This is a genomic window from Myxacorys chilensis (genome assembly GCF_059505265.1).
This window is the reverse complement of the sequence record NZ_JCACKG010000262.1, coordinates 1-46,144: the sequence shown is the minus strand read 5'-3', so window position 1 is coordinate 46,144 and position 46,144 is coordinate 1. Positions and strand designations below refer to the sequence as shown.

Here is a 46,144-nt window from a genome sequence, read left to right as displayed (position 1 = left end):
TGGCACTTTACATTACTCTAGCTTGTACCTCATTAGGCTGGAAAAGGCTGTAACTGATAGAAGAATGTAAGCTCAATAAATTTGCATAATTTAGAAAATAATTTAGAAAAGGGTAAGCGCTAGACTTACCCCTAACATCGGTTCACTGATTTAGGCGAGCAGTTCTCCCGTCTCTTGCAGCGCGTGTAAACGTTGATAGATACCACCATGATGAAGGAGTTCTTCGTGGCTTCCGACTTCGGCAATGCTACCTTTGTCTAGCACCACGATTTTGTCAGCTTCTCGAACCGTACTGAGACGGTGAGCAATGATAATCAGAGTACGAGTTCCAAGCAGCGATCGCATCGCCAACTGAATTGATCGCTCTGACTCGTAATCCAAACTCGATGTCGCTTCATCGAAGATCAGCACATCAGGGTCAACAATCAAGGCACGCGCGATGCCAATCCGTTGGCGCTGACCCCCTGAAAGCCTAACTCCCCGTTCTCCAACAACCGTAGAATATTTGGCGGGCATCTGCTGAATGAAGTCGTCTGCCTGAGCAATTCGACAGGCTTCGCGAACTTGATGCATCGTGGCGTTGGGATTGCCATAGATTAAATTGTCTAACAGCGTTCCGTTGAAGATATCAACTTCTTGATGCACGATCGCCAGTCGCTTTCGATACCCTGTGATATCTAATCGTCGGATATCGTAGCCGTCCATTAGAATTGCACCTTGATTCGGTTCAAAGTAGCGAAACAGGAGCTTTACGAGAGTTGATTTACCGGAACCCGATCGCCCCACTAAGGCAACCGTTTGATATGGCTCAATTAAAAGATTGATATCCTTTAAAACTGGGCGGTCTGCTGCATATCCAAAGGTGAGGTGGGAAAACTCGACTTTCCCTGTGAACTGATAACTAGGAATGGATTCCGCAGTTTCATTCGGATAGCGCGACCGATCTATTGCACTTGCATCGGTTCCAACAGGTAACTGCATAAACTCGTGAAAGCGAATCATTGAGCCATAGCGACGAGCTAGAAATTCTGCAACTTGACTAATCGGTTCAACTTCCGCAAACGCCATGCTGGACACGGTGAACGTTGTAATGAAGTGCCCCAAGGAAATGTTGCCTTGAGCCGTTGCAATTACTGTCAGCACAAACACGAGGAAAACACTGGACTGGACAACGATGCGTTCGTACATAGCAAGGTTGACGTAGCCTTTGTGAATCCGATAGTCCAGCACCTTGAACTCGCGATCGAGGCGTTGCCGCTGCCGTTTCAATTCTGAGGTTTCGGTTGCAAACGCTTTGACCGTTTTAATGTTGGTGATAATTTCAGATGTTCGACTTTCGGTGTCCTCCATGTATTTGTCGAGCTTCTCTTCTTGACTAGAAAGGCGCTTAAGCCCTAGTAGATTGAATCCTACGATTCCTACAAAACAAACGAGCAGCAATATTGCAATTCGCCACTCGATCAGAAAAACGACAACGAAAATACCAAAGACTCGAAAGAAACGCGGAAGCAAATTTCCAACGACTTCAGGATAACTCCAGGTATGATTAGATAATCCTTTTGCAACGCGGGCAGAAATACGTCCAGGATTATTTTCGTCATAAAATTCTATTGGTAGCGTCAACACTTTCTGAATTGCTTTTTCAGCGTTCTCGCGGCGCGCCCGGAATGCTGTATCCCACGAGAACCATGCCCCAAGCCAAGGTTGAATTGGAGCGCGGCCCACGGAGATAATAAACACTAGAATGAGCAAGACAGCAAGTGTGAAGGTGCGATTATCCAACTCTAAACGGCTGCCCACTCCAACCCATTGAGCAATCCCATCAATCACCCCTTGAGTAGGGCGATCGACCGCTTGACCAGACAGAACATTAAGAATTTGCCCGATCGCGTAGGGAACGAACAGATCGAAAATCTCGAACAGACTCATCATTGCAACACTGAAAAGAGAGACTCTCCAGTAGTTGCGGAAGTAAAAAACGATATTTTGAAACTTAGCCATATAACCTCCTGGGAGCGGCTAAAGTAGGTCGCCCTGACGGATGTTGAATTCGATTCAAACAGAAATCGCGAGACAGACTATCTTAGCTATCTCGATTCGGGCAAGCGGAGGGCTTGCAAGACTGGTATCAGCAGAAAATTTTTGAGAACGTCTAGCGCGTAGAGCTAGTAAAGGTGTCTCTTCATAGAAGTACTGGCGATCAGATTTATTATTGTACTACAAATAATACAGAAGACTACACTTAAATTTCGCAATCTCTAAATATTGGTTAGGCCGCATAAAAAATAGGGGCCGCCGTGGCAACCCCTATTTCTCAAGTCTGACATCTAAGTTTGAACCTAGAGAACAGGAACAAAGCGCTCCTTCTCAGGAACCGTCGTGTACTCTGCCACAATCTGACGGAACTCATCACCCTCGATCGTTTCTTTCTCGATTAGCAAGTCAACTAAGCGATCGATAACTTCGCGGTTGTCTCGCATGATCTGACAGGTTTCTTGATAGCAGCGTTCCACAATGTCGTGAACCTGGGCGTCAATGCGAGATGCGATATCTTCGGAGTACTCCGATCGCGTCATCCAACCACCACCCAAGAAGACTTCGCCTTGCTGACTTTCAAGAGACATTGGACCGAGAGGAGACATGCCGAAGCGAGTTACCATTTGTCTCGCCATGCCCGTCAACTGCTGTAAGTCGTTTCCGGCTCCAGTTGTGATCTCTGCATCCCCAAAGATGACCGCCTCTGCTGCCCGTCCACCCAATGCACCTTTGATGCGGGCTAAAATCTGCGATCGCGAAATCAATCCCTGATCTTCAGACGGTGTAAACCAGGTCAATCCTTGTGCCTGACCACGTGGAACTAGCGTCACCTTCTGCACCGGATCGTGGTCTTTCACCAGCGTACCAACGATCGCGTGACCGACTTCGTGATAGGCAATTAAGCGCTTACTCTTGCTATCAACCAGTGGCGTGCCCTCCATACCAGCGACGATCCGGTCAACAGCATCATCGATTTCTAGCATGGTCATCGCATCCTTGCGACGGCGAGCAGTAAGGATTGCGGCTTCGTTCAGCAAGTTCGCTAAATCTGCACCAGAGAATCCAGGGGTGCGACGTGCGATCGCTTCGAGAGAAACCTCGTCGGCAATCTTTTTATCACGCGCATGAACTTCTAGGACTTCGAGACGACCTTTAATATCGGGAACGTCTACCATCACCTGACGGTCAAACCGACCCGGACGCAAGAGCGCAGAATCTAGTACATCCGCCCGGTTGGTTGCCGCGATGATAATGATTCCGGTATTGCCCTCAAAACCATCCATCTCGGTCAAGAGTTGGTTCAAGGTTTGTTCCCGCTCATCGTTGCCGCCGCCAATACCTGCGCCACGCTGACGACCAACGGCATCAATCTCATCGATAAAGATGATGCAAGGTGCATTTTCTTTAGCTTTTTTGAACAAGTCGCGAACGCGAGACGCGCCCACACCAACAAACATTTCGACAAACTCAGAACCCGAAATCGAGAAGAATGGAACTCCCGCTTCTCCTGCGATCGCTTTTGCCAACAACGTCTTACCTGTTCCCGGAGGTCCAACGAGCAAGACGCCCTTCGGAATACGCGCTCCAACTGCCGTAAAGCGCTCAGGCTTCTTTAAGAAGGTGACAACTTCTTGCAACTCTTCTTTTGCTTCTTCAATTCCAGCGACATCATCAAACAAAACGCCTGTCTTAGCATCCATCTGAAAACGCGCTTTAGATTTCCCGAAACTCATCGCTTGTCCAGGGCCACCCGGAACATTGCTAGAGCGACGGAACAAGAAGAACAAGCCACCCAGTAAAAGAATTGGGAAGACCAAGTTACCCAAAAGACCCCATACCGCGCCATCGTTGCGAATCGGATGGGAATCAAAGTTAATGTTGGACGTCCGCAAACGAGTAATTAGCTCAGGCGTATTTCCCGGAAGATCAACCCGCAAGCGCTGTAGCCGGTTGTCCAGTTCGGGGTCAACCGCTTCGATAATGGCAGTCCGTCCACCATCATATAGATCAACGCTCTTAATCCGGTTATTGTCTAAATACTCCAAGAACCGCCCATAGGTCATGCGGGTATTGGCAGCATTTTTATTAGCTATTGCATCTGGGTTTGGAGCGAATGACCCTTGCCACAGGAAAAACCCAACTACTAAAGCGGGCAGTGCCCATAACAGGATTGTTCTCCAGGATGATTTCATAAACTGGCGACCTCAATCACGGCTACAACAACTAATCTCAATCGTACTCAAAAGCAAGATTTTCTTACTCATGCAGAAGGAGTGAATCACCCTTCAAATGGGGTTTAACCCTTTGTCCTATGCACGGATAAATAATTTTTCAAGCATTTTAATGAGAGAATCTTAACTAAATGTAACGTAAATCGTGACATTCAGGCAACGAAATCACAAAGACTAAAATCACAAAGACTGTGAGTTCAGCTATCCCAATTCATAGCCCTAGCGTTACGAATCTGAGTGGTTAAAGATTTTGCGAAGCGCTGATCGCTATAGCTTGCTCAAAGCTATAGCGATCCATGCCTTTCTGATTCAACAGCAGCCACGATTGCACCAAATCCGGTCCTTGCAACGCTCCAGTCAAAGAGGCTCTCAAAGACTTCATCACCAAGCCTTTTTTCAGGTTTTGCTCTTTCACAACCTGTTTAATGATGGCTTGAATTGCATCTTCTGTTAATTGAGTATCAGGATCGGTAGCCGCAAGAATGGCGTTAAGTGCAGCAGCAGAGCCGTCTTGCTGGAGATGGGCTTTAGCATCTTCAGTAAAGGTTAATGGCATGAATAGATAGCGCGTCATCGGAACGGCTTCATCTAATCTTGATAGGCTCGGGGCGACTAAGGCCGCAATTTTTTCAAGCCAGTCGCGATCGCGGGTTTCATCAAACGGATAGTTCGCATCTCGCCAATACGGAATCAAGGTATCGGTAACATGCTCCACGGGCATCGAGTGCAAATACTGTCCATTCAGCCAGTTCAGCTTATCCCAATCGAACTTCGCCCCGGCTTTATTCACGCGATCGAACCCGAACTGCTGTGCTGCTTCTGCAAGAGTGAAAATTTCAGTCATCGGTTCTGGAGGAGACCAGCCGAGCAGGGTCATATAATTCGTGATGCCTTCTGGGGTGTAACCCATTTGCTTAAAGTCAGAAATCGACGTAACGCCATCGCGCTTCGAGAGCTTCTGACCCGCTTGATTGAGGATTAAGGGCGTGTGCCCAAATTCTGGAACGGTTGCGTCTAATGCCTCGTACAGCAAAATTTGCTTTGGCGTATTACCAATGTGATCTTCTCCACGAATCACATGGGAGATCTGCATATCAATATCATCGACCACCACTACAAAGTTGTAGAGCGGTTGACCAATTCCATGCGTATCTGCGGCACGAGAAATTACCATATCTCCGCCGAGATCAAGCCCTTTCCAAGTGACGGTTCCGCGAACTAAATCTGTCCAAGAAATCTCGCGATCGTCGTCAATCTTGAACCGAATCACAGCTTTTCGACCTTCTGCCTCAAATGCGGCTTGCTGTTCTGGCGTCAAGTTTCGGTGACGATTATCGTAGCGGGGGGCTTCATGACGAGCTTTCTGCGCTTCTCGCATCGCCTCTAGTTCTTCCGGCGTGTCATAAGCGCGATAGGCTAAACCTTTATCGAGCAAGGATTGAATGTTCTGAGCATAGAGATCCAAGCGATCGCTCTGAAAGAATGGTCCTTCATCCCAAGTCAACCCCAGCCAGGTTAAGCCGTCGAGGATGTTTTGCGTAAATTCGGGCCGCGATCGCTCTAAATCCGTATCTTCAATTCTCAGAATAAATTTGCCGCCTTGATGACGCGCAAACAGCCAGTTGAAAACAGCGGTTCTCGCCGTTCCAATGTGTAAATTTCCGGTGGGACTAGGGGCGATGCGAACTCGAACAGACATAAAAAACGCTACGAGAGGGATTTTGTATTCCTCATTCTAGCGGTACAGCGATGCTGGCTTCATGACTCTGGCAGAAAGTCCTCATCTAAAGCCTGTTCCAAGGTGTAGTGAGACGCTTCTGGAAACGTGCGCAGGGCCAGACTGGTTTCATCTGCCGCAATTTTCCGCCCATCTGAGTAAGCCTCTTCTAACACAGATGGTAAGAAATTCTTCAAGCTCGGACTATCTCTTAAAATCCTTGCGATCTTAATCCTTGAATTCCGAATGGAAGATTTCCAACTATTACACTGCTGTTCAGGCTGGAATTGCCACTTCAGCAAATGAGTAAAGATCACTACCAGATGACTCTCCAACGCTTGTCGATCGCGCTTTGCCAAATCCTCAATCTCCTCCAACAGGTGAGTTAAGTCTAAATCCTCGTAGCGTCCTTCTCGTAACGCTTGAAGTTGAGACTGAACCCACAGATTAAAGTCTGTGTCATAGAGAACCTGAGTTTTTAGCATCAACTTGCCTCGTCTGAGTCATAGCAATATCTTAATCTGCTTGAGATTTACTGGTTACTCGCCAGACTTACATACTTATAGATAAGAAACCGCGATCGCGCTGATCTAGCAGATTCGCTGGAAATAAGACTTAAAGCAAAAGGCACGCTAGAATCTAGCGTGCCTTCAAATGGTTTACTTCTTATCTTTCTACGGGACTGACGGGGCTCGAACCCGCAACTTCCGCCGTGACAGGGCGGTGCTCTAACCAATTGAACTACAGTCCCTTGTTCGGGTGAGCGCTTTGTTTTCAGCGCGATCTTTATTATCTCGATCGCGCCTGCTTTTGTCAAACATTTTTTCGTTTGAAGCATTCCTCACCCAAAATTAGAGCTACTTGGCAGCACGATATTCTGCATCCATCCAGCATCGCGGGAGGCTCTCACCGGACGGAAACACTAGCACATCTTTTCCATAGGATTCGGGATCTTGTTCTTCTTGTCCGTCTTGAATCCGAACAGGGACGGCATTCTCAGCCGGGTTAACGAGAGCCTGAACGTCTAAAACTTCAACTAAACTTCCGGTTTCTTTTTCTTGCAATAGCATCTGTCTGATCTTTCCTTAGCAATTTCGTTACCTTCTTAGGATGCAGTGGAATGTGGTGATTCTCATCTGTCCCAAGGTAAATTAAGCAACTGGGGGAAATACATTCATGCGATCGATTGCGGAAATCAACGACAAAATTCAGCGCGGACAAGCCGTTGTTCGCACTGTGGAAGAAGTTAAAGCTCAGGTGGCTGAGGTTGGTGTCGCTCAAACGGCGAAAGAAGTCGATGTAGTAACAACGGGGACATTTGAGCCAATGGAGTCGTCTGGCGCAATCCTCAACTTAGGACAGACCGATCCACCAATTAAAATTCGGCAATGCTGGATTGATGGAGTCCTAGCCTATGCAGGGTTTGGAGCCGTCGATTTGTATCTAGGAGCCTCTCAAGCGGCAGAATATTCTGGGGCGACGGAACTGAGTGACGCGGAAGATCGCCGAGAGGGAGCCGAGAGCCGCGTGAGACAGCGTGGCGGCGGACATGTGATTGAGGAATTGATTGCAGGTCACTCGGTTCCGCTTAGAGCGGTAGGACAAGTAACAGACTGCTACCCTCGCGCCTCGTTTGAGACCACTATTTCGCGGGATACGATTAATCAGTTTTACCTGTTCAATCCGCGCAATTTGTATCAGAACTTCATAGTTGGCGTGAACGGTGGAGATCGCGCTTTGTTCACTTATTTAGGTCCGCTTCAACCCCGTTTGGGAAATGCGGTTTACTCAAATCCGGGCGCAATTTCACCGTTATTAAATGATCCAGATTTAGACCTGATCGGCATTGGAACGCGAGTCTTTTTAGGGGGTGCGATCGGGTATGTCACATGGGAAGGAACTCAGCATTTTCCGCTTCAAAAACGTCTGCCGAATCGAACACCAATCGGTCCCGCAGCAACGTTGGCACTCGTGGGCGATGCGAAACAAATGGACGCTAAATGGGTGAGAGGCTGTTATTTGCGGGGCTACGGTCCATCACTGATGTTGGGCGTTGGAATTCCGTTACCCGTCCTCACAGAAAACGTGATCGTTCATTGTGCGGTTCAAGATCAGGATTTAGTTGCGCCTATAGTAGATTTCTCGATTCCAAGACGGGTACGCCCGACATTTGGACTGGTAAGCTATGCTCAGTTGAAATCAGGCAAATTAATCATTGACGGAAAATCTGTTCGGGTTGCACCGCTTGCCAGCATTTATCGATCGCGCCAAGTTGCCCTTGAGTTGAAACAGTGGATTGAACAAGGGACATTCACCTTGACTGAGCCTGTATCATCAATTCCGAACGATCGCACCTTTATTCCTCAAGATATGCGAGGCTCGTAAGTCATGTTTGCCAGTATTCGTGGAACAAAAATCTACTTTGATGTGGAAGGCGCGGGGTTAGTTCCAGATGGCGATCGCATGAAGGAAAAACCTGTCGCCTTCTTGCTGCATGGCGGACCCGGAGCGGATCATACCTCCTACAAGCCGACGTTTTCGCGCCTTGCCGATCGGATGCAGCTTGTTTACATCGATCATCGTGGTCAGGGGCGCTCAGCACGGGGCGACAAATCGACCTACACTCTCGATAACAACGTCGAAGATCTCGAAGCGCTGCGGCAATATTTGGGCCTAACCAAAATCATTGTGATTGGCGGTTCCTACGGTGGGATGGTGGCGCTGACTTATGCCAGCCGCTATCCACAACAGGTATCGCATCTGATTGCGATCGCAACCGTCCCCGATTCCCGCTTCCTTCAGCGAGCGCAAGAGAATTTGGCACAGCGAGGAACAGCAGAACAGATTGCGATCGCTCGTTACTTATGGGCAGGCAACTTCCAATCTGAAGCCCAGCTTCACGAATACTTTCAAGTGATGCAGCCGCTCTACTCTAGGAGCTACAAGCCAGATACGGCTAAAGATTCGTGGGAACGCACTACTCTGTCAGTAGATGCAATCAACGTTGCCTTTGGGGGCTTCTTGCGAACATACGACGTATTGAAAGATTTGCCCAAGATTACGGCTCCAACTCTCGTGATTGGAGGACGGCACGACTGGATCTGCCCGCCCGAATTTTCGGAAGAAATTGCTGAAGCAATACCAAAGTCAGATTTGCGAATTTTTGAGCAGAGCGGACATTCAATTCGAGCCGATGAACCGGATGCATTATTAGATACGATCGCAGGCTTTATCGTTTACAAAAATTGATTTAAAAAAATTAAAGGGGAGCCAGACCTGCTCCCCTTGCGTAGCCTATTTAGTTGTCGCTTACTTTGCTGTCTCAGGAGACTCACCGCGATCGTTCTTCTTCACGGGCTTTGGCAGCGGAGCATCACGCTTGGGCGCTGGAGGGGTAGCCCCCATTGGTCGACTCGGAGCGCCACCACTCTTGGGACGGAACGGTGGTTTGCCGCCCCCTCTCGAACCGCCTCTAAAGTCGCCTCGGCCCTCAAACTTCGGCTTCTTCCGGGGAGGAATCATGCCAATCGAGGTTCCTTGCCTGACCACCAAGTCTCCTGCTTCTCGATGGACTTGCAAATCCCAGAAATAGCCTAATGCTTTTCCTGAAACATTCCCTTTCAGCTTGAGCTTAAAGGCTTTTGCGCGATCGTCTTTTTTCCGAGGCGCTTGCTGAATCTTGACAATCATGGAGCCGTCATCAGTAGAGTGATAGACAATTTCTCCTCGAATTGAGAAATAGTTATCGTCTACCTCGGAAGACGGCACATAAGGGAGCACTTCCTCGTCAGAGTCGTCTAGCTCCTCCTTGATTAGATTCTCAGGCTCCCATACCCCGACGATCTGAACATGCAAATCTTCTTGGCGATCGCGAGTGCGGGGATATACAACCCACAAATGCTCTTGAGTGAGATCTAAATGATTTTTCACCAAGCTCATCACACGGCCCAAAAGGACGGCCTCTACAAGAGTTCCGTCACTTGTGGTCATGTTGCCACGGGTGAACTGTTCATCAGACGGCTCGTAACGACCGCGCACTAGCCCGATCGCTCGATACTGCATCGGCTCACTGGGAGCAGGAATAGGCTGCTGGCGAGCGCTCGCCAACGGATCTTCTGCTATGGCCTCTGTTGCAGTAGGCTCAGGCGGTGGAGGCGGAGCTGGAACTGAAGCCGCTGGCGGAGGCGCGGACGGCACGGATGGCGCTTGAGGCCGCACAGGGCGGGCGGGAGGCTGCATTAGAGCAGGTTTCTCAATGGGCGTGGGCGTCTCCACGGTATCGTCGCCTCCAGTAGAACTGTTGGCTGAGAGGGGCGTGGGAGACTGAGGGGGACGGTTGGGCAAGGGACTCATAGGCTATCATCGTCACAGGAAGGCAGAATGCATGTCAGTTATTGTACTGAATGCAGCTAGACTCGGACGAATCCGAATAGTTCTGCCATTTTTACAGAAAAAACATTCAAGGTCATCGGTTTGCAACAGGTGATTTTTGAGCCTAGCAAGATGGCTCAACTCAAAAATTTAGGCTCTGTTGAACCTTGTTTAGCATCTACGGCAGGGTATCAGCAAAAAAACTAAGCTAATGATACTGAGTTTTTTAGAGGTCTCCGGCTTGGATCACTCCAATACCCTTAAGATTTCCCGACCTTTAGAGGCAATCAACACTTGATATGATTCCGTTCATAGTCTGTAAATTTATATGTCAATCTCCTTAAAGCAGAAACCTTCTGCAGAAGCTTCTCTAGAGGAGTCTAAAGTTTGATGTCATTCGTTAAGGTTTTATGACAGCCTAGGAATAGAAGAGAACTTAGCGGCTAAGTCAGAGGTCTAAAAAATTTGAACGTTTGCGCTCCTTTGGAGATTGGCAGAGCCAATTAATATCTAGTTTATCTGTCTCCTTAATCCCCATCTCTACATTGGATTTAGACGAATGCATCTCCCCTTCATTGGCAAAACTCGAAAGCCTGCTCCTTGGCTAGTCGGATTAGTGGCAGCAGGTGCGATCGCAATTCCTGGAGCAGGCTTTCTGATCGCTCGCAATCTGGCTCCGCGTCAAGATGTTAGAACAGCGACGGCCCCGGTAGAGGCGAAAACAGTTACGGTCAGAATTGCGGCAAGTGGTGAAGTGATTCCCTATCAGACCGTCAATTTGAGTCCTAAAGCGGCGGGGCGAATTGTTCAACTTTTGGTGGATCAGGGCGATCGCGTTGAGCAAGGTCAGATTGTTGCCCGCATGGACGGTAAAGATGCCGAAGCAGAACGCATTCAAGCTCAGGCGCGAGTTGCCGAAGCCCAAGCCAAACTAAATCAGCTAAAAGCAGGAACTCGGATCGAAGAAGTCCGTCAAGCGGAAGCCGATGTGAATCGAACTCAAAGCGAAATTACTCGCGTTCGTGGTGTAATTTCGGATGCCAATTCTGCGCTAGATTTTGCCCGGCGTCAGACCCGGCGACAGCAGGAATTGGCAAATCAAGGCGCAATCGCGGCAAATGCGCTAGATGAGTTCCAGCGTAAAGAGCAGAACGCGAAGGAAGCCTTAGGCCAAGCCCAGGCTCAACTCGGTCAAGCCCAAGCCCAATACGATCAAGCTGTTCAGCAGCTTCGTCAGCGACAAAACGGGGCGCGTCCCGAAGAAATCGCCCAAGCAGAGGCACAGTTAGCCAGCGCGATCGGGCAGCTTCAAGGCGTCGAAAACACGCTAGAAGATACGCTGATTCGAGCGCCGTTTACTGGAATCATTACCCAGCGCTATGCCACGGTAGGTGCCTTTGTGACACCAACAACACAAGCCTCTGCTGCCGCCGATGGCGCAACTTCGACTTCCATTTTTGCCCTGGCAAATGGGTTAGAGATCAAGGCAAAAGTGCCGGAGGTTGATATCGGACAGATTAACCAAGGGCAATTGGTTGACATTCGAGTTGATGCCTACCCCGATCAGACGTTTAAGGGAAAAGTCCGGCGCATTGCCCCGGAAGCGATTACCGATCGAGATGTCACGTCCTTTGAAGTCCGAGTCGCGATCGTCACCGGCAAAGACAAACTGCGGTCTAAGATGAACGCCGACGTTAGCTTCTTGGGTCAGCAGATTCCCAATACTATAGTTGTGCCAACGGCAGCCCTCTCAACAAATGGAGGCAAAACTGGAGTTTGGGTTCCAGGCGATCAGAAGCCGACCTTTAAGACGGTAAGAACGGGGCTGACCTTTGATAACGAAACCCAGATTGTGAGCGGACTGAATCCGGGCGATCGCATTTACATTCAGCCTCCTGAAGGGCAAAAACTCGGGCAACCAGGCGAATCATAAGGAAGTCGAAGATGGATTGGGTTGAAAGTGGAAAGATGGCAGTCAAAACGCTAACCGCCAACAAAATGCGGAGCAGTTTGACCATGCTAGGAATGATTATTGGCAATGCCTCTGTGATTGCAATGGTCGGAATTGGTCAAGGCGCACAGCGATTGGCCTCGGAGCAGTTTGAGTCGCTTGGTCCAAACGTTTTGTTTATAAGTCCAGGCAGCAATCAGGCGCGGCAACGAGCGACCAATCTACCCAGAACGCTAATTTGGGATGATGCTAAAGCGATCGCATCTCAGGTTCCAGCGGTGCAAGAAGTGGCGGCTCAGAAGCAAGGTCAGTATCCAATTGTTTACGGCGGACTCAACTCAAGTTCTTCGATTACCGGAACGACGCCCTCCTTTCTGTCTGTTCGGAGTTTTGATGTGGCGAAAGGTCGCTTTCTGACTGACCTCGATTTGCAGCGAAATCAGCGCGTGGTGGTATTGGGAGCTGATTTAGCAAATCGATTCTTTAGCGATCAAGATCCCATTGGCAAACGCATTCGCATTCGCAATGTGAGTTTTCAGGTAATTGGTGTGATGCGGCCAAAAGGATCATTCTTGGGCAGTAATCAAGATGATGCCGCCTATATTCCGCTCACCACGATGTCAAGTACGTTAACGGGAAGAACTTCTCCGTATGGATTGGATGTGACCTTTATCTCCGTGTCAGCCAAAAATGAAGCCAGCGTTCCAGCCGCCGAGTTTCAAATTACGAACTTGCTGAGACGACGCCACAAGATTGTCAGTCAAGATGATTTCACCGTTCAGGCTCAGAAAGACATTCTGCAAATTGTGGGCACGATTACTGGAGGCTTGACGGCGATGCTGGCGGCGATCGCAGGCGTCTCACTTCTGGTCGGCGGTATCGGTATCATGAACATCATGCTGGTGTCTGTCACCGAGCGGACTCAAGAAATCGGTCTACGTAAAGCGATCGGGGCCTCCGGTCAAGACATTCTGGTGCAGTTTATGATCGAAGCAGTGCTGCTATCGGCGGCGGGTGGTTTGATTGGAACTGGGGTTGGCGTTGGTGGAACCTTGCTTGTTGCCACATTTAGCCCGTTAAAAGCTGCCATTTCTCCTGCCGCGATCGCGCTTGCCGTCAGTGTATCAGGAACCATTGGTCTCGTCTTCGGGGTGATTCCGGCTCGACAAGCCGCCAAACTCGATCCGATCGTTGCCCTCAGAAGCGCATAATCATCGCGCCCAATTATCCGCGCCTAACCATCAGTATCCTATGCCTCAATCTACAATCGTTCGGCTCGAAGGAATTACGAAAGTCTATGGTATGGGCGATACCACAGTTCACGCCTTGGCAGGCATCGATTTGATGATCGAACAAGGCGAGTACTGCGCGATTATGGGCGCATCAGGCTCGGGTAAGTCCACGATGATGAATGTGATTGGCTGTCTCGACCGTCCGACTGACGGACAGTACTATCTAGACGGGCAGGACGTGGCGCAACTCAGCGATCGCGACCTTGCCCATATCCGCAACCAGAAACTAGGCTTTGTGTTTCAGCAGTTTCACCTGTTGCCGCAATTGTCTGCCTTAGAGAATGTGATGCTGCCAATGGTCTATGCCAGCGTACCAACTGCCGAGCGAAAAGAGCGAGCCGCAGAAGCGCTAATCCGAGTGGGGCTAGGGCAGCGCTTGCAGAATCGACCGAATCAGTTATCGGGAGGGCAGCAGCAGAGAGTCGCGATCGCTCGTGCCATTGTCAATCGTCCAGTTTTGCTTTTGGCAGACGAACCGACTGGAGCATTAGATTCGACGACGACTAGAGAAATTTTGGCGATTTTTGGTGAATTGAACGAAAGTGGAATGACGGTTGTGATGGTAACGCACGAATCGGAAGTGGCGCGATGTACAAATCGGGTGATCTGGTTCAAAGATGGGCAAGTGATGCAGTCTTATCTTGCGCCTGAAGATTTAGGAACGGTGACAGCAGCTTAGTAAGTAGAAACTAGTCGTCAGATCGCGGAGTTCGTAACCTTTAAATCTGCTTTAAGAACAATCCCATGAGCAACTAGTTCTAACCGCAACGACGCTTCAGAACACCTGAAGATCCTCCTGCAACGACCTGATCCGGCTGCACCTTCAGTGATGCTTGCCGATGAACGACGGGTATGAGCGACCCAACGCAGAGCTAATCGAGAAGCCACAGAAGCCACAATAGTCTGAGCGTTCAAGAGTCTAAGCGTTCAAGGTGACTTGAATCTGCAAGACGCCACTGCTGCCGTCTTTTCCGTTTCTATCGTTTAAGGGTTGCTGTTGGCGCTGGGATGTTGCTCGCGCTAGCAGCGTATATTTTCCTGGATCTTTGGGTGCCCAAACATAACGCCAAAGCGTCCATTCGTGAGGCGATTCGGGACGGTTTTGATCGACTGGCTGCCATGTTGCCCCCTGGTCAACACTTACTTCAATGGCGGTGATTGGAGTTGAGCGATCGAGAGCTACTCCGGCGATTAAAACGCCTTTTTTCCATCCCGTGTCTCCACCGCGATCGAGCGTAACCTGATGGCGCTTATCCCACACCCGCTGCTCTTGAACTTGCCGGATCATCCCGTGAGTTGGGATTTCGGCAGTGTTTGACCAGCCTTGATTTTCCCAGAAGCCCGTTTTCGTCTTTGCGATCGCTTCGAGTTCAACCAGCCATTTCGGTTGCTTTTGCCCAAAGTGCCCAGGAATAATAATTCGCACAGGATAGCCATGTTCTGCAGTCAGGGCTTCGCCGTTCATCTGATGCACCAACCGCACACCAGGACGCATCACTTCATCGATCGGCAGCGTCGTTTCATACCAATCCGCGCCCTTCATTGCAAATTCCTTTGCCTCCGGCCTCACACCCGCTTTTTTGAGAAACGGCAGGAGTGGCGTTCCTGTCCACTCGGCATTGCCGATCAGGTTGCCCCCCGACGGATTACCAATGCACTCCATTGTTAAGTAAAAGGTTTCTTGCGGGGCTTGCAGAATATCTTGGAAGGTCAACGTTAACGGTGTTTCCACCGCACCTTTGATCTTGAGTTCCCACTTGGCGACATCCACTCGTGACGGCAGCGCGTAGGACTGCACATAGAACTCCTTTAACGGAGTTGTGATGTGGTCAGGAAGTGGCTTGTCAGGATTGAGCAAGTCCATCAGCAGCAGTAGTTCAACCGATTTGGGCTGACAGCCACCGAGCAAGCTAGCAGCAAGGACGCCACCAGAAGTTTGTCCTAGAAGTTTGAGCAGATCGCGACGATTCACAGAGTTGGGGTGTGGGGTAGGGATTCCGGAATATCTCTTTAATTAATTGTTTACCATGCTAGGAGCGGCATTTACCGTTATAGCAAAGCGCACAGTGTCTACTACCGTGTCACCATTGGGAGAAGCGATGATAAATTTGATAAGCACGAATTTCTCCTCCTCTACACTCTATTCTTGCTATGCGCCGACCGCTTCCTGATGGCACACTGGTTCAAAATCGCTATCGCATCCTTCGCGTTTTAGGACAGGGTGGGTTTGGGCGTACTTATCTGGCGCAAGACACCAATCGCTTCAATGAGTTGTGTGTTTTGAAGGAATTTGATCCGCACACTCAAGGAGTGCATCACGCTCAGAAAGCGGAGGAATTGTTTGCGCGAGAAGCAGGCGTCTTGTATCAGTTGCGCCATCCGCAGATTCCTCAATTCCGTGAATTGTTTCGAGTTAAGCAACCCAACGGAGAGCTGTTATTTCTCGTTCAAGACTATGTGGGAGGAAAGACCTATCAAGATTTGATCGAGGAACGGCGACAGCGAGGATTGGCGTTTAGCGAGAAAGAAGTCACGCAACTGCTTCAAGAACTGTTGCCTGTTCTGGAATACATTCATCGAGCCGGGATCATTCATCGTGACATTTCACCTGACAATATTATTTTGCGAGAACAAGATCAGAAGCCCGTTCTGATTGATTTTGGGGTGGTCAAAGCGGCGGCAAATCGTATCACGAATCAACCTGCCGCTCAAACCTTTGTTGGCAAACCTGGATACGCGCCAGTTGAGCAAATTCAAAAAGGCAACGCTGAGCCGAGCAGCGATCTCTATGCGTTGGCAGTGACGATCGCAGTGATTTTGACTGGACGCGAACCGCAATCTTTATTTGATCCGGTGAGCTTGACGTGGCAATGGCAACGCTACGCTAGTGTTTCACCTCGGCTGGCAGAGATTCTGAACCGTATGTTGAGCGCAAGACCCAACGATCGCTATTCCTCTGCCGACGCTATTCTGAGTCAACTCTCGTCTCATACTTCCCCTACAGTCGATCCTCCCGCTCCGCCGCCGATCGTCCATTCTCCCGTCTCCCGGCAGAAAACAGTCGCGGTTGGTCGTCGCCGCTCTACTGTTGCCTCCGCCACTCAGCCGCAGGAACGAGCATGGGTTGAGTCGATCTTCGATGCTCCTGCTTTTTTGATTAAAGGAACCTTTCATCTGCTCAAACGGCTGTTTAGAATGACGTTTGGCCTGGTGAAGTTCACCGTCTTTGGGCTTCTAAAACTGGCGTTTCAGTTGGGCTTGATTGTAGCGGCGATCGCGGCTCTGATTTGGGCAGCCCCGCAGGTGTTTCCGCTGCTTGCCAAATCCTTCCCCACATTGCCAAGTCCATCTAAAACCGAAAAGCTCTCTAGAGATGAGCAAAGACGTGGAAGTGACTTAGAAGCTCGTTGCCTCGAATTGGGCATGGATTACGGAGAACTGATTGCTAGCGCGAATGAAGCGTTTTACGCGAAGTATCCCAATCGCAGAGGCAAAGCCCTCAGTTCAAGCGCAACCGATAAAAAGTTGCGGGACGAATGGTATCGGATTGCTCAAGACATTTTAGAAAATCGCAAGTCTCAGAAGAAAGTCGCTGAGTATTGATGAGTGGAGTGCAGACGAAACGCGAAAAGGAGTGATCAGCCGTCATTAAAACTTTCTTCGAGCAGTACGCCTGCGATGGTAGAACCACCCCATTCCCAACGCTAGAACTGGCGCGATCGCAGAGGCAGGAGGTTCGGGAACAACTTCTGCTTCCGTGAATTGAAGGGTTCCATCTGCTGAACCGATGTCGCTGGGATTGTTTACAGCAATGGATGCAGGATAGTAATAGAAGGACTGTCCTATGAAGCGCACAGTTGCTCCAAGCTGCACTCCAGCTTCTGAGGTGTCAAAATATGGACTGTCTGGCGTGTACTGTCCCGCTGCATTTCGGGTGAAGAGAAAGAATGGCGTACCTCTAGCCTGGCTAGAACCGACCCCAGTGTAAGTGCGATTGAAGAAGTCAAGAGAAAAATCTGAGAAGGCAATAGACCCTCGCCTACCGAGGTAATAGTACTCCTGGTAAATGCTCTCCTGATCTAAGGTCAGTTGCGATTCATCATAGATAAACGATCCTTGTCCTTTAGTGCCGATTGCTGGTAGCGGTAAATTGCTCAAATCGGGATTAGACGGATTAACGGTGGAGGGCGGGGTGACTCGCGTAACGGTTAGCTCAAAGTTTTGCCGAATCGTTGCCGCATAGCTGGGTATCGGGGCAACGATGAGAAGAAGTCCAAGAGAGTTGAGCAACCAAGCTGTAAGCGATCGCATGATGCAACAAATGATTTGTTGGAGGTAATTGTAAGAAAAAGGCACGCCCCAAAGCTACTTCTAAAGACACATGCTCTACAGCAGAATCAAATCAATTTTCCACAAAAGCTAGACTGACATCACTAATTCTTGGATCGCATCTGCATCGGTTGGCAGTGCTGCTGTCAACACCTCCGATCCGGTTTGCGTAACCAGTACATCATCTTCGATCCGAATGCCGCGCACATCAGAGAAGTCTGCCAACCGATCCCAATTCACGACATCGCGGTATGTTTCACGTCGCTCTGGATCGTCCAAGATAGCGGGCACTTGATAAAATCCCGGTTCAATTGTGACCACCATTCCTGCTTGTAAGGGGCGATCGAGACGCAGATATCCCAGTCCAAAGCGATCGCTACGAGTTCTTCCCGCTTCGTAGCCTGCCAAATCGCCCAAATCTTCCATGTCATGCACATCTAAACCGAGAAGATGCCCAACTCCGTGAGGAAAGAACAAGGCGTGAGCATCCATTTCGACAAGATCCTCAGCGTTGCCTCGCAGAATGCCTAACTCGGCCAATCCTTCTGCGATCGCATGGCACGCTAGCAAATGAACATCCCGGTACTCTACTCCCGGACGAATGTGCGCGATCGCGCGATCGTGAGCGTCTAACACCACGTCATAGAGCGACCGTTGCGTCGGTGAAAATTTTCCTGATGCCGCCCACGTCCGAGTTACATCCGATGCCCAACCTGTTGTCGTTTCGGCTCCTACATCTGCCAATACTAAATCGTTCGGTTGCACCGCATGGTGGTAGTCCTCGTTGTGCAAGACTTCGCCATGAACCGTCACAATGCTGTTGTAGGCACAGGTCATATTGTGCGAGAGAATCACACCCTCCATCGCGGCTCGGATTTGCGCTTCCACCGACGCATTTGGAGTGGAAACCATTCCCGCTTTGTGGGCTGCGATCGTCACTGCGATCGCGGATCGAATTTCAGCGATCGCTGCCGCGTCGTGACTAGAGCGAAGAGCAACGATCGCATGGGTCAACTCTAAATCTTTGCCTTGGGCGCTAACGGTTCGAGCTAAAAGATTAGATTGTTCTAGCCGAGTTGCCGGATCGGGAGCCGCGATCGTCGCGACATCTTCTGTAAATCCTGCCAGTTTTGAAAGGGGATAAGCAGCATCAGCTCCGATTTGGGCAGCAACGGCTTCTCGTGTCGAAGACGCCCCATGCCACAACGCATCCGCTGGACTCTCTTTATCCATAAACAGCACAAGCTTGCCCGACTCTAAACAAATAACAGCATTCTCTAAGGGCAAACCCGCAAAATAAAGAAAATGACTACTCGCCCGAAACGGAAACGTATTAGCGCGAAAATTCCGCGAACTGCGCTGACCAGACCACAGCAGTACCGGGAAATGAATCAAATCCGCCAATTTTTGACGACGCAACTTGAGAGTATCGGCAAGACACATAAGAATCGGCTCTCATAAACGAGTTCTGATTACTACTCTATCGAGCCGTCACTCCTCTGTAAGACTCCGTTGAGAAAAATATCGGCAATGCCTTCTGCCATGTCTTTCATCTCCGTGGGAGAACTATTCGGCGTCATGATTGTCTCTTGGCTAAAACCCGCGATCGTAAACATGCCTAAAAACACTCGCGCCACCATTTTCGGACTCATCCGCCGATAAATGCCTTGATCCATCGCGGTTTCAAAGAATGCTTCGGCTACGCCCATCATCTTTTCAACGACTTCCTCTTCAATGCGATCGCGCAAGTCAGGATGAAACTGCGCTTCCATAAAACACACCTTGAACAAATCTGCATTCTGATGCAAATTCATCATCCGGCGACGCATCACTTGAGCAACCGCTTTGTAGCTGCCCATTTCGCTTAACTCTGTCAGCAAGTCAGTGAGAATTTCAATCCAGCCTTGAGTTGCAACTTCGATCAAAATCGCTTTCTTGTTGGCAAAATGCCGAAACAGCGTTCCTTCTGCCACACCTGCTTTTTCGGCTAAATCACGAGTGGTCGTTCCATCGTAGCCTTGACGCGCAAACAGTTTGAGCGCCGCTTTGAGAATGCGAGTTCGAGTCTGATCCTCGGTCTGAGCGGGTCGATTGATGATTGGCATACACTACAGGCGCGATCGCGACAAAATACGATTATGCACATTTTGTAGGGGAATTGGCGCGATCTCCGCAGGCATTATGGAGTTTACAGATTTGACCAGGTTGTCTGAGCCAATCGGCGGCACAAATTAGTTAAGAATTCCAATTCATCGCACGCCCGTTCTAAAAGATAAGTTGGCAGTGTTGGAGCCAACACAACATAAACTTCCACCGCTTCTTGGAGTAGGCGAGTTGCTTCATCTAGCGTCACATCTTCTAAATGAGCAGCTCGTTGCTTCAAGTTTCGAGATGGCATCCAGTCAAAGCTATCCGGTAATAAACGCTCAACGTTATCCGAGGGCGAAGCCACGATCAAATCCTCCCGAAAAATTGCTCGTTGGCTGACCGGCTCATCGGGCCAGGTAGGGCACGAGTCTAAGTAGGAAGGAAGAGGATGAGTTTGCAGATCCACTGACCGAATCAGCCGGTCAGATAATTCATTAAAATTCAACACTTAAAGGCGCTCTAGGGAACGGAATTACATCTCGAATATTCCCCATTCCGGTCATAAATTGAACTAAGCGCTCAAAGCCCAGTCCAAACCCGGCGTGAGGAACTGTGCCATAGCGACGCAAATCGAGATACCACCAGTAGTCCGCAGGATCAAGTCCTTGTTGTTGGATGCGACGCTCTAAGATATCTAATCGTTCTTCACGCTGAGAGCCACCAATAATTTCACCAATCTTGGGAGCTAGAATGTCCATCGCTCGAACGGTTTTTTCGTCGTCACTAAGGCGCATGTAGAACGCCTTGATTTGCGTTGGGTAATCCGTGACGATCGTGGGCTTCTTGAACAGATCTTCTGCTAAATAGCGCTCGTGTTCAGACTGCAAATCTAAGCCCCATTCAACCGGATACTCAAAGGTCTTGTCGGCTTTTTGTAGCAGCGCGATCGCATCAGTATACGTCAGTCGCTCAAACTCGTTGTGAATAATATTCTCTGCCGTTGCCAACACCGAATCATCAATTCGCGCATTGAAGAACTCCATATCTTCCGGGCAAGTGTCCATCACATGCTGAAAGATATGCTTCAAAAACGCTTCTGCTAAATCCATGTCGCCTTCAAGATCGCAAAACGCCATTTCTGGCTCCACCATCCAAAACTCAGCTAAATGGCGGGATGTGTTCGAGTTCTCGGCGCGGAAGGTCGGACCAAAGGTGTAGACGTTACTAAACGCCATCGCCATAATTTCGGCTTCAAGCTGCCCGCTCACGGTTAAGTACGTCGGCTTGCCGAAAAAATCTTTGCTGTAATCGACGCCTTTCTGCTCAGTCATCGGAACCTGCTTCAGATTCAAGCTCGTGACGGCAAACATTTCACCTGCGCCTTCACAATCACTCGCCGTCAAAATCGGGGTGTGAACCCAGAGAAAGTCGCGTTCCTGGAAGAATTGATGAATTGCTGTTGCACAGGCATTGCGGACGCGGAAGACTGCGCCTAGCGTGTTGGTGCGCGATCGCAGATGCCCAATATCTCGCAGAAACTCAAACGAGTGTCGCTTTTTCTGAAGCGGATAGGTTTCGGGATCGGCTTCGCCAAATACAGCGACCGAATCGGCTTTCACCTCAATGCGCTGCCCTTTGCCCAACGACGGAACCAAGACACCTGACACCTCCACCGATGCGCCCGTACTAAGTCGCTTAATCGTCTCCTCATATCCTGGCACATCTTGATTGATCACCACTTGTAGCCCTGCCATCGAGGAGCCGTCGTTCACCTCGATAAACGAGAAGCCTTTCTGTTCGCGTTTTGTGCGGACCCAACCTTGAATCGTTACTGATTCGTCAGGTTGTCCAGTGCGGAGCAGTTCTACAATGCGTCGAGCCATAGCTACACGTTAAGGAATGAGGGATGGGGGGTTCGGGTTTAGAGGTTGAGGTTTGGGGTTTTTAATCGTCCAGAAGGCGAGACACCAGCCGATCGCCAGCCCAACGCCACCAAACCGAATCGCCTGCCAGAACACTTCTTTCAAGCCAGACCATGAGAACAGACGGCTTTCAAGATCGAGTTCTAGGGCGTCGAGGTCTTGCTCAATTTTACGTAATTCTACTTGAAGGTCAGAAGATTTGCCCCGTTGAAGAGTGGCATTGATCTCCTGCTGTCGCTCTTGTAACCGCGATCGCTGCTGTTGATCCCGCAGAACTTGCGCATGACGCTGTTTGAGCTCGTCTAGCGATCGCTCCACAGTTTCGAGAGATTGCTCAAAGGTGGGCGGATCAGATTGAGAAGGGTGAGAGGGCTGCATTTCCGCGTTAGATTGGTAAACGTAACGGTAGACCGATTTATTTTACCCAAGCACTCTTATGTCAGACGCTCTCAAGCTTCACCAATCCGCAATTTCAACCGACAAGCTCTCCGAGGTCAGCACGTTAGAACTAGCTCAAACTCTAGTCGAGCGGTTAAGTATTGGCGATCGCGACTGGCATCGTCTCAAGTCTGACCGCAAGGCGCGATCGCGAGAGCAAGCCGCTGCCGCGTTGGTACTACTGCTTAAAGATCAGCCAGAAGAAGCTCTTGCTCGGCTGCAACAAGCCTGCGGTTGGCTCGATCGCTCTATTTCTGCTCCTCCCTGCCCAACGCATGGTGCAAAGCAAAAGTAGAAACTTTTTTTATTAGGGCGACGGGATCTGATGCGTCCTATCAATTTGTTGGCGCTGAAAGTCAACAGGACATGACTTCCCATACAGTTGCGTAGACGCTGGTATCAGATTGATGCTCGCTGTTGGTGTCGCAACGGCTTGAGATATTGGTTGATACAACAAGGTTAAAAGACACGAACACCCAGCTAATAACAATAACTCTAGTCGCTTTGTTTCCATCAAACTTCGTTCCCTATCGGGATCAGGTAAATCCGCCTTGTCAAGATAGCAAAATTTTGAGAAGATGCGGCGTTTCTCTCTCAGAATTCAGATCTATTGAAGAGTAGACTAAAGCGAATGTTCCAGCGAATCGATCGCTAGATGGCTTGACGACTAATCGATTTAGTACTAAGGTACTAAAGGCAATCGCGAGAGATGCCGGACTTGCTTACACAGCTTAAGTTCTGTTCCTTCGTCGTTCCACTGCACGCGGTCAAACACTTGATGCAGAATAAACAGTCCCCGCCCGCATTCCCCTTCATCGCAGGGCAAATGATCTTCAATCGCTTCTTCACCACTTTCTGGTGGCTCAAATCCGTCTCCTTGATCGGAAATCACCCACCAATACTCATTTGCGATCGCCGAAAACTGCACCAAAACTTTCTTACCTGGATCTAGGTTATTGCCATGCTTCGCTGCATTCACCAACGCTTCTTGTAAACCTAGTCGAACCTCAGCTTGCAATCGACTGGGTACTTTCGTTAACAGCAGATCAAGAATTGGAATAAGGTAAAGCGTAGACGGAAAACTAACTGTGTTCCAATTGCGCCCAGCCGGACGTGGGGAAATAGCAATCACTCAAAGAACCCCGCAGCTTTTAAGTGGATAAGCATAGTCGTATTAAGCAGTCTTGTGAGGAACACACGGAGATATTTAACTCAACGGCACTCAATCACTTAGATTCAAACGTCGCAAATTCATGATTAGACTTGCCACTAGCGCCGCTACTTGCTAAACCACTCTACTAAATGCGCCTGTAATAAAAAGTTCGTCAGTAACCCCTGAGCTACTGGTTGTCTGTATCCACATTATACCGAAGCTATTTCAGAAACGCACGCCTTTAGAGGTAGTTCCTTAGCTAGATGGCTGGAAAACTCCGCCATTGGGCGGGGATCGTTATCGACGGTGATAAATCCCCTGCTCAAGTCGGTGAAAGTCTCGCTCAACTTCTGCCCAAAGAGAACGATTGTGGGGATCAGTGCGGAGCGCCTTCTTGAGATACACTCGTGCTTTTTCAAACTGCTGCGCCTGAATCAAGTCATGTCCCCAGCGTTGATAGGTAATTGCCTGCCATTGACGGACTTCTAGATCGTCGGGGAGTCGCTGCGCTAACCCTTCAACCAACGCGATCGCGCGGGGAAACCGCTTGGTCTTAAACAACTGCTGCAATTGCTCGTAGGAACTCTGTTTGAGATATTGATCCGTGAGCGACAAATTAGGATTTTGCTGAACCGGATTTGGTTTGGGCGTAGGTGGCTTGCGCGTCACCGTCACTTCCGGTTTAGAATGCGTTTCTGGTTTAGAGTGCGTTGCGTTAGGTACCGCTTCATCAGCGGCAGCGACTTGCTCTGCTCGATTGGCTTCTACTTGATTGACAACGGTAAGCAGAAACCGATAGGCTTCTGTCACTTGAATGAACCGCTCTTTTGCCCGCTCATTATTAGGGTTAACATCTGGATGAAGTTGCCTCACAAGACGGCGATAGGCTGCTTTGATCTCTTCATAAGAGGCACCCGTCCGTAATCCTAACAGTCGATAAGAATCTGCAATGTTCATTTAGACAAACAAAGTGGCAGAACTATCTGAATTCTGCCACTTTTAAGACGAATTGGTGAATTAGTCGTGAAATAGGGGGTAAATCGAGCGGTTTGTTTTAAAGGTGTCTAAATCATTAGGCGATCGCAGTAAAACTGCAAAACCTGAATGACAATCGACTACTCTTGAGTGACCGTCTCAATTACTTTGTCGATCAGTCCGTATTCTTTGGCTTCTTGCGCAGACAAAAAGTAGTCGCGATCAGTATCTTTTTCAATTTTCGCAATTGGTTGACCCGCTCGATCTGCCAAGATTCCGTTTAACTGATGGCGAATTCGCAAAATTTCACGAGCTTCGATTTCAATATCACTCGCTTGTCGACGACCCGTGCCACCAAGCGGTTGGTGAATCATAATTCGAGCGTGAGGCAAAGCAAACCGCTTCCCTTTTTCGCCTGCCGCGAGTAAGAACGCTCCCATTGAAGCAGCTAGACCAACACAGATCGTGACAACTGGCGACTTGATGTGTTGCATCGTGTCGTAAATTGCCATGCCTGCCGTCACAGAGCCACCCGGCGAGTTGATGTAGATCGAGATCGGCTTGGTATTGTCATCCGAATCGAGATACAGCATCGCAGCAATAATCGAGTTTGCCAGCGAATCAGTCACTTCTTGACCCAAGAAAATGATTCGTTCTTGGTTAAGGCGAGTATAGATGTCAATCCAGCGTTCGTAAGTGCTACCAGGAAGGCGGTAAGGAACGCTGGGAATGCCGATAGGCATGGGAGTAGCTCCTTGTAGGGAATGTGAGGTGGGTAAGATAGGGAGGGTTAACTCCCAGTGCTTGAGAAAAAATTAGCTTGCGCCCGCGGTGAGGGCAGTTGGAATCTCTTTCGTACTTTCTACAACACGATCGATGATTCCGTAGTCTTTGGCGTCGTAGGGCGTCATGTACAACATGCGATCGGTGTCTTTTGCCAACTTCTCAACTGGCTGCCCGGTGTTTCTCGACAGAATATCGAGGAGCGATCGCTTGTTATCCAGTACTTCTTTTGCCCGAATTTGAATATCGGTCGCTTGTCCTTGCGCTCCCGATCTCGGTTGGTTCAAAACAATTGTGGCGTGAGGCAGACTTGCCCGGAACCCTTTGGTTCCTGACGACAAGATCAAGGCTGCCGTGCCCATCGCCTGACCAATACAAATGGTATGCACCGGAGGCTTAATGTACTGAATCGTGTCGCAGATGGCAAACGCCTCGGTTTCAAAGCCGATCGCGTCACCGTCATACCAAGATGTGCCCGTCGAGTTGATGTAAAAGCGGATTGGCTTTTCGGGATCATCAAACTGGAGATAGAGCAGCTGAGCAATAATCAGTTCAGTGACGTCAATTCCAACTCTGCGTTTCACATCATCCGAGGAAAACAGAGGTAGCCCTAGGTAAACAATCCGCTCTTTTAATAAGAGCGAGGGCATGTCCGGCGGTGGAGTGCGGACATAAGCATCTCCATAAAAAGAAGATTGAACAGCCGTAATCGGTGATTCCATAGCGAGTGATGCCTGAAACAATGGCGCTGTCATTATGGTAGCGCGTGAGAGAAGGAATAAAGACATGGGCAGGGGTGCGGGAAACCGAGATGGGGTTTGCCCAAGTTTGCGAAACCAGGAAGATTTGCGGTGTAGATGCTATTAATTAGCGATTCAAGGTCTACGATCGCATTCAATTCACACCCCTCTTTTCCGGGAGTCTCGCTATGCAAGTCAGCTTGAAGTATGCCCTGAGCGATGCTCAAGTCGATGTGGCTCAATCCAACAGTCAACGGCAGGTTGCCTTCTCTATTTCTGCAGTTCCTGAATCATTAGGGCGGAGCGTACCGCTGAATCTTTGTCTAGTTTTAGATCAAAGCGGCTCGATGGACGGCAAGGCATTAGCAACGGTGAAGCAAGCGGCAAGAAGATTGATCGAGGGACTCTCACCCGGTGATCGCATTTCGATTGTGACGTTCAATCACAAAGCGAAAGTGCTGCTGCCCAATCAAATCGTTGACGATCCAGCGGCGATCAGTTCTTCTCTTCAGTCGCTAGAAGCATCGGGAGGAACCGCGATCGATGAAGGACTGCGGCTAGGAATTGAAGAAATTGCTAAGGGCAAAAAAGATGCCATCTCACAGATCTTTCTCCTCACCGATGGCGAAAATGAACATGGCAACAACGATCGCTGTCTTAAACTCGCTCAAGTCGCAACAGGCTATAATCTGACGCTCAATTCGCTGGGATTTGGCAGTTCTTGGAATCAAGATGTTTTAGAAAAGATTGCCGATGCAGGCGGCGGCACCCTGTCTTATATTCAAGCTCCCGAACAAGCCGTAACCGAATTCGGACGGGTGTTTAGTCGAGTTCAGGCAGTAGGATTGACGAACGCCTTTTTAACCGTAACGTTGGCTCCGGGAGTACGTCTAGCCGAAATGAAGCCAATCGCGCAAGTCGCGCCTGACACGATTGAGCTTCTGATTCAGCAGGAGGAGAACCAAGCGATCGCGCGGCTCGGTGATCTGATGGTCGATGCACCGCGCGTCATTTTGGCAAATCTCTACGTCAACCAATTGCCCGAGGGAAAGACGACGATCGCTCATGCTCAAATTCGCTACGATGATCCCACATCTGGGCAGACAGGCTTGATTTCAGAGAGCTTTCCAGTCGAAGTAGCTGCTTCAGCACTGTATCAACCCGCGATCGATGCGGAAGTGCAACAACACATTCTGGCGTTAGCAAAATATCGACAGACGCAGATCGCGGAGACGAAACTACAGCAAGGCGATCGCTCTGGAGCCGCTACAATGCTGCAAACGGCGGCGAAAACTGCGCTGCAAATGGGAGATCAAGGCGGAGCAACAGTTTTACAGGTTAATGCGACTCGGCTACAGTCAGGCGAAGATCTTTCTGAGGCGGATAAAAAGAAAACCCGTCTCGTCTCAAAAACGATCTTGCAGGTAGAAGAATCTTGATGAGCTAAAGTTGTTACCTTCGCACATTTTCTTAAAATAGCAAAAGGACACCAACCATATAGCAGACGAGGTGGCGTGATTCTTTTCTAACCATTCTCGCCATGCTGTGCGATCGCTAGCGTAAATTGTTTCGAGTTGAGCCTCAAATTTTGGCATCAGGCTTCACTTCCGAGCTTTCCAAGTGCCACCATACACATAGAACGGGTTGTTCTGACTCACGTGATCCCAGCATTGACGACAGACAAAAATCCACTCGCCTGACTCATCGTGCTGGACACGATATAGAACTGGAGCGGATTTTGTGCACAGAGAGCAGTGTTTTTCGCGCGATCGGCGAAGCGAAGCTCTAGAGGATCGAGGCATAAGAAAGCAGGTCGAGCGGGTAAGACAAAGACTGCTAGACAACTCCTTCGGAGCTTACACTTCTAGCGCTCATCGTAGAGGCTTTGGGCTTTGCAAAAATCATACGGCCCGCCGACGTTTGCAGCGAACTCGTCACCGTCACCTGAAGCTCGTCGCCCACAAACTGCCGCCCTTCTTCGACCACAACCATCGTGCCATCTTCGAGATACCCAATACCCTGAGCGGGTTCTTTGCCTTCTCGTAGAATCTTCAGGTCAATATTGTCGCCCGGAAGAAACGTCGGTCGCATGGCTTGAGTTAAATCGTTCACGTTCAAAACAGGGACTTTCTGAACGGTAGCGACTTTATTGAGGTTGTAATCGGTTGTCAGCAGTGTGCCGTTGATGTCTTGCACGAGTCGAACTAGCTTTGCATCTACAGTTTGCACATCGTCATAATCCGCCGGATGAATCACCACGCGCTCAGGATACGCTTCTCGAATGGCGTTTAGAATGTCTAACCCCCGGCGTCCTCGGACTCGCTTTTGATCGCTTGACGCATCTGCAACTTGTTGTAGTTCTTGCAGCACAAACTGAGGCACAAGCAGTTGACCTTCTAGAAACCCGGTGTCAAGCAATTGAGCGATGCGACCATCGATAATGCAACTTGTGTCGAGAACTTTGGTGGTCGCGGATTTAAGCGTGCCTTCAGCTAGAAGAAGGGTTTCAACGCTGTTGGGACTGATCAAGCGGAGTAGCGATCGCCCGTGGATATCTGCTAACGACACACCAGAGACAGCAAACAAAATACTGCCCAATACGGCAGCGAGAGGCTTAATAAAGGCAAATTCTGGCGGGATGGGCAGTAGAAAAATCGGAGCTAACAGCAAATTTGCCACCAGCAACCCAACAACTAAGCCAACCGAACGACTCAGCAACACATCCGCTGGAAGTTCTCGAATGTGACGTTCTAAGCGTCGAAATCCTGATTGCGCTGAAATGCCAAAGGCAAACCCAATTAGCGATCCAAAGCCAGCCAACACGACTCGTAAGGCAACTGGGTCAGTGGCTTGCTGAAGAAGATTTCCAGGCAGCGCTTCGATGCCGTGAAAGCCAATTCCCGCTCCTGCTAGGATGAATGAAATAATGATGACTGCATCAATCATAAGAATGAATGTTGAGAGATGGATGTGCTAAGTTTTGCGATTAGCACAGTCAAACAACGCGCTAAGCCCCTCAAGAATAATCAGGATAATGACGGAAAAAAGAAGAATTGCGTGAGTCTTAGTCATTAGTTTGACCTGGCATCATTATATCTAGGAATCAATCGAATTGCGCCGTCGATGCCTTGCCAGATGGACGATTTACCGTAGAACTTCTCGCTGTTTATGATACAAATTGAAGCAATCTTAAGCTGAAAACACGGGGATCGGTTCTGTAGAACCAATATCGAAGATTGTTGATCGAAAATAAGTAATAAATATTATTCAAATACGATTTAAGAAGTAATGGAGTTTACTTGTCCGAGTTCAGCTTATGTTCATATTCCGTTTTGCCGCCGCCGGTGTTTTTACTGCGATTTTCCAATTTCGGTGGTTGGGGATCAGCGCAACGGCAACAACTCAGCCGCGATCGCGCGCTATGTTGAGGCGCTCTGCTCAGAAATTCGCCTCACTGAGTCGCTGGGTGAGCCGCTTAAAACGGTTTTCTTTGGTGGCGGAACCCCTTCTCTACTCTCGATTGCTCAACTGAACCAAATTTTAGACGCCTTAGATCGGCAGTTTGGAATTAGCAAAGCGGCAGAAATCTCAATGGAAGTTGATCCCGGAACGTTTGGTTTATCTCAAATCAAAGGTTATCGAGGCGCAGGCGTGAATCGAGTGAGCTTAGGCGTCCAGGCGTTTCAGCCAGAGTTGCTTAAAGCCTGCGGTAGAACTCATACGGTAGAAGATGTGTATGCTTCAATCGATTTAATTCGACAAGTAGACCTTGAGAACATCAGCTTGGACTTAATTTCGGGCTTGCCTAATCAGACTTCGGAGCAATGGCAAGATTCATTAACGAAAGCGATCGCGCTCTCGCCTCAGCATCTTTCTACTTATGATCTGACGATCGAACCGATGACGCCGTTTGGAAAGCAGTACAGCCCAGGCGAAAAGCCGTTGCCATCTGATGAACTCACAGCAGACCTGTATCGCATTGCCAATCAAGTTTTGACGGCGGCGGGATATGAGCACTACGAAATCTCAAACTATGCTCAACCGAACTATCAATGCCGCCACAACCGAGTGTATTGGGAAAACCATTCATTTTATGGGTTTGGCATGGGCGCAACTAGTTATATTAATGGCGATCGCACCGCTCGCCCCCGTAAAACTAGAGAGTACTATTCCTGGTTAGACCAACAGTGCCAGCAGATCTCTTCGTTAGGCAGCATTGCTGAAGCCACGCCTTCTGATGTGCTTTTAGACACATTAATGGTGGGTTTGAGGTTAGCAGAAGGATTGAGCCTTCAAAACCTAGTTCAACAGTTTGGCGACGCCTGTGTAGCAGAGGTTTGGGAGTGCTTGAAACCTTATCAACGAGCGGGATGGGTTGAGCTAGTAGGAGCCGACAATACACTGCTTCCTGCGGGTTCGGCCCTGCCTAAAGTAGGGCAGTTGAGACTCGCAAATCCGGAAGGGTTCTTGTTTTCTAATGTGGTTTTAGTCAAGCTATTTGAGCGCTTTGATCAGAGCGGAAATAATGCTTAAAGGTCTGCTAATTGCCTTGAGGCAAACCACGTTTCTGAATTTCCATGCTCAAAATACACGCCACAAGCCACACAAATCCAGCTGCATAACCCGCCACAATATCTGTTAGCCAATGCACGCCAAAATACAATCGACTAAATCCAATTAATAGAATTAAAACACTAGTTGCAATAACAATTTGATTGCGCCGTTCTGGAAATCGGCTGGCTAACAAGTACCCAAACAGACCCAAAATCACCATCGAAAGCATGGCGTGTCCACTCGGAAAACTGTAGTAGCGGACATCTACTGTTCTGGCCCATAGTTGAGGACGATCGCGCTCGAACAAACTCTTCAGCAGCATGTTTAGCCCCAGAGCGCCTACAGCCGCGATCGCAATCGTAATGGCTTCTGAGCGCTGCCGCCGTATCAATAGCCAAATGCTGACGAATAAGCACAAGGACACTAACACCGCCGGATCGCCAATCGTTGTGATCCCAAGCATAACCGGGTTAAGCCACGGTTCCTGCAAGCGTTGAACGGCAAACAAAACATTGACATCAAAGGCGTAGGTTTCTTTTTCAAGCACCTCTTCCGCAATTTCTGCAAATACCCACAGTGAGATCGCGGCTAATACTAATCCGGCTAAGCGAACAGTAGTTAATAGTGGAACCAAAGGCAGCCCAAACTGTCGCCACCATCGAATTAGCAACCGACTTAGGCGGCGAGTAACCTCTAACATTACTTAATCAAAATAACCTTTAACTCACTAAGTTTCGGATTCATTCCCGCTAAATTTCATCTAGCAAAAGTTAGAAATTTGCTTCTGTAAATATTAGTAAGGAAGAGCAGTAAAGAACAAAGAAGACATTCCAATTTGTATAGCAAGTCTTCTATACTTCAAGTATGAAGATTAAGAGTGTCTGTTGCAGTGATAAAGCTACACTCAACGAATCAAGTGTAATAGCACAAGGATCTTCATGCGCCTTATCTAGCTGTACCTTGTACTAAATTTATTACGTTCTAGCTGTATTGATTCAGCTTTAGATTCAGCTTTAAAGGAAGAGGTCACGCTTCATAAACTTCCCTTCACAAGCCTCCTAGGTGCATTGGGAGAACATACTATGTTTCAAAAGATTTTAGTAGCATTAGATAGCAGCGAGTCCAGCCAGCATGTCTTTGAAAAAGCCCTTGACCTAGCGAAAACAAATCAAGCTGAGTTAATGCTTTTACATGTGCTTAGCCCAACGGATGAAGCCTATCCAATGCCAATTTATCCTAGTTTCGATGGGATTTATCCTATTCAGCATGATGAGTTGATGCGATCAGCCATGCAGCAATTTTCTATAGTGGAGCAAGCTGGCTATGACAAGCTGCGATCGCATTCTCTAAAAGCCGAGGTGGAGAATGTTCTGACGCACATGACTCAAAGTACTGGTGATCCGGGTGAGCTTATTTGTAGTACTGCAAAACAATGGAGCGCTGACTTAATTGTAATCGGTCGTCGAGGGCGCTCGGCGCTGACAGAACTTTTGCTTGGCAGTGTCAGTAACCATGTAATGCACCACGCGTCCTGCTCGGTGCTAGTGGTTCAGGCGGCTTTAGTGTCGGCTTAGCCCCTGTACGGCTATTCGATACGTTGCACGAACGCGAGGACCAAAAATAATAGAGTCCCCTACCTTCAGTTCCCAAATGTGCTATCGTTGACCATTCACCAGAATGCCGTTAGTGCTGGGATTGCCGTGTAAATCACCGTCAATTATTTTGTAAACTGATGCTTGACCCATTCGATTGCTGCATCGCAAAACGGCATGGAATCTCGAAGCAAACTGCGATCGCAGACAAATATCATTCTGAGGATCGCGTCCAAGCGTATAACAGTCATACTCTAATGTGACTTCTCGCTGTCCTGCATCGTCTTCCACAATCAGCACAGGACAAGAACTAAAATTAAGCAAACCTAAACTTGAAGCGACCAATTCGTTAGACGATTCAGCTTCATCTTCGAGAAGAGAGAAATTTCTAGAATGCTCCCCTCCACTCAAACCTGACGATTTGAGAGAAGACTGGTAGAAATAATCTCCAAGTTTTTTCTCAGTCTCGATTTCCGAAGTTACTAGCCGAGCGATTTGTCCTGAAAGGCGAATCCTGGGAGATTGCTGAGGCTTCATGACTGGAGTGAGCAACTTAATATAACACTACTCCGTAAATTCAACGAGCTTAGATAGAGATCAGGATGATTCTAGTGAAACAGTAGTGGAAGACATTCATGGGTCTGTGGACAACCGGACTATTGCAGAACAGCCTTAGCCACTAGCTGATTCACTGATACTTGGTCACTAGAAACTGAAATGGAGTATCAATACAAATGCTGCTTCCTAAAACGGCTCGCTCCGATGAAGTTACAGAAGGGAATCTGTAAAGAAGCTAGAATGCCCCGTCCTTGGCAAAAATCACGTAGATCGTTCTAAAGATTAAGTAAAGATCGTAAATGGGTGTCCAAATAGACTGATAGCGCAGATCTAGGAGAACAATGTCTTCAAAATCCTTGATCGTCGAACGCCCATTCGCTTGCCACTCGCCAGTCAGCCCTGGTTTGACATTAAGACGTTGCCAATGATAATCACTGTAATAGGAGACTTCATCAGAAGTAGGTGGGCGTGTGCCAACCAAGCTCATCTCACCAAGCATCACATTCCAAAACTGCGGCAATTCATCTAAACTTGTGCGTCTAAGAAACCGACCAACTTTTGTAATGCGAGGATCCTGCTTATTCTTGAAAATTAATCCCTCTGCCTCGTTCTCAATCTGAGATTTTAGCAAATCCGCCCCTTCAACCATAGAGCGAAACTTATAGATGCGGAACGGTTTACCGAGCAAGCCGTGACGCTCCTGACTGTATAAGATCGGACCTGGGCTGTCGAGCCTGATGGCGATCGCAATCGGTACGAAGAGGAGCGCCGTAATCAATAACCCAATTAAGCTTCCAAATAAATCGATGGCTCGCTTAACGACTGAATGAGCAGAAGCGTGAGGAACTTGATGTTTGACAAATGTAGTCAAGCGAGTTTCAAGTATGGATGACTCTAGAGCAAATTGTGTCATGATTCAGAACCCGTCTAAGAACCGTATAAACACTTGTTTCGTATCCGTAGCTATACGCAAAACTATAAGATTTTCTGCAGATACTAAGTAGTGTTTCAGTGAACACTTCCTCAAAACTTTTTACTCTAGAGATGAAATAAAGCTTATGTGAAGTTTTGATAAAGTCGATTTTCTGCCCTCTTCACAACGGACGATTTTTTGGAGACATAAAGCATAAATAGGTAGACAACTCAAAGCAAAGTCCTATACAAAACAAGGGGTGTGAGGAGTGGAATCGCAATCGGAGCGCCTTAGTGTCATTGTCGAACAAGTTGCAGAAACTGTCCTTGCAGCGACTGATACCGTTGAGCAACTTTCAGAACGACTCGATGAACTTACGAAGCAGGTGCAGCAACAGGGATACCAAGTTTTTGCCTTGACCGATGCTGTCCAAACGTTAACCGACAATCAAGAAGCGGTAATCACACATGTTGCTCGCTTAGCAGAAACCCTTGAGCGCATCGCGGCGTCACTTGAGAAAAATGCGTTGTAACAGAGATTAACTCGCCTCAAATTAAGCGATCAACACATTAAGCGATCAACCTAGAGAAAGGGTTTATACTGAGGAACTCTAGCCAACAGCTGCCTTGGTTGCGCGAAGTACCCGTATGGGTAAGTGATTTCAGTTGAGGGTGTGAGGCAAACTCTATATTAGGGCAGTGAATATATCAGGGCAGTGAGGACGGCAACTCCATGACAGTACTAGAGGATATTGAAAGCACCTGGCGATCGCAGCTACAAGCCGATTTGCCTTCCATGAGTCAAGCTACTCAAGAAAGCATTCTAAAGTGGTTGCTGGGAGAAGCACCAGAGCGATTAAACGAATTCACACCAGAGCAGCGCCATATTGCAAAGCAAGCGATTGACTACCGCTATAGAATTCTGATTCAGCGCTACTTAAAAGCCTCTCCCGAACGCTCGTACCGAAATTTGATCCAACGCTTAAGCAGTTTGTTTGTGGTTCGGAGCAAGATTAGTACTTGGATTTCGTTATCGCGCGATCGCCAGTCCACTGTAGTAGATGTGCTTCAGGAAGTCATTCAAGATCTGATGCAGAATGATAAGTACATGCAGGACCAGGTCGCTTGGATCGCCCAATGCACTCGTGATCCTCGACTCCGAAATGCTTTAGTTTTTACTGCTACAGAGGAATATAGCCTGCGTCCAATCCGCAACCAGCCGCTTTTGCTGTATCGGTTTGTTAACTACCAGAAGCGATCGCAGCGGGGCGGCATGACTCAAGTTCCGGCGGCTGATTTTATTCGGTTGGTGTCTGAAGAGATTACACCCGACGATGCCGAGGGTTCGGTAAGTTTGCTCGATGGTCAGGCGATCGCAAACTATCAGGAAGCGCAGGCTCAAGATGAGCAGAAAGAACTCCGGAACGCTATTTCCAAACACTTCGAGGCGTATTTAGAGGAGAAAGTTGATCCTCAAGCAGCAGAATGGCTGCGACTGTATTTGCAGGGAAAAACCCAAGAAGCGATCGCCCAGCGTTTGGGACTGCAAATCAAGCAGGTGTATCGACTGCGGGAGAAGGTCAATTATCATGCCGTCCGGGTGTTTGCTCAAAAAGCTCAGCCCGAACTGGTAACAGAATGGTTAGGACGCTAAGTTCAGCTTAAAGCGTGAATTTGAGACTGCTTAGCAACTGAGAGTAGATCTCTAGGACAGTAGATTTCTAAGAAGCATCTGTAGCGGCCTATCTAGAGGTACGTTCAGAAGAAGCATTCGCGCGCAACGAATGCACTGATAGTTCTAACTTCATCCGATACATCCGCTACCAAATCCGATGCCAATTATGAGTCTCCCCTGTGAACTGTCTTCACCCACTTCAACCGTTTAGGACGAATTGACATGCGAACTGTAGCACTGGCAACGATCGCTAGCCAATGCATCATGTAGATAGTTCCCCGCAGTGCTTGCAGCAGCGCTACAAACCGCGAAAAATCGAGTCCTCCGAGAGAAGCACGTCTTTTAGCAGCCTCTTGATCTAACAGTTGAACCCGCCGCAATCCGCCTACCGCGCTAAACAAGAACAGCAGGATACCCAACGCTGAGATTGGGCTAGTCAACATTAATCGATGCTTTGCGATCGCCATTAGAAAATCAGGCAGCGCCGCCGTTGGCGCAGCATACTGAATCAGCCAGAACATAAACAAATCAATCGATTTGCGAGTTCCCATTCGGTTTTTGAGAATGAGCCGCCAGTAATCTAAATATCGCTGATACCCGCCTTCTGCCCATCGATTCCGCTGATGCCAGAGCGCTAACGCCGTTGTCACCCCTTCTTCATAGACAGGCGGCATGGTCACAACCTCGATATCCCACCGATTGAGGTGCAACCGGAAGGTTAGATCTAAATCGTCCGTGATCGTCTCTTCATTCCACCCACCGCAGGCTTGCAGTGCTTTGCGCCGGACAAACTGACCGTTGCCTCGAAGTTCGCTTAAGCCGCCGATCGCAGAGCGTTGCTGATGGATAAAGGCATCGAGCGCCATTTCTGCCATTTGCCCACGAACCCAAAAGTTGTTTGTGTCCTTGGAGTGAAACTTTGGCTCCGCTTGAATAATAGCTTTTCGGACTTGCACCGCGCCCACTTGCTCGCGTGTGAAAACAGGTAAAACTCGTCGCAGAAAGTCTGGTTCAACTTGAGCATCTGCATCAAAGACAACAATGATTTCGCCTTGAGTTAGCGGCAGAACTTGATTGAGCGCGCCAGATTTGCCGCCAACCGCATTGGCAGGACGATGGAAGACTCTCAACTGAGCATACTCCTGGGCTAAGCGATCTAACAAAGCTGCCGTTTTGTCAGTGCTATTGTCGTTGATCACCCATAGCTCGTAGCGATCGCTGGGGTAATCTAAACTGCACATCATCTTAACGAGCTTACCAACAACCGCTTCTTCATTCTTAGCAGAAACCATTAGCGACACCATTGGGCAGTCATCATCCCCAACCAAGGGCGCTGGAAGATCCGACGGACGAGCAAACAGCAGTCGAACGGCATGAATTCCCATCACGGTTGTCAAGCCCAACACAATCCAGTAGCCCCATGTAATGAGATGCAGCGCGATCGTACTGCCCCAAATCATGACTAAAACGGCTGCCGCTTTGCGCCTCCGCCCTCGAAACCCTCGAAATACTAGTGGATCTAGCTCATCCACATCATCAGGCAAATCGCTGACGAGTGCCGCACAAGCTTCGCTCCACGCCGTACGCGACTCCAGTTCGTCGAGGGAATCGCTTTCTTGCCAAGAATTCTCCCACATAGGTCAGTTGGTTTAACAGCCAGTATTTGTCTACACCCTGAAAGCAATTTAGGTGAGATCACACTAAATAGTGCAAGCCCTACAACCCGATAGCTTACCTTGCGATCGCTGAGATTCGTCTACTAATTGCTGAGATAGCCCGCATAGCTACCCTTACGGACACTGCTGCAAGCTAGAGCACAAAGCACAGTCAGCAGAATCTTGCCGTCAGACTAATAAGGTAATGACACCTAAGTAAGGTAATGACAACCCCTATCGTCCCACGCCGTAAGTCTGCATTATTGCTGCCCTTTCAGCAAACGCCTAGGCAGGCTTATTGTAACCAACGTTACTATACTTCCTTGCGTTCATGTGATCGCTATTATAATCAGGCGCTAAATTCTTCTGATGGGTTAGATCCTAAAATGCTGGCTGGGCAAGATCAACGGGTTGCCAGAATTCGCGTACCAGGCCCAACGACACTAGGCGCTTTTATAGTTGCCTCTAATTCTTCCGCTTTGACCGTTAACAAAGGCGGCGAATCGATGAGATGAGCAAACGGACTAGAACTTGGCATGTCCAAGCGAGAATTGACGATCGCAAGATTGCCAGCCGCAGACGCTTCAAATAAAAATAGGTCAGACTCTAGCTGGCTATAGGTAAGAACCTGTCCACTCTGACGCCACAAGTTTAACCGCCCATTATCAGCGAAACGGCAAAGAACGCGATCTGCTCCTCCTAGCTCCGAAGGCTCGCCTTTGACAAGAACGCGCTGCTCATTTCCCTGCCAGTCAAACTCCGCCATCTCTTTCGGCAGCTTCCAAATTTCACGTCCGCCTTGAATGGAGTTAGCTTGATCAACATAAATATGAGAAACCCATGCTCCGAGCTTACCGCCCCGACATACGATCGCGGCAATTACAATCAGTTCGCTGTAGAGCAATGTTGAGCCAGTTTTGTATTGAGAAAGATAAACTCCACCCATTGTCTTCCCGGGCAGAACTGAAACGATTTCTACCCCGATCGGAACATAGGGAGATGCCGTGGCAATATCAATAATATGCACCGTTTGATAGGCGAAACCTTTGAGTGTCCAGGGGGCTTGAGGATAGCTCATACGAATCTTTGCGTTAGAAAGTGCAACGATGCTTTGGGAGTATGCGGATAAACTCCCAGAGATCAATATAGGTTCCAAACAATGTATTTCATTGCAGTCAGGACTTCTTCTCCAAATTGGTAGAGAAGTTGGCAGAGACTAATGAAGTTAGTAGAGATATGAGTTATCTAGTCGCTCGAAATCTCTCAAAGAATCTCAATCTCTCAAAGTGTAGAGGCAGCTTCCATCTAAATTAAGTCACATTGTTAACAGCCATACTCATAAATTTATATTTTCAAATCTTTAATCAAATCGTTAAAATTCATTGGTGTCATGTCAGACAAACCACAACTCGAAGAGCAAGCCATTGCTGAAGTGATTAGGCAAGCAATCCTTCAACAATTAGATAGCGTGAAGCGGATCGGTGTAGCTGTAAGAACAAACCTGATTCAAGCGTTTCAAGGACAGGCAGATTCAGTATCTATAAAAGGCAAAGACTTAACTACAGAAGGCATCCATATTCAAGAATTAGAGGTCGAGTCAGATCAAGTCTCGATTGACCCAATCAGCGTGTTATTAGGGCAAATTCGATTAAACGAACCTGTTAACACTCGAACTCATTTAGTTTTATCTGAAACAGACTTAATTCAAGCTATTAACTCAAAATACGTTTTAGAGAAAATTCCTCATTTTCAGTTAGAGGTCAATAAGAAATTTGTTACTGTTGAACTGTGTCCGCCCTTTTCAATCCGGCTGCCAAGTGAGAACAAGATGCGCTTTTCGGGAGGAGCAAAACTCCACGAATCTCAGCAGGTTCGCTCTGTTAGTTTTTCGGCTGTGATGTGCGTTCGTACAGACACTCAACCCATTTTATTAGAAACATTTTGTTGCACTCCTAATCAAGGCTTAACTCTTCCCTTTACGATCGCAATGATGCAGAAAATGGAGAAAGTTGTATCTCAGCCCTATTTCACGCTAGAAGGTACGATTTTAAGGCTCTGCATGCTCAGAATTAAAGACAAAACAATGAGCTTAGACATCGAAGCCCAAACTCAAGAAATTCCTTCTCTGTAATTCCTGTCTCCTAAAATTAAATAAAGTTGAATGGGATTAAAACGTAGGTTCAACCCTTACAAGCTTTAGCCCTTTTCCTTTATGTAATCTTATAAAGTTTCCTATCAACGTCTGTTGGCTGGTGCATCATACTGGGAACCTTAACAAGGACACTCTAGGCGATGACAAATCAGGCGATGAGCCAAGTTCAAGACGTGGAAACAACCTTTTTCTTTCAAAAAGGACTGTATCTCAATAAGACGAAAGCTTACACAACTGCAATTCTCAGTTATGAAGCTGCTCTTAATCTAAAGCCCGATTACCCGGATGCTTGGTACAACCGAGGCAATTCGCTTTACCATTTAGGTCGTTTTCAAGATGCGATCGCAAGCTATGACCAAGCTTTGGAATACCAGCCCGGCTTTCCTGAAGCATGGAACAACCGAGGCAACGCATTAGACGAACTTAACCGTTACGAAGAAGCAGTTGCCAGCTACGACCAAGCGATTCGGTTTCGTGCCAGCTACCACTGGGCATGGTACAACCGGGGCATTTCGTTGCGAAATTTAGAGCGCTACGAAGAAGCGATAAATAGCTACGACCGAGCGATCGAGTTTAAGCCCGATTACTATTGGGCATGGTATAGCCGGGGACTTGCCCTCCGAAAACTCGGTCAGCTTGAGAAAGTTGTCGCTAGTTACGACAAAGCCCTAGAATTCAAACCTGACTTTGAAGAATCTTGGACGAATCGTGGCAACGCGCTCTATCACTTAGGGCGCATTGAGGAGGCGTTAGAAAGTTATGATCGTGCCCTAGCTTTAAGACCTGAAGCGGCGACCATATGGTACAACAAAGCCTGCTGCTATGCCGTGCAGGGTGATCTAGACCTTGCCTTCGAGCATTTGCAGAAAGCGATTGAACTTAGCCCCGAAGAATATCAAGAAATTGCGCAGAACAATGGTGACTTTGAACCTCTGCGGCGCGATCAGCGGTTTCTCTCGCTCCTGTCCTTCCGAGCGCCACGGGAGACCTAAGCGCTGCCTACGACTATGGTTCCCTGGGATGATATTCAAGCTCGCTACAAAGGTGGAGGGCGATCGCTATCGCTGCTCAGTAGCTATGGCAGACACTATGCTAAGTGCGAGCAGGCCCTAGACGCCAATCCCGATCATCCAGATGCGCTTCTGTGTCACGGCTATGGGCTAGAAAAACTAGGACGGTATGAGGAGGCGATCGTCACGTTTGAGCGGGTGATCGCCCTCTGTCCCCGAAGCAGTTTAGCTTGGCAGGGGCGCGGCATTTCGCTCGGGATGCTGTGTCAATACGAAGACGCGCTCACGAGTTTCAACCAATCGCTCAAGCTCGATCCCGACGATTATCGAGGCTGGCAAAACCAGGGCAAGACGCTGTTAAGGTTAGGACGCTACCCCGCCGCGATCGTCAGCTTTGATCAGGTACTATCACTTAAGCCCGACAGTTACAAAGCTTGGTATAACCGTGCGATCGCGCTGTCTTGCCTCCATAACTATGCTGCTGCTCTGACAGATATCGATCGAGCGCTCACAATCAAGCCAAATTCCGACTACATTTGGACGTATCGAGGCGTGATGTTAACGAGGCTAAACCGCTGCTCCGAAGCCTCTGCCAGCTTTGAAAACTCGCTCAAGATCAATTCGCGAAGTCCTAGCACATGGTATGGAAGAGCCTGCTGTTTTGTGCGGCAAGACAAGCTAGAAGAAGCATTAGAGAGTGTAAAGCGGGCAATTCAAATCTCTCCCTCGGTCTACCGCCACGTCGCAAGCACTGACGCAGCCTTGCAACCTTTGCGGAGCGACCAACGCTTTCGAGAGCTAGTTCGTAGAGAAATTCAGCATAGAGAAATTAAGCCTAATGCCATTTGACCTTGAGGTTTTAAACTTGGGATCTCCAAAGTCAAATGGCACTATATTGTGTCGTTGAATTATTGATGCCGTTTCTGATGCCACTGCCAAGCGTGCGTCAGAATATGAGTCAAATCGGCATACTGAGGAGACCATCCCAAAACAGTCTGAGCTTTTTCGGCACTGCCAACTAGAGCCGGAGGATCACCAGGACGACGATCGCGCTCTACAGCAGGAATCGGCTTCCCGGTGACTTGACGCGCTGTGTCAATCACTTCGCGGACTGAAAAGCCGTTACCATTTCCTAGATTAAATGTTTGAGAATCGCCTCCGTTAAGCAAATACTTCAGACCAAGGACGTGCGCTTGGGCCAAGTCTGTTACATGGATGTAGTCTCGAACGCAGGTGCCATCAGGTGTTGGGTAGTCTGTACCGAAAATTGAGATTGCATCTTGCTGACCCAATGCCGTTAACAACACCAACGGAATTAGATGAGTTTCTGGATTGTGGTCTTCTCCCAGTCTGCCTTCTGGGTCAGCGCCTGCGGCATTGAAGTACCGAAAGCTAACAGACTTGAAACTATAAGCGGGATCAAAATCTGCCAAAATCCGTTCCACCATCAGTTTTGTTGCGCCGTAGGGATTGATCGGGTTTTGGGGATGGTCTTCCGGAATCGGAACTTGATTGGGAACGCCGTAAGTTGCGCAGGTCGAGGAGAACACAAAGGTTTTGATGGACGCTGCCACCATTGCTTCTAGGAGGGTGAGCGTTCCAATCACATTGTTGCGGTAGTACTTATCAGGAGCCGTGACAGACTCACCAACATAAGCGTAGGCGGCAAAGTGCATAACGGCTGCGAACGATCGCGAGGCAAATAAGCTGTCGAGCAGGGCGCGATCGCTGGTATCCCCTTCAACTAGCTCAACCTTCAAAACATTCTCTACAATGTCGCGGTGTCCATACACCAAATTGTCAAGCACAACAACTTCAAAGCCAGCTTGCTGCAACGCTAATACGGCATGAGAGCCGATGTATCCGGCTCCTCCAGTCACTAAAACGGTTAATTTTTCTGATTGCACGTCGCTATTCCCCCAACACTACTTCTATTTCCCTTTCATCCTTGGCTACGACAGTCAGGAATCAATGCTCATTTAACAATGTCTATTTCAGGCAACCTCTTATTTCTTCTTTCCCCCTTGCAATAGATCGCGGCCCAACAGAAAGAAGATGACTGTGAACGCAATCCCTGCCAAAATAACTTCCATCCATTTATCTCCTGATGTACGGTTTCTTCTAAAGTTGCGCTTTGGGCGAATCGTGCTCCAGAACATGATGTTCTGACTGAGTATCACAGTTTTGTATTCTGCCTGAATTCTCAGTCATTTTAAATGCAACGGAAGAAAGGATTTACCTAAAATTTTGCGTTCTGAAATCTAGTTTCAAAAAAAATAAACGTTTATTGCAAAAAAAGAGCGTATGTATCAGCAATCTTCGGTACAATCCTAGTCTTGAAAGCCCTTTATGTTGCTAATTTGCGCCTCTATCCGGTAAATCAAATTAGAGTCTGTTCTAGTTGTCTTAAATTGAGTTGTCTTAATTAAAGTAAATTGCTGGCTGTAGGTTATAGATGGTTAAAATTGCACGGGATGTGAGGATGTTTACCGCAACGCAAGGAATTACAGCATGGTTTTATTAGTAACCGATGTATTCGTGCTGCTAACCCAGGTTCTATTGTGGGTGGTAGTTGGAATCTTTGCCTGGTATGTCTTGCTGCGGTTGCTTCCCAGAGTATTTCTCGGCGGACTGGTGCTTTTCCTGTTACTTGGAGTTGCCGTATACACGTTTTTCCAAGGGTCACCGGCTCAAGGAGTTGCTGGAGATATTTGGCGCGTAATTTCAGTTCCGTTTACGCCCCTGGGATTGCTGCTGATTTTACTGCTTATTGCCCTTTCAGATTTGATTCGCGGCAAGGCTTTGTCGTCTACCGGAGTCATTTTGCTTCGGGTCGCCATTCCGATTCTGCTGATTTTGAGCTTGCCTGCGGTGTCGTATTTCTTAGCGCAACGCGCAGAAGCAGAAGCAATTCAAGATATCCAGTTGGTTCCAGAGGCGGCACTCGGCGGAGCGGAACGTGTGATTGTGGTGTTAGCGCAAGATACAACGCGATTGCAGCTTCGACCCAGACAACTAGGCATACCTGGCACAACGGGTGTAAGAGATACAGTTCGTGGGCTGTTCCCGCCGCCTGCGCCCATCTCAGAAAGTGCATATAATTTGCTCAGTAACCAGCCAATTCAGCTAACCGAGCACGGAAATCGGTTGATTTATGCTGCACAGTTGGCGCGGCAGCAAGGCGGTCGTGTGGTGGTCAGTGGTGGATCTCGACCGGGGCGTAATGTCAAAGCTGGCGAAAGCCAAGAAAGTATTTCTGAAGCGAGAGATGCGGCAAGCTTTTTGAGAGCGCAGGGTGTTACCAACATTTTGGAAGACGCGAACAGCCCAACGGTTCACGACAGCGCGGTGAATGTGCAGAATCTGCTTCAGCGCAATAATATTAATTACGACGGACAGATTACACTGGTTACGACTGCGATCGAGATGCCGCGTGCGGCGCTAACGTTTAGACAAGAGTTTGCGAATCAACGGGGGGGAACATTCTCTGTGCTGCCTCGACCGACAGACTTCTACACAATTCCTGGTGGAGAGGCACTCCGAAATCGGGTTCAAGGACGAGATTTAGTAGAGCGAAACATCCAGTTGTCAGATATTTTGCCGAGTGTGGACGCCCTTGAATTGAGTTCTACAGTCATTAACGAGTACCTTACCTCAATCTATTACTTCTTGAGGGGATGGATTCGACCAGTGAGGGCACTTTAGAGCCGCTCGAATCGACTCTAGATTCTCCAAACACAGATTCTCTTCTAAAGCGCGATCGCGACGAAGCCCATCTTCTCGTCGCGATCGCGCCTTGAGGATTAGTGTTTTGAGGATTAGCGTTACGATGAGAAGGTTTCCGATCCATGACTGACGGCTGACTATGGTGCGATCATCACGACTGAGAAAACTAGGGAGCTACCTTCGTCCCCATTGGCGGTCAACTACCGCAGGTATTGTTGCACTTTTAATTGTTAACGGGATCGGCATTTATATTCCGCTACAGATTAAAAGCGCGATCGATACATTAGGCATTACCTTCCGCTTTGATCAAATTCTGTCTTATGTCGTCTTGATTCTGGTATTAGCGACGGTGATGTGGGTTGTTCGTATGGCATCTCGCGTACTGTTGTTTGGGGTTGGACGTCAGGTTGAGTTTGATCTCAAACAAAAGATTTTTAATCATTTGCTGAGGCAGGAACCCGCTTATTTTGCAGCAAATGCGGTGGGAGACTTGATTAGCCGTGCCACGAGCGATGTAGAAAATATTCGGCGGTTGGTTGGCTTTGCCGTTTTGAGTTTGGCAAATACTTTTTTTGCCTATGCTCTGACTTTGCCTGCCATGTTCTTAATTGATGCAAAGCTCAGTCTTTTGTCGCTTTCGGTGTACCCGTTCATGTTGATTCTGGTGAATCTTTTTAGTCATCGTCTGCGATCGCAGCAGTTGAATGTGCAAGAAGAGCTTTCAGGATTGAGTGAATTGATTCAAGAAGACATGAGTGGGATGGCGCTGATTAAGATTTACGCTCAGGAGGAGAATGAAAGGCGAGCGTTTGGAGAAGTCAATCGCGGACTGCTGAAGGCAAATCTCAGATTAGCGCTGACTCGCAATCTGTTGTTTCCAATCTTGACAGCAATGGGCTACGGCAGTGCGTTGATTTTGCTGTGGTTTGGTGGGGGCGCGATCGCACGGGGCGAAATTACGGTTGGAAGTTTCATCGCGCTATTGATTTTTGTGGAGCGTCTAGCGTTTCCGACAGCGTTGCTTGGATTTACAATTACAGCGTATCAACGAGGCGAAGTCAGTATTGACCGAATTGAGGCGATTTTGAGTGTTGACCCTGAGATTCAGAACGCTCCGAATGCAATTCCGTTAGCGATCGACCAGGTGAAGGGAAAGCTGACCGCTCAAGATTTAACATTCCGATATCCGAAAGCGGAGACACCAGCGTTAGATCATCTCAATTTTACGATTTTGCCCGGAGAAACAATTGCGATCGTCGGCCCGATTGGATCAGGAAAATCGACGTTGGCGAATGCATTACCCCGATTATTAGATATCGCTCCGGGTGAACTGTTTGTGGACGGCTCTGACATTACCCAACTGCGATTAGAAGATTTGAGAGGCGCGATCGCTTATGTTCCTCAAGAAAGTTTTCTGTTTAGCACCACTATTCAAAATAATATCCGCTACGGTAAACCGTTTGCGGATCAAAGTGATGTTGAATATGCGGCAAAGACGGCTCAAATTCACAGCGAGATTTTGAACTTTCCGCACCACTATGACACGATTGTGGGAGAGCGTGGCATTACGCTTTCGGGCGGACAGCGCCAACGAACGGCATTGGCGAGAGCTTTGCTCGTTGACAGTCCGATTTTGATTTTGGATGATGCTCTGTCGAGTGTTGACAATCAGACCGCTACGCAAATCCTTAGGAATTTGTCAGAAGGAACGATGCGGAAAACGGTTGTGTTTATTTCCCATCAGCTTTCGGCAGCGGCAATGACCGATCGAATTTTTGTGATGGATCAAGGTCGAATTGTGCAAATCGGAACTCATAGCGAGTTATTGGCAGAACCAGGATTATATCGATCGTTGTGGGAGCAAAACAAACTAGAAGAGGTGTTGACGGAATAGGGATTTCGTATACAAAGGAACGTCGCCCTGTAAGCTCTGCACAGGCTTGTCATCAAGGATCGGAATGCTGTATCAAGGAAGCAATGTTGCAAACTCGATAACGGTTTGCTGTATTGAGAAGCGCGATCGCAAAACTTGATAACGCGATGCTGTATCAAGGAAAATTTTGCGTGAACTCGATGTGGGATTGAGCGAATCGAGTTAGGGAAACACAAAACTCGATTTGCGTGGGTGAACTCGGTAGGCGCATTTGAATCTTGACAAGCGAGATGCGAACTAAGAGCGAATGGTGCAATTCTTTGAAAGCTCAAGCGATCGCGGATTTGTCTACTGAATAATTACTACAGTTGTAGATCGTTCATTGGCAGGTTGAAGGGCTGTCCCCTTCT

43 protein-coding genes and 1 tRNA gene are annotated in these 46,144 nt (G+C 48.4%); 18 read left to right on the top strand and 26 right to left on the bottom strand.

Features of this window, described 5'->3' with window-relative positions:
• Positions 1–150 precede the first annotated feature (150 nt).
• The 6 genes from AC5JLB_RS26965 to AC5JLB_RS26940 all read right to left on the bottom strand — a co-directional run bounded on the left by AC5JLB_RS26965 (position 151) and on the right by AC5JLB_RS26940 (position 7,055).
• Positions 151–2,001 (bottom strand): ABC transporter ATP-binding protein, encoded by a 1,851-nt coding sequence (locus AC5JLB_RS26965; RefSeq protein ID WP_495876917.1) that lies wholly within the window; start codon positions 1,999–2,001, stop codon positions 151–153.
• Between the two features lie 338 nt (positions 2,002–2,339).
• Positions 2,340–4,229, bottom strand: a complete 1,890-nt coding sequence (ftsH2, locus tag AC5JLB_RS26960; RefSeq protein ID WP_495876916.1) for an ATP-dependent zinc metalloprotease FtsH2 — start codon at positions 4,227–4,229, stop codon at positions 2,340–2,342.
• A gap of 280 nt (positions 4,230–4,509) precedes the next feature.
• Positions 4,510–5,967, bottom strand: coding sequence for a glutamate--tRNA ligase (gene gltX, locus AC5JLB_RS26955; protein ID WP_495876915.1), 1,458 nt, complete (start codon positions 5,965–5,967; stop codon positions 4,510–4,512).
• Positions 5,968–6,026: 59 nt separating this feature from the next.
• Entirely contained in the window at positions 6,027–6,470 is a 444-nt protein-coding gene (locus AC5JLB_RS26950) for a DUF29 domain-containing protein (RefSeq protein WP_495876914.1), read from the bottom strand.
• A 192-nt stretch (positions 6,471–6,662) separates the two neighbouring features.
• Positions 6,663–6,736 (bottom strand) — tRNA-Asp (locus tag AC5JLB_RS26945).
• A 106-nt stretch (positions 6,737–6,842) separates the two neighbouring features.
• A complete protein-coding gene (locus AC5JLB_RS26940) occupies positions 6,843–7,055 on the bottom strand; it encodes an acetyltransferase (protein WP_495876913.1) in 213 nt (70 codons plus the stop codon).
• A 106-nt stretch (positions 7,056–7,161) separates the two neighbouring features.
• Here AC5JLB_RS26940 and AC5JLB_RS26935 point away from each other — a divergent pair, with 106 nt between their 5' ends.
• Together AC5JLB_RS26935 and AC5JLB_RS26930 are read left to right on the top strand one after the other, a co-directional pair.
• Complete coding sequence (locus AC5JLB_RS26935; RefSeq protein ID WP_495876912.1) at positions 7,162–8,370, top strand: homocysteine biosynthesis protein; 1,209 nt, start codon at positions 7,162–7,164, stop codon at positions 8,368–8,370.
• A gap of 3 nt (positions 8,371–8,373) precedes the next feature.
• Positions 8,374–9,234: an alpha/beta fold hydrolase gene (locus AC5JLB_RS26930; RefSeq protein WP_495876911.1), complete on the top strand. Its 861-nt coding sequence runs from the start codon at positions 8,374–8,376 to the stop codon at positions 9,232–9,234.
• 60 nt (positions 9,235–9,294) lie between these two features.
• Here AC5JLB_RS26930 and patR read toward each other — a convergent pair whose 3' ends face one another.
• Positions 9,295–10,338 (bottom strand): heterocyst master regulator PatR, encoded by a 1,044-nt coding sequence (patR, locus tag AC5JLB_RS26925; protein ID WP_495876910.1) that lies wholly within the window; start codon positions 10,336–10,338, stop codon positions 9,295–9,297.
• 577 nt (positions 10,339–10,915) lie between these two features.
• Between patR and AC5JLB_RS26920 the strand changes: the two genes are divergently transcribed.
• Genes AC5JLB_RS26920 through AC5JLB_RS26910 form a run of 3 tightly spaced genes read left to right on the top strand, consistent with a single transcriptional unit; the run spans position 10,916 to position 14,278 of the window.
• Positions 10,916–12,289: an efflux RND transporter periplasmic adaptor subunit gene (locus AC5JLB_RS26920; protein ID WP_495876909.1), complete on the top strand. Its 1,374-nt coding sequence runs from the start codon at positions 10,916–10,918 to the stop codon at positions 12,287–12,289.
• Positions 12,290–12,300: 11 nt separating this feature from the next.
• Positions 12,301–13,518, top strand: a complete 1,218-nt coding sequence (locus tag AC5JLB_RS26915) for an ABC transporter permease (protein ID WP_495876908.1) — start codon at positions 12,301–12,303, stop codon at positions 13,516–13,518.
• A 40-nt stretch (positions 13,519–13,558) separates the two neighbouring features.
• Entirely contained in the window at positions 13,559–14,278 is a 720-nt protein-coding gene (locus AC5JLB_RS26910) for an ABC transporter ATP-binding protein (protein ID WP_495876907.1), read from the top strand.
• A gap of 240 nt (positions 14,279–14,518) precedes the next feature.
• On the opposite strand, the gene AC5JLB_RS26905 is transcribed toward AC5JLB_RS26910, so the two are convergent.
• Positions 14,519–15,571, bottom strand: coding sequence for a molybdopterin-dependent oxidoreductase (locus tag AC5JLB_RS26905; RefSeq protein WP_495876906.1), 1,053 nt, complete (start codon positions 15,569–15,571; stop codon positions 14,519–14,521).
• Positions 15,572–15,750: 179 nt separating this feature from the next.
• Between AC5JLB_RS26905 and AC5JLB_RS26900 the strand changes: the two genes are divergently transcribed.
• Positions 15,751–17,202 carry a protein kinase domain-containing protein gene (locus tag AC5JLB_RS26900; RefSeq protein WP_495876905.1) on the top strand — a complete coding sequence of 484 codons (1,452 nt, stop codon included), beginning with the start codon at positions 15,751–15,753 and terminating at the stop codon, positions 17,200–17,202.
• A 45-nt stretch (positions 17,203–17,247) separates the two neighbouring features.
• Here the strand turns inward: AC5JLB_RS26900 and AC5JLB_RS26895 are convergent, their stop codons facing one another.
• The 6 genes from AC5JLB_RS26895 to AC5JLB_RS26870 all read right to left on the bottom strand — a co-directional run bounded on the left by AC5JLB_RS26895 (position 17,248) and on the right by AC5JLB_RS26870 (position 22,316).
• The gene (locus AC5JLB_RS26895; RefSeq protein WP_495876904.1) at positions 17,248–17,910 is read right to left on the bottom strand and encodes a hypothetical protein; all 663 of its coding nucleotides are present in this window, start codon (positions 17,908–17,910) and stop codon (positions 17,248–17,250) included.
• Positions 17,911–18,018: 108 nt separating this feature from the next.
• The gene (locus AC5JLB_RS26890; RefSeq protein WP_495876903.1) at positions 18,019–19,371 is read right to left on the bottom strand and encodes an aminopeptidase P family protein; all 1,353 of its coding nucleotides are present in this window, start codon (positions 19,369–19,371) and stop codon (positions 18,019–18,021) included.
• Between the two features lie 32 nt (positions 19,372–19,403).
• Entirely contained in the window at positions 19,404–20,033 is a 630-nt protein-coding gene (locus AC5JLB_RS26885) for a TetR/AcrR family transcriptional regulator (protein ID WP_495876902.1), read from the bottom strand.
• 83 nt (positions 20,034–20,116) lie between these two features.
• The gene (locus AC5JLB_RS26880) at positions 20,117–20,380 is read right to left on the bottom strand and encodes a hypothetical protein (RefSeq protein ID WP_495876901.1); all 264 of its coding nucleotides are present in this window, start codon (positions 20,378–20,380) and stop codon (positions 20,117–20,119) included.
• A 130-nt stretch (positions 20,381–20,510) separates the two neighbouring features.
• A complete protein-coding gene (gene asnS, locus AC5JLB_RS26875) occupies positions 20,511–21,899 on the bottom strand; it encodes an asparagine--tRNA ligase (protein ID WP_495876900.1) in 1,389 nt (462 codons plus the stop codon).
• A 9-nt stretch (positions 21,900–21,908) separates the two neighbouring features.
• A complete protein-coding gene (locus AC5JLB_RS26870) occupies positions 21,909–22,316 on the bottom strand; it encodes a sll0565 family protein (RefSeq protein WP_495876899.1) in 408 nt (135 codons plus the stop codon).
• Positions 22,317–22,374: 58 nt separating this feature from the next.
• Here AC5JLB_RS26870 and AC5JLB_RS26865 point away from each other — a divergent pair, with 58 nt between their 5' ends.
• Positions 22,375–22,671 (top strand): DUF6439 family protein, encoded by a 297-nt coding sequence (locus AC5JLB_RS26865; protein WP_495876898.1) that lies wholly within the window; start codon positions 22,375–22,377, stop codon positions 22,669–22,671.
• A 387-nt stretch (positions 22,672–23,058) separates the two neighbouring features.
• Here AC5JLB_RS26865 and AC5JLB_RS26860 read toward each other — a convergent pair whose 3' ends face one another.
• The 4 genes from AC5JLB_RS26860 to AC5JLB_RS26845 all read right to left on the bottom strand — a co-directional run bounded on the left by AC5JLB_RS26860 (position 23,059) and on the right by AC5JLB_RS26845 (position 26,009).
• Positions 23,059–23,508, bottom strand: a complete 450-nt coding sequence (locus AC5JLB_RS26860) for an ATP-binding protein (protein WP_495876897.1) — start codon at positions 23,506–23,508, stop codon at positions 23,059–23,061.
• Positions 23,509–23,826: 318 nt separating this feature from the next.
• A complete protein-coding gene (locus AC5JLB_RS26855) occupies positions 23,827–24,486 on the bottom strand; it encodes a J domain-containing protein (RefSeq protein WP_495876896.1) in 660 nt (219 codons plus the stop codon).
• 158 nt (positions 24,487–24,644) lie between these two features.
• Entirely contained in the window at positions 24,645–25,247 is a 603-nt protein-coding gene (locus AC5JLB_RS26850; RefSeq protein ID WP_495876895.1) for an ATP-dependent Clp protease proteolytic subunit, read from the bottom strand.
• A gap of 72 nt (positions 25,248–25,319) precedes the next feature.
• Entirely contained in the window at positions 25,320–26,009 is a 690-nt protein-coding gene (locus AC5JLB_RS26845) for an ATP-dependent Clp protease proteolytic subunit (protein ID WP_495876894.1), read from the bottom strand.
• A gap of 206 nt (positions 26,010–26,215) precedes the next feature.
• On the opposite strand from AC5JLB_RS26845, the gene AC5JLB_RS26840 reads away from it, so the two are divergent.
• Positions 26,216–27,466 (top strand): vWA domain-containing protein, encoded by a 1,251-nt coding sequence (locus AC5JLB_RS26840; protein ID WP_495876893.1) that lies wholly within the window; start codon positions 26,216–26,218, stop codon positions 27,464–27,466.
• 162 nt (positions 27,467–27,628) lie between these two features.
• Here AC5JLB_RS26840 and AC5JLB_RS26835 read toward each other — a convergent pair whose 3' ends face one another.
• Positions 27,629–27,829, bottom strand: a complete 201-nt coding sequence (locus AC5JLB_RS26835) for a DUF8622 domain-containing protein (RefSeq protein WP_495876892.1) — start codon at positions 27,827–27,829, stop codon at positions 27,629–27,631.
• A gap of 34 nt (positions 27,830–27,863) precedes the next feature.
• Entirely contained in the window at positions 27,864–28,973 is a 1,110-nt protein-coding gene (locus tag AC5JLB_RS26830) for a PIN/TRAM domain-containing protein (protein WP_495876891.1), read from the bottom strand.
• Positions 28,974–29,315: 342 nt separating this feature from the next.
• Here AC5JLB_RS26830 and hemW point away from each other — a divergent pair, with 342 nt between their 5' ends.
• Positions 29,316–30,560, top strand: a complete 1,245-nt coding sequence (gene hemW, locus AC5JLB_RS26825) for a radical SAM family heme chaperone HemW (protein WP_495876890.1) — start codon at positions 29,316–29,318, stop codon at positions 30,558–30,560.
• A gap of 7 nt (positions 30,561–30,567) precedes the next feature.
• On the opposite strand, the gene AC5JLB_RS26820 is transcribed toward hemW, so the two are convergent.
• Complete coding sequence (locus AC5JLB_RS26820) at positions 30,568–31,281, bottom strand: phosphatase PAP2 family protein (protein ID WP_495876889.1); 714 nt, start codon at positions 31,279–31,281, stop codon at positions 30,568–30,570.
• 382 nt (positions 31,282–31,663) lie between these two features.
• On the opposite strand from AC5JLB_RS26820, the gene AC5JLB_RS26815 reads away from it, so the two are divergent.
• Positions 31,664–32,155: a universal stress protein gene (locus AC5JLB_RS26815; RefSeq protein ID WP_495876888.1), complete on the top strand. Its 492-nt coding sequence runs from the start codon at positions 31,664–31,666 to the stop codon at positions 32,153–32,155.
• Between the two features lie 81 nt (positions 32,156–32,236).
• Here the strand turns inward: AC5JLB_RS26815 and AC5JLB_RS26810 are convergent, their stop codons facing one another.
• Together AC5JLB_RS26810 and AC5JLB_RS26805 are read right to left on the bottom strand one after the other, a co-directional pair.
• The gene (locus AC5JLB_RS26810; protein WP_495876887.1) at positions 32,237–32,710 is read right to left on the bottom strand and encodes an FHA domain-containing protein; all 474 of its coding nucleotides are present in this window, start codon (positions 32,708–32,710) and stop codon (positions 32,237–32,239) included.
• Positions 32,711–32,966: 256 nt separating this feature from the next.
• Positions 32,967–33,644: a sugar transferase gene (locus AC5JLB_RS26805; RefSeq protein ID WP_495876886.1), complete on the bottom strand. Its 678-nt coding sequence runs from the start codon at positions 33,642–33,644 to the stop codon at positions 32,967–32,969.
• A gap of 268 nt (positions 33,645–33,912) precedes the next feature.
• On the opposite strand from AC5JLB_RS26805, the gene AC5JLB_RS26800 reads away from it, so the two are divergent.
• Entirely contained in the window at positions 33,913–34,176 is a 264-nt protein-coding gene (locus AC5JLB_RS26800) for a hypothetical protein (RefSeq protein WP_495876885.1), read from the top strand.
• A 200-nt stretch (positions 34,177–34,376) separates the two neighbouring features.
• Positions 34,377–35,297 carry a HetZ-related protein 2 gene (locus AC5JLB_RS26795; protein WP_495876884.1) on the top strand — a complete coding sequence of 307 codons (921 nt, stop codon included), beginning with the start codon at positions 34,377–34,379 and terminating at the stop codon, positions 35,295–35,297.
• 185 nt (positions 35,298–35,482) lie between these two features.
• Here AC5JLB_RS26795 and AC5JLB_RS26790 read toward each other — a convergent pair whose 3' ends face one another.
• Complete coding sequence (locus AC5JLB_RS26790) at positions 35,483–36,955, bottom strand: glycosyltransferase family 2 protein (protein ID WP_495876883.1); 1,473 nt, start codon at positions 36,953–36,955, stop codon at positions 35,483–35,485.
• A gap of 421 nt (positions 36,956–37,376) precedes the next feature.
• The gene (locus AC5JLB_RS26785) at positions 37,377–38,051 is read right to left on the bottom strand and encodes an acetoacetate decarboxylase family protein (protein ID WP_495876882.1); all 675 of its coding nucleotides are present in this window, start codon (positions 38,049–38,051) and stop codon (positions 37,377–37,379) included.
• A gap of 312 nt (positions 38,052–38,363) precedes the next feature.
• On the opposite strand from AC5JLB_RS26785, the gene AC5JLB_RS26780 reads away from it, so the two are divergent.
• The 3 genes from AC5JLB_RS26780 to AC5JLB_RS26770 all read left to right on the top strand — a co-directional run bounded on the left by AC5JLB_RS26780 (position 38,364) and on the right by AC5JLB_RS26770 (position 40,984).
• The gene (locus AC5JLB_RS26780; RefSeq protein WP_495876881.1) at positions 38,364–39,104 is read left to right on the top strand and encodes an LmeA family phospholipid-binding protein; all 741 of its coding nucleotides are present in this window, start codon (positions 38,364–38,366) and stop codon (positions 39,102–39,104) included.
• Between the two features lie 161 nt (positions 39,105–39,265).
• The gene (locus AC5JLB_RS26775; RefSeq protein WP_495876880.1) at positions 39,266–40,117 is read left to right on the top strand and encodes a tetratricopeptide repeat protein; all 852 of its coding nucleotides are present in this window, start codon (positions 39,266–39,268) and stop codon (positions 40,115–40,117) included.
• A 15-nt stretch (positions 40,118–40,132) separates the two neighbouring features.
• A complete protein-coding gene (locus tag AC5JLB_RS26770) occupies positions 40,133–40,984 on the top strand; it encodes a tetratricopeptide repeat protein (protein WP_495876879.1) in 852 nt (283 codons plus the stop codon).
• A 59-nt stretch (positions 40,985–41,043) separates the two neighbouring features.
• On the opposite strand, the gene galE is transcribed toward AC5JLB_RS26770, so the two are convergent.
• A complete protein-coding gene (gene galE, locus AC5JLB_RS26765) occupies positions 41,044–42,042 on the bottom strand; it encodes a UDP-glucose 4-epimerase GalE (RefSeq protein WP_495876878.1) in 999 nt (332 codons plus the stop codon).
• A 604-nt stretch (positions 42,043–42,646) separates the two neighbouring features.
• Between galE and AC5JLB_RS26760 the strand changes: the two genes are divergently transcribed.
• The 3 genes from AC5JLB_RS26760 (at position 42,647) to AC5JLB_RS26750 (ending at position 45,755) form a co-directional block, all read left to right on the top strand.
• Positions 42,647–43,840 carry a YdcF family protein gene (locus tag AC5JLB_RS26760; RefSeq protein ID WP_495876877.1) on the top strand — a complete coding sequence of 398 codons (1,194 nt, stop codon included), beginning with the start codon at positions 42,647–42,649 and terminating at the stop codon, positions 43,838–43,840.
• Complete coding sequence (locus tag AC5JLB_RS26755; protein ID WP_495876876.1) at positions 43,813–43,935, top strand: hypothetical protein; 123 nt, start codon at positions 43,813–43,815, stop codon at positions 43,933–43,935. The genes AC5JLB_RS26760 and AC5JLB_RS26755 overlap by 28 nt, the downstream gene beginning before the upstream one ends.
• A gap of 65 nt (positions 43,936–44,000) precedes the next feature.
• Complete coding sequence (locus AC5JLB_RS26750; RefSeq protein WP_495876875.1) at positions 44,001–45,755, top strand: ABC transporter ATP-binding protein; 1,755 nt, start codon at positions 44,001–44,003, stop codon at positions 45,753–45,755.
• Positions 45,756–46,144 lie beyond the last annotated feature (389 nt).

Bases quoted from the DNA above. Each gene is read 5' to 3' on its own strand.
- AC5JLB_RS26965 (WP_495876917.1), bottom strand. From the start codon at position 2,001: ATGGCTAAGTTTCAAAATATCGTTTTTTACTTCCGCAACTACTGGAGA.
- ftsH2 (WP_495876916.1), bottom strand. From the start codon at position 4,229: ATGAAATCATCCTGGAGAACAATCCTGTTATGGGCACTGCCCGCTTTA.
- gltX (WP_495876915.1), bottom strand. From the start codon at position 5,967: ATGTCTGTTCGAGTTCGCATCGCCCCTAGTCCCACCGGAAATTTACAC.
- AC5JLB_RS26950 (WP_495876914.1), bottom strand. From the start codon at position 6,470: ATGCTAAAAACTCAGGTTCTCTATGACACAGACTTTAATCTGTGGGTT.
- AC5JLB_RS26940 (WP_495876913.1), bottom strand. From the start codon at position 7,055: ATGCTATTGCAAGAAAAAGAAACCGGAAGTTTAGTTGAAGTTTTAGAC.
- AC5JLB_RS26935 (WP_495876912.1), top strand. From the start codon at position 7,162: ATGCGATCGATTGCGGAAATCAACGACAAAATTCAGCGCGGACAAGCC.
- AC5JLB_RS26930 (WP_495876911.1), top strand. From the start codon at position 8,374: ATGTTTGCCAGTATTCGTGGAACAAAAATCTACTTTGATGTGGAAGGC.
- patR (WP_495876910.1), bottom strand. From the start codon at position 10,338: ATGAGTCCCTTGCCCAACCGTCCCCCTCAGTCTCCCACGCCCCTCTCA.
- AC5JLB_RS26920 (WP_495876909.1), top strand. From the start codon at position 10,916: ATGCATCTCCCCTTCATTGGCAAAACTCGAAAGCCTGCTCCTTGGCTA.
- AC5JLB_RS26915 (WP_495876908.1), top strand. From the start codon at position 12,301: ATGGATTGGGTTGAAAGTGGAAAGATGGCAGTCAAAACGCTAACCGCC.
- AC5JLB_RS26910 (WP_495876907.1), top strand. From the start codon at position 13,559: ATGCCTCAATCTACAATCGTTCGGCTCGAAGGAATTACGAAAGTCTAT.
- AC5JLB_RS26900 (WP_495876905.1), top strand. From the start codon at position 15,751: ATGCGCCGACCGCTTCCTGATGGCACACTGGTTCAAAATCGCTATCGC.
- AC5JLB_RS26895 (WP_495876904.1), bottom strand. From the start codon at position 17,910: ATGCGATCGCTTACAGCTTGGTTGCTCAACTCTCTTGGACTTCTTCTC.
- AC5JLB_RS26890 (WP_495876903.1), bottom strand. From the start codon at position 19,371: ATGTGTCTTGCCGATACTCTCAAGTTGCGTCGTCAAAAATTGGCGGAT.
- AC5JLB_RS26885 (WP_495876902.1), bottom strand. From the start codon at position 20,033: ATGCCAATCATCAATCGACCCGCTCAGACCGAGGATCAGACTCGAACT.
- asnS (WP_495876900.1), bottom strand. From the start codon at position 21,899: ATGGCTCGACGCATTGTAGAACTGCTCCGCACTGGACAACCTGACGAA.
- AC5JLB_RS26870 (WP_495876899.1), bottom strand. From the start codon at position 22,316: ATGCAGCCCTCTCACCCTTCTCAATCTGATCCGCCCACCTTTGAGCAA.
- AC5JLB_RS26865 (WP_495876898.1), top strand. From the start codon at position 22,375: ATGTCAGACGCTCTCAAGCTTCACCAATCCGCAATTTCAACCGACAAG.
- AC5JLB_RS26855 (WP_495876896.1), bottom strand. From the start codon at position 24,486: ATGAACATTGCAGATTCTTATCGACTGTTAGGATTACGGACGGGTGCC.
- AC5JLB_RS26850 (WP_495876895.1), bottom strand. From the start codon at position 25,247: ATGCCTATCGGCATTCCCAGCGTTCCTTACCGCCTTCCTGGTAGCACT.
- AC5JLB_RS26845 (WP_495876894.1), bottom strand. From the start codon at position 26,009: ATGGAATCACCGATTACGGCTGTTCAATCTTCTTTTTATGGAGATGCT.
- AC5JLB_RS26840 (WP_495876893.1), top strand. From the start codon at position 26,216: ATGCAAGTCAGCTTGAAGTATGCCCTGAGCGATGCTCAAGTCGATGTG.
- AC5JLB_RS26835 (WP_495876892.1), bottom strand. From the start codon at position 27,829: ATGCCTCGATCCTCTAGAGCTTCGCTTCGCCGATCGCGCGAAAAACAC.
- AC5JLB_RS26830 (WP_495876891.1), bottom strand. From the start codon at position 28,973: ATGATTGATGCAGTCATCATTATTTCATTCATCCTAGCAGGAGCGGGA.
- hemW (WP_495876890.1), top strand. From the start codon at position 29,316: ATGGAGTTTACTTGTCCGAGTTCAGCTTATGTTCATATTCCGTTTTGC.
- AC5JLB_RS26820 (WP_495876889.1), bottom strand. From the start codon at position 31,281: ATGTTAGAGGTTACTCGCCGCCTAAGTCGGTTGCTAATTCGATGGTGG.
- AC5JLB_RS26815 (WP_495876888.1), top strand. From the start codon at position 31,664: ATGTTTCAAAAGATTTTAGTAGCATTAGATAGCAGCGAGTCCAGCCAG.
- AC5JLB_RS26810 (WP_495876887.1), bottom strand. From the start codon at position 32,710: ATGAAGCCTCAGCAATCTCCCAGGATTCGCCTTTCAGGACAAATCGCT.
- AC5JLB_RS26805 (WP_495876886.1), bottom strand. From the start codon at position 33,644: ATGACACAATTTGCTCTAGAGTCATCCATACTTGAAACTCGCTTGACT.
- AC5JLB_RS26795 (WP_495876884.1), top strand. From the start codon at position 34,377: ATGACAGTACTAGAGGATATTGAAAGCACCTGGCGATCGCAGCTACAA.
- AC5JLB_RS26790 (WP_495876883.1), bottom strand. From the start codon at position 36,955: ATGTGGGAGAATTCTTGGCAAGAAAGCGATTCCCTCGACGAACTGGAG.
- AC5JLB_RS26785 (WP_495876882.1), bottom strand. From the start codon at position 38,051: ATGAGCTATCCTCAAGCCCCCTGGACACTCAAAGGTTTCGCCTATCAA.
- AC5JLB_RS26780 (WP_495876881.1), top strand. From the start codon at position 38,364: ATGTCAGACAAACCACAACTCGAAGAGCAAGCCATTGCTGAAGTGATT.
- AC5JLB_RS26775 (WP_495876880.1), top strand. From the start codon at position 39,266: ATGACAAATCAGGCGATGAGCCAAGTTCAAGACGTGGAAACAACCTTT.
- AC5JLB_RS26770 (WP_495876879.1), top strand. From the start codon at position 40,133: ATGGTTCCCTGGGATGATATTCAAGCTCGCTACAAAGGTGGAGGGCGA.
- AC5JLB_RS26760 (WP_495876877.1), top strand. From the start codon at position 42,647: ATGGTTTTATTAGTAACCGATGTATTCGTGCTGCTAACCCAGGTTCTA.
- AC5JLB_RS26755 (WP_495876876.1), top strand. From the start codon at position 43,813: ATGGATTCGACCAGTGAGGGCACTTTAGAGCCGCTCGAATCGACTCTA.
- AC5JLB_RS26750 (WP_495876875.1), top strand. From the start codon at position 44,001: ATGGTGCGATCATCACGACTGAGAAAACTAGGGAGCTACCTTCGTCCC.